The following is a 57,671-nucleotide window of genomic DNA, read 5'->3' as shown; positions in this document are numbered from 1 at the left end:
GCGCCGCGCGATGCCGCCACGCTGCGCGAAGAGCTGGGCGAGGCGCTCGCGGTCACCGACGGCCCGACCGTGCTGCGGTTCCCGAAGGGCAGCGTCGCCGCCGACATCACCGCCCTCGAGCGCCTGGACGGCGTGGACGTGCTGCGGCTGGCCGCCACCGACGCCGGTTCGGCGCAGACCGGGCGCGGTGACGTGCTGCTGGTCGCGGTCGGCCCGTTCGCCGAGACGGCGCTGCGGGTCGCCGAAGCGCTGGAGCCGGAGGGTATTTCGGTCACCGTGATCGATCCGCGCTGGGTGCTGCCGGTGTCGGACACCATCGTCAAACTGGCCGAGAACTACCGGCTCGTGGTCACCCTGGAGGACGGCGGCCTGCACGGCGGCATCGGTTCGACGGTGTCGGCGCGGATCCGGGCGGCCGGGGTGGATGTGCCGACGCGGGATCTCGGTGTGCCGCAGCAGTTCCTGGATCACGCGTCCCGGGACGCGGTGCATGCCGAGCTGGGGTTGACGGTCGCCGATATCGGGCGGCGGATCAGCGGCTGGCTGGACGCGAGCTGACCGGAAAACCGGCCGAACGATCGTTCTGAAAACCCGGCGCGCGCCGGTCCGACGCCGTACCGTTTCACTCAACCATCGGAGAGGAACGGTCATGGCCTGGGTCAAGCAGGAAATCGTCATCGAGGCGCCCGTCGCGGACGTGTGGGCGGTCATCAAGGACTTCGAGCAGGGGCCGGTGCGGATGTCGCCGGGGCTGGTGGCCGAGAGCAAGCTGGACGCGCCCGATGTCCGGGTCGTCACCTTCGCCAGCGGCGTGGTGGTGCGCGAGCGCCTGATCTCTCTGGACGACGAGGAACACCGCTTCGCCTTCTCGATCATCGGCGACAGCGTTACCCCGGCGCACGACAACGGCACCATGCAGGTGTTCGCGCTGGACAACGGGCACAGCCGATTCGTCTGGACGCACGATGTGCTGCCCGCCGAACTCGCCGCCGCCTTCGCGCCCGTGATGGAGCAGGGCAGCGCGCAGTTCAAGAAGGTCGTGGAAAGCGCTGTCGCCGAAGGCTAGTCGGCCGGCGGCGTCAGCGCCCCGGTCAGCACCGGCACCGCGAGGTCGCGCTGCCAGGGCCGGGCGCCGCCCGCGTCGAGGAACGCACTGATCGCGGCGGAGAGCTCGCCGGCGCTGCCGACCCGGTCGTAGGAGGGCAGTCCGTCCCAGCACAGCCGCCGCACCAGATCGGGTGAGAGCAGATTCTCGACCGGAATCGCGTACTTGGCGGACAACTCACCCATCGCGGCGCGGGCCTTGGTCAAGCGGGCGGCGGCGACCGGATCGCGCCGCTCCCACCGGTTCACCGGCGGCGGGCCCTCGAACGGCTGGGTGAGCGAGGGTAGTTCGTCGTCGCGCAGGGCCCGGGCGCGGTCGACGGCGGCCAGCCATTCCCGGGAGTACCGGCGCTGGCGCGGACCGCCGAACACCGGAAGCGCGCGTAGCTGTGCGATGGTGCGCGGGTCGGCGGTGGCGGCGGAGACGATGGCCGCGTCCGGCAGGATCCGGGCGGGCGCGACGTCGCGGGCGCGGGCCAGGGTGTCGCGGGCCAGCCATAGCTCCCGGACCACCGCCAGCTGGCGGGTCTTGCGCAGGGTGTGGATGCCGGAGGTGCGCCGCCAGCGGTCGGCCTTCGGCGCGGGCGGCTCGGCGAGGCGGATGTGCTCGAATTCCTGTGCCGCCCACTCGGTCTTGCCCTGCGCCTCCAAAGAGGCGGCGACCTCCGCGCGCAGTTCCAGCAGCAGTTCCACGTCCAGGGCGGCGTAGTTGAGCCATTCGTCGGGTAGTGGGCGGGTGGACCAGTCGGCGGCTCCGTGCCCCTTGCGTAGCGCGCGGCCGAGCAGCTTCTCCACCATCGCCGCCAGGCCGACCCGCTCGAATCCGGCGAGCCGCCCGCCCAATTCGGTGTCGAACAGCCGCGCGGGGCGCAAACCCAGTTCGGCCAGGCCCGGCAGGTCCTGGTCGGCGGAGTGCAGCACCCATTCGAGCTCGTTGATCACCGCGGCCAGCGGTTGCAGCGCGTCGGTGACGGGGATCGGGTCGATCAGGAAACTGCCCGCGCCGGCGCGGCGCAGCTGGATCAGATAGGCGCGTGCCGAATACCGGAAGCCGGAGGCGCGTTCGGCGTCCACCGCCAGCGGGCCGGTGCCCGCGGCCAGGCGCGCGGCGGCCGCGGCGACGGCGTCGGCGGTTACCAGGACCGGTGGCACACCATCATGGGGAGCGAGCAGCGGTTCGGCTGTGTTCTCACCCACATTGCGCCCCTCGATGGGCTCTTCTACAACCGGCATAGACGTGAACTTTACGTTGCTGTCAGCTCAGTTCGTTGCTGGTGTGCGAGTCCGGTCGTAGATCGGTGATCCCCGCCGGTGGCAGACCGGCCGAGTAGGCCAGTACTTCGCAGAACGCTTCGACGTGTGGCGCCATCTCGGTACTGGTGGCGGTCCAGGAGGCGCGCAACTCCAACTGGTGCGCGCGCGGCGGGCCCGCGATATCGCCGTAGCGGACCGAACTGGTCGAGGTCACCGTGCCGCCGAGCGCCGTGAACGGCTCGGATCGCGACTCCAGCGCGTCGACCAGCCAGCTCCACGCCACCTCCGGCAGCAGCGGATCGGCGGCCAGCGAGGCGTCGATATCGGCCTGGATGTAGGCGACCAACCGGAACACGCCGTGCCAGGCCTCGTCGCCGTCGGGGTCGTGTAGCAGGATCAGGCGGCCGAACGCGTCGCCCTCGGAATCCACCGGAACCATCGGCGTTTCGGGGTGTTTGACCTCGGCGCCGACCGCATAGGAATACGGCGCCAGCCGCTGCGGCGGACGGATGGGCGCGAGCTCGATGCGGGGGTGCACGGATGCGGTGCCCATCGCAGCAACCGCGGCTCGAAATCCAGCTGGTTCGGCGGGGGAGCCCTCGGTCGATGCGGCGCCGTCGCGGATGTCGAGCGGTGTCACGGGAAGGACGGTAGACCGTCAGGTCGCCGCACCGGCGGAGGCGCGCCGCACACGACGCCGTTCGCGATATGGCGTTCGCGTGGTGTAGCCGCCCGGCGGGGATCGCTAGGATCGCCGTGATGACTACCTACACCCGTCGCCAGCTGACCGATGCCCCGTTCCTGGCAGCCGCCACCGGCGCCACCCCCAGCCGGCGGCCGGTGTGGTTCATGCGGCAAGCCGGTCGTTCCCTGCCCGAATACCGCGAACTGCGCAAGGGCATCGGGATGCTGCAATCCTGCTTCGACCCGGAACTGGTCTGCGAGATCACCATGCAGCCGATCCGCCGGCACGGCGTGGACGCGGCGATCCTGTTCTCCGACATCGTGGTTCCGCTCAAGGCGGCGGGCATCGATCTCGACATCGTGCCCGGCGTCGGGCCGGTCGTCGCCGCGCCGGTGCGCACCACCGCGGATGTGCGCGGCCTGCCGCGGCTGCGTCCCGAGGACGTCGGCGCGGTCACCGAGGGCGTCCGCCTGCTGACCGCCGCGCTCGGTGAGACCCCGCTGATCGGCTTCGCGGGCGCGCCGTTCACGCTGGCGTCGTACCTGGTCGAGGGCGGGCCGAGCAAGCAGCACGAGCGCACCAAGGCGATGATGCACGCCGACCCGAAGACCTGGCACGAACTGCTCGGCGCGCTGACCGACATCACCATCGCCTTCCTGCAGGCCCAGCTCGCGGCCGGGGTGGACGCGGTCCAGCTGTTCGACTCGTGGGCCGGGGCCCTGTCGCTGGCCGACTACCGCAGCTTCGTGCTCCCGCACTCCGAGCGCGTGTTCGCCGAGCTCGCGTCCGCGGGCGTGCCGCGCATCCACTTCGGCGTCGGCACCGGTGAGTTGCTCGGCGCGATGGGCGAGGCCGGGGCCGACGTCGTCGGCGTCGACTGGCGCGTGCCGCTGAACGAAGCCGTGCGCCGGGTCGGCCCCGGCAAGGGCTTGCAGGGCAACCTCGATCCCGCCGTGCTGTTCGCCGGGCCGGAGGCGATCGACGCCGAGGTCCGCCGCATCTGCCGCGAAGCCGACGAGGCCCTCACCCTCGGCGCCACCGGCCACATCTTCAACCTGGGCCACGGCGTCATGCCCGACACCGACCCCGGGGCCATCACCGCCACCGTCGAGCTGATCCACAGCATCGAACCCGCACCGGTGAACTAGCCCGAGCGGCCGCCCACGGCGACTGTGAGCCGGGCAACCGGCGGGTGGCGCGGCGCGAGTGGCGACTGTGAGCCGGGCAACGGGCAGGGCAACCGGCCGGTGGCGCGGCGCGGGCGGCGGGATACCGTCGCAGACATGAGAATCGCGGTGGTCGGCGGCGGCATCACGGGGTTGGTCGCGGCGTATCGGTTGCGGATGCTGCTCGGTGCGGAGGCCGATATTCTGGTGCTGGATCGCGCCCAGCGGGTCGGCGGGATCCTGCACACCGGTGAAGTCGCCGGGGAGCCTTTGGATCTCGGGGCGGAGGCGTTCGTCGGCCGCCGCCCGGAGGTGCCCGGGCTGCTGCGCGAATTGGGGCTGGAGACCCAGCTGGTGCTGCCCGCGGGCAAGCGGCCGCTGCTGTGGTCGGGCGGTGTCGCGCACGCGCTGCCGGAGCGGACGCTGATGGGCATCCCGGCGCACGCCGAGCAGATGCGCGGTCTCGTCGACGACGCCACCGTCGACTGGATCGCCGCGGAGACCACGCGCCCGTTCGAGTGGGATCCGGAGTCCGACACCGACGTCTACAGCCTGATCGCCGATCGGTTCGGCGCGCAGGTCGCCGAACGCAGCGTCGATCCGCTGCTGGGCGGCGTCTACGCGGGCAGCTCGCGGTCGATCGGTGTCCGCGCGGCGGTGCCGACGCTGGCCGCCGCGCTGGACGCGGGCGCGCCCAGCCTCACGCACGCGGTGGCCGCAGCCTTGCCGCCGCCGTCGAACACGCCGGTATTCGGCGGTATTCGCGACGGCTACCGGGTGCTGCTGGACGCGCTGACCGAGCGGTCCGGGGCGCGGATCGTCACCGACTCGCCCGCGACCCGCCTGGCGCGATCGCCCCGAGGCTGGGTGCTGGATCCGTTCGGCGCCGTCGACGCCGTGGTGCTCGCGACCCCGGCCCCGGTGACCGCCCGCCTGCTGCGGGCGGTGTCCCCGGCCGCCGCCACCGCCGCGGCCGGCATCGAACTGTCCTCGTCGGTGGTCGTCGCCCTCGCCCTGCCCCACGACACCCCGCTTCCGGACAATTCCGGCATCCTCGTCGCCACCGGAGAGCCCCTGCGCGCCAAGGCTTTCACGCTCTCCAGCCGCAAATGGCCGCATCTCGCCGACCGCGGTACCGCCCTGGTCCGCGCCTCGTTCGGCAAGTTCGGCGACGACTCGACCCAGTCCTGGCCCGACGACAAGCTGGTCACCGCGGCGGCCGAGGACCTCGCCCACGTCACCGGCGTCGCGATCGAACCGGTCGGCGCCACCGTCCAGCGCTGGCCCGGCGGCCTGGCCCAGTACGCCCCCGGTCACCTCGACCGGGTGGCCGCCATCGAAGCCGCCGCGGCCGAGCTGCCGCATTTCGCTCTCGCCGGGGCCTACCTGCACGGGGTCGGCGTCCCCGCCTGTGTCGCCTCGGGCGACACCGCCGCCCGCCGCCTGGCCGCCGCCCTGTCCTGACTCATCGCGGCCCGTCCCATCCCGCGCACCGCCACCGCGCACCGAAATGGCACGATGGGTGCATGGCGCGACTCGATTACCAGGCCCTCAACTCCACCATCCGGTATCTGATGTTCTCGGTGTTCCAGGTGAAACCGGGTGTGCTCGGGGAGGATCGGGCCAAGGCGATCGCCGACGCGCAGGCGTTCTTCGACGGTTTAGCGGACAAGGACGTGGTGGTGCGCGGCCTCTACGACGTGGCCGGGCTGCGCGCCGACGCCGACTTCATGATCTGGACGCACGCCGAGCGCGTCGAGGATCTGCAGGCCGCCTACGCCGACTTCCGCCGCACCACCGAGCTCGGCCGGGCCAGCACCCCGGTGTGGAGCAACGTGGCGCTGCACCGCCCCGCGGAGTTCAACAAGAGCCACATTCCCGCCTTCCTGGCGGGCGAAGACGCGGGCAACTACATCTGCGTGTACCCGTTCGTGCGCTCCTACGAGTGGTACCTGCTGCCCGACGAGGAGCGCCGCAAGATGCTGGCCGATCACGGCAAGGCCGCCCGCGGCTACCCGGACGTGCGCGCCAACACGGTGAGCTCGTTCGCGCTGGGTGACTACGAGTGGATCCTCGCCTTCGAGGCCCCCGAACTGCACCGCATCGTCGACCTCATGCGCGATCTGCGCGCCACCGAGGCCCGTCTGCACGTGCGCGAGGAAATCCCGTTCTACACCGGCCCGCGGGTCGAGGTCGCCGAGCTCATCGCTGCGCTGCCCTGAGCCGTCCCCCAACGAATGAAGGCATGCCCCGAGTTTTCGGGGCATGCCTTGATCGTGTTGCCAGCCGTACGCTGCGCACAGCGCGCGGATGCCGTTACTGCGCTGCGGTGTCCGAGGGGTGCAGGCGCAGCGAGATCGAGTTGATGCAGTAGCGCTGGTCGGTGGGTGTGTTGTAGCCCTCGCCCTCGAAGACGTGGCCGAGGTGGCTGTGGCAGTTCGCGCACAGCACCTCGACCCGGCGCATCCCCAGCGAATCGTCCGGGCGCAGGATGACCGCGTCCGAATCGGCCGGATCGAAGAACGACGGCCACCCGCAGTGCGAATCGAACTTCTCGGTGCTGCGGAACAATTCGGCGCCGCAGGCCCGGCAGACGTAGACACCGTCGGTCTTGGTGTCGGTGTATTCGCCGACGAACGGCCGTTCGGTCCCCGCCTCGCGCAGGACCGCGTACTCCTCGGGATTCAGCTTCGACTTCCATTCCTGGGGCGTCAGCTGGATCCGCGGCTCGGGAAGATCGGAACTCATGGCTCCACGCTAATACGTTTCGCGGTGGAGGGGGCGGACCCGTTCGCCGCGGGCGTCGCGGGTCGCGGCTCCTCGGCCTGGTCGCGCGAGTCGGGCGCGTCGTTCATCCAGGCCGGGTCCAGGCTCTGCCCGGCCACCAGGCGGCCCTCGCGGCGCGCGTTGAGGTACCGGTCGCCCAGCACGCAGAACACCACGAGCAGCAGCAGCCCCCAGCCGAAGGTGATGCGCAGGTACTCCAGATCACGCCCGATGCTCTGCCACCGGTCCGACAGCCATTTGTCGTAGGAGAGGAACCCGAACGCCGCCAGCCAGGCCGGCCAGTTCCGCAGCACCGAATTGCGCAGCACCACCGACATCATGAACGGGAACACCAGCATCGAGTAGTACATCTGCCCGAGCGAGGCCAGCAGCCAGGACGCGATCAGCAGCACACCGGAGGACGTGGTGATGAAGAACAGTTCGTCCGCGCGGTAGTACCGGTAGAGGATCCACAGCGTGAGCGCGACCACCACGCCCATGCTCAGGCGGATGGTCCAGGTCAGCCAGTCCGGTACGCCGTAGTAGGCGGCGTTGCCCTCGATGGCGCTGTTGAAGTAGTCACGGGTGTGCCCGATGTAGGGCACGGTGCGCCGGACGAAATCCATCGGATCCTTGACCAGCGGCCAGGCGATGGCATTCAGTACCAGCGGCACGCTGATCGCGGTGATGAACACCTTCCACTGCCCGCGCACCAGGGCGATCAGCAGCAGCGGCGCCAGCGTCGGTTTCACCGCGATGCTCAAGCCCATGATGGCGCCGGCCCACAGGTCGCGGCGGCTGAGCAGCAGGTGGATGAAGATCAGCTCGACCAGCAGCAGGCAGCCGTTGACATTGGTGAAGACCAGCGTGTTGGTGACGGTCTCGGAGAGGAACATCGCCAGCAGCAGCACCGGCGCCGCAACGGATTTCACGCTGTACTTGAACAGCCGCAGCAGCAGATACCAGGCGATCAGGATGGCGACGACGTTCAACAGAATGAACAGCCAGCGCGCCTTCTCGTAATCGATCACGGCGACCGGCGCGAACAGCAGGGTGCCGCTCGGCGGGTACAGGTAGTGCGGATCGACAGAGTCGAAGTTCGCGGTGTAGACCGGGCGCCCGTTGAGGAACGCGAGGGACGCGTCGTACACGGGCCGGAAATCATCGGTGACGAATCCGTTGACAGCCTTGATGAAGACCCGGTTCAGCACGGTCATGACCGCAATCGGCCACAATGCGAACTTGATCACCTCGGCGGTAGTGCGAGCCGTGCGCGGCTCGAGCTGTCGAAGTAACACTGGCGCACCGTACACCGGATTCGCTACCGGCTGGTTGCCGGGCGGCGGTTCCGGCGCGCTGGAAGATCAAGCCGGGCAGGCGTTACCGTCCGCCGGCAGCTTGGCCTCCGCCAGGTAATCGATCAGCGCGCGCTGCGCGCAGCCGGAGTGCGTGAACACCGGATGACCCCAGCCCTGCCAGTTCACCGTGGCGTGCCGGGCGCCCGCGGCGCCGAGCGCACCGGTCACCGAGGCCGTGCCGCCGTTGCCCTTGACCGGGTCGGCCACCGAATTCAGCACCAGCACAGCCAGGTCCAGCTTTTCCGGCATGGGCGCGGGCGCGGGCACCGGCCAGGCCGAGCAGTCCAGCAGGCCCAGTGCCGCGGATTTGCCGAACACCGGGTACTTCTGGCCCCACTGGGTGGCGAGCTCGGTGGCCTTGCTCGGCGTCGGCGGCTGCTGGGTGTCGGTGCAGCGGTTGACGAACTGCCCGTCGCTGGCGGTGGCCGCGGATTCGCGCAGGATCAGGTTGCCCAGCGCGGTGCGGTCGCCGCGCCCGGCGGCCGAGAGCGCGTCGGCCAGTTCGGCCACCCGGTTGCCCTGGTCGGCGCGCGGGCTGCCGAGGAAGCCGGTGATCGCGGTGAGCAGCGCCTTGGCCGAGACGTCACCGAGCCCGCCGGCGCCCGCCCTGGTCACCAGGTCGGCGATGGCGGCGCGCGGATCGGCGCCGAGCGAGCAGTTCATGCCCTTGCAGCGCTGGGCGTAGGCGGTCAGCGCCGCCTCGGCGCCCTGCAACCGCTGTTCCTCCTCGGTGACCGCGTCGGTGTTGACGGCCTCGGGGGAATCCAGCACCAGCCGCGCCAGGTGGTCGCCGAACTTGCGCGCGTAGCTGAGCGCGACCTTGGCGCCGTTGCCGGTGCCGAGCAGGTCGATGTTGTCGACCTGCCACTGCTTGCGCAGCTGCTCGATGTCGTCGGCGGAGTGCGGCGCGTCGAAGAGGCCCTCGTAGGGCTGCAGGAAATCCCGGCAGGAGATGGTGGCCTCCTGGCTCAGCGCCGATACGGCTTCGGCGGGCTTGTCCGCGCCCGGCCCGAACTGGCCGTTGTCGGCCAGGCCGCGGCGGATCTCGAGGGGCATGCAGTCGACCGGCTGCGAGGTGCCGATGCCGCGCCGGTCCACCGCGACGATGGGCCGGGTGGTGAGCAGGCCCGCGCCGCCGCTGCCGACGGCCAGCCCGGCCAGGGTGGCGGTGGAGGACCGGTCGGTGCCCGAGGTGAGCACCAGCGGCGCGGCGTCGGCCGGGGTCTGCGGCAGCCGGGCGCGCATCGCGCCGGTGGTGAAACTGCCGATCACGGTGCCCTGGCTGTCGATCGGCGTGGCGTACTCGGCGCATTCCAGGACCAGGCCGGTCGGCGCGGGGCCCAGACCGAGCAGATTCAGCGTGGGCGTGGTGCATTCGCGCCAGGCCAGATCGGTCTTGGGCACCGTGGCCTGGCGGGGCGGCGCGGTGGCGGGCGCCGGTGTCGTGCCCGCATCGCCGGCGACCGGACGCTCGATGGCGACGCCGGGACGGTCCGAGGGGCCCGCCCCGCATCCGGTCAGAACGATCGACAGTGTCGAGGCCACGACGGCGGCTCGAGTCCAGCGCATGCGATACAGCCTGCCACAGGCCATGTTATGCCCGGACCCAGCGGGTGAGGATGGTGCCGTCGTCGTCGAGCAGCACCTGCGCGCGCCGCATGGTGGTTTGGAACTCGTGCGCGGACAACGCGATTCGCCGTGCGGTCCCGCCGGTCAGCAGCGGGGCGGTGGTCAGGCACAGCTCGTCGACGGCGCCCGCCTCGAGCAGTTCGCCGAACAGGTGCGGCCCGCCCTCGCACAGCACACGATGCATGCCGCGCTCGCCGAGCGCCGCGAGCAGGGCCTTGGGGGTGATGGCCACGCCGCCCACCTCGACGACCTCCGCGCCCGCGTCGGTCAGCGCCTGTTTGCGGTCGGCGGGCGCGGTGGCGGTGGTGAGGATCAGCGGCGGCACCTGGGTGTCGGTGAGCAGTCGGCACCCGGGCTCCAGCGCGGCGCTCGCTGTGACCACGGCGACGCGCGGCGGTGTTCCGTCCGGGTGCCCGCCTAACGCGCGCTCGTGCAGTCCGCGGCGGCGCTGGGCGTCGGTGCGCGCGCCGCCGTAATTCTCGGCGCGCACGGTGCCCGCGCCGACCAGGATGACGTCGGCCAGGTCGCGCAGCAGCAGGAACACCTGCTTGTCGGCCGGTGTGCCCAGGCCGTGCGAGAGATCGCCGGCCGTGGCCGCGCCGTCGATGCTGGCGACAAAGTTCGCCCGTACCCAGGGCGTATCGAGGTCGGTCGGGTAGGCGTAGAGCTCGGCCAGGCCGTCGGCGTCGAGTTCTGTGAGCTGGATCGCATTGGGGAGACGCTGCATGACTACCGATCACACCACGTCCGTACGCTTTATCCATGCAGGAACGCCTCGTCGACCGTCACCCTGAGGTGCCGGCGGATCAACTCGTGGCCCAAATGGTGCCGCCGCCCATGTTCGACGAGGTCAGTTTCGCCTCCTACATTCCCGACCCGAACGAGCCGAGCCAGGCCGCCGCGGTCGCGCAGGCCGAGAAGTTCGCCGGGCAGGTCGCCGCCATCCACAAGGCGGCGAACAAGAAGAGCCTGTTCGGGAAAAAGAAGCCGGTCAGCGGCGCGGGCCTGTACCTGGACGGCGGGTTCGGCGTGGGCAAGACCCACCTGCTGGCCTCGATCTTCCACAGCGCGCCCGCGCCCAAATCGTTCGGCACCTTCGGCGAGCTGACCAACCTGGTCGGCGCGCTCGGCTTCAACAACGCCGTCGAGCGCCTGGCGGCCAACAGCGTGCTGTGCATCGATGAGTTCGAGCTCGACGATCCGGGCGACACCATGCTGGTCTCGCGGTTGCTGACCGAGCTGTCCGCGCGCGGCGTCTCCATCGCCGCGACCTCCAACACGCTGCCCGGCCAGCTCGGCGAGGGCCGTTTCGCCGCACAGGATTTCATGCGCGAGATCAAGAAGCTCGGCGCGATCTTCGAGGCCGTGCGGGTGGACGGCCCGGACTACCGGCATCGCGATCTGCCGCCCGCCCCGGAGCCCACCTCGCCGGAGACGCTGGCCGAACGCGCCGCCGCGACACCGCATTCCACGCTCGACGACTACGACGAGCTGCTGAAGCACCTGAGCACGCTGCACCCGTCGAAGTACGGCGCGCTGATCTCGGGCGTGTCGGCCGTCTTCGTCTCCGGCGTGCATCCGGTGACCGATCAGGCGGTGGCGCTGCGCATCGTCGTACTCGCCGACCGGCTCTACGACGCCAGCGTGCCGGTCACCGTGTCCGGCGCGAAGCTGGACCAGATCTTCTCCCAGGAGATGCTGGAAGGCGGCTACCGCAAGAAGTACCTGCGGGCCATCTCCCGGTTGCTCGCGCTTTCCCGGTTCGAAGCCGCCACCGCGTGAACTGAGAAGCCTCCCGCCCGAACGACGAAGGATTTCCGAGTGTCTCGAGATCGTGCCCTGCGCGGCTGTGTCGCCGCGGCCACCGGCCTTGCCATCGCTTTCGGCCCCGTCCTGGGCACGGCGTTCGCCGCCCCGGCCGCGGTCACCGAGTTCGACCGTTCGCTGCACCTGACCGGTGTCCAGAACGCCCGTGACGTAGGCGGTTACCGCACCGTCGACGGCCGCACCGTGCGCACCGGCCTGGTGTTGCGCACCGGCCAGCTCAACAACGCCACGCCCGAGGATTTGCTCGCGCTGGGCAAGGTCCGGGTGGTCGAGGATCTGCGCACGGTCTACGAACGCGGCCTCGCGCCGGATCGGGTGCCCGCGGGCGCCACCGAACGCTGGGTCGACGTGATCGGCCAGGCCCCGCCGCAGACCCTGGCGACCACCCTCACCGGCGGCGACGATCTGTACCGCGCCTTCATCACCGCGCCGGGCGCGAACGCGGCGTTCGCCACGGTGCTGCGCGACATCCTGGCCACCGAGGACGGCGCGGTGCTGTTCCACTGCACCGCGGGCAAGGACCGCACCGGCTGGACGGCCGCGGTGCTGCTGACCATCCTCGGTGTGGACCGCGAGACGGTCACCCAGGATTACCTGCTGTCCAACGTGTATCGCGGCGCGCGCGAGGGCGACGGCCTCAACGGTGTGCAGCAGGCGTGGCTGGACGGCGCCTTCGATCAGGTGCGGCAGTCCTACGGCAGCTTCGACAACTACGTGCGCGACGGGCTGGGGCTCAGCGCCGCCGATGTCGCCGCGCTGCGGGCGAAACTGCTGTCCTGACAGCCTGATCCGGCCGTCCGCTCACGGGCGCGGGTGCTGCTCGAACCAGCGGTCGATCAGCTCCGGGATCTCCTTGGCCACCCACACGAAGAAGTCGTGGATGTCGCGCACCCGCGCGGCGTCCGGGCCCTGCGGGTCGTCGAAGAGCGCCAGTCCGCGCGCGGTGGTCGCGGTCAGGTCGTCGTACTGGGCGGCCTGCTGGCGCTGCAGTTCCGGCATCACGCCCGGGCGGATCGTGTAGTAGTCCTTGCGGTCGCCGGGCTTGGAGGTCTTCTCCACCCAGCGCATGGTGACCAGGGTTTTCAGCGCGGTGGAGATCGAGCCCTTGGAGGCCCGCAGCGCGTCCGCGATCTCGCCGAAGGTCTGCTCGGGCGGTTCGCAGACCAGCAGCCATCCGACCGTGCGGCCGACCATCCGGACCAGGCCCATCCGTTCCAGGACGAGCGCGAATTCCTCGACGAAGGCCAGCTGCTCGGGAGTCGGGGCGGCCTTGTCGTCTGCGGTGCTGGGCATTGGACGAGTATCCCTTCGGGTGCGGAGGCGCGCGCAGACGGGGGACGGTCGAACCGTGCGGTCGCGGCGGTCGAACGGGGCGAGCTCGCCGGCCTGGTCCGGGGAACTCCTTGACGCGCATCATGTTTCGGCATCTACCGATGTGTTCAGTAAAAACTGAACATGCAGAACTGTCAAGGCGCGAGATCGATGGCGCGGGCGGCTCGCATCGGATAGCCTGAATTCGCACATCAGTGCGAATGGGGTTGTTCGACCTGGGAGGGGCGACATGCCGGTAATGAGTGGGCATTGGTTCAGCAGGGGAGCGGTGGCGGTGTCTGCCATCGCGGTCACGCTCGGGATGGGCGCCGGATCGGCGTCCGCGTTGCCGTCGATTTCGGTGTCCAGCGCGGAGCTGAGGGTCGGCCAGACCTACACGATCACCATCAACTGCGATGTCCGATCGACGTTGGCGGTCGCCATCGATGTAGATCCGTACTCGGCCGAGCCGGGTCAGCTGCTCGGCGGAGATCTGCTCACGCCCAACGAGAACCTGGTGGCGACGGTGCAGTGGACGCCGAGTACGGCGGGCGCGCACACCATCCAGGCCTACGGGTGCAGCAGCGGCGCGGGCTGGCCGGACGGGCGGCCACCCACCTCGGTGCTCGGCGTCACGATCGAACCGGCGGCGCCGGTCGTCCAGGAGTGGCAGCAGGGCTCGACCTACCAGGTCGGCGACGTGGTGAGTTACCAGGGGGTGCAATACAAATGCCGCCAGGCGCACACGGCGCACGCCCCGAACTGGACACCGCCGCAGACGCCCGCGCTGTGGCAGCAGGTCTGAGCCCGGCCGGATAGGGCGGCGGGCCCGGGAACACTCCGGTGTACCCGGGCCCGCTTATGCTGCGGGACATGACGAAGTTCAAGACCTGGGACGGGCTGGAGCTCAGCTACCGGGTGTGGGAAGGCGACGGCGCGCCGGTCGTGTTGCAGCACGGCGTGGTGGCCGACACCGGCGCCAACTGGATCGGCATGGGAGTGGTGCGGGCGTTGCAGGCCGCCGGGCACGCCGTGGTCTCGCTGGACGCGCGCGGGCACGGGCGCTCGGAGAAGCCGCACGACGCGAGCCGCTACTCCTGGGCCGCCATGGCCAAAGACGTCCGGGCGCTCTACGACGAGCTCGGCGTCACCGAGGTCGCCCAGGTCGGTTATTCGATGGGCGGAGTCATCTCGCTGCTGGTCGCCGCGTCCGATCCGCGGGTGCGCAAACTCGTCGTCGGCGGCATCGGATCCGGCGTGATCGACTGCGGCGGTGTCGATCGCCGCGTCATCGACGTCGCCGACCTCCAGGAGGCGATGACCGGGGACGGCTCGGCCGCCCCGCCGACGGCGCGCATGTTCCGGGTGCTGGCCGACGCGGTGCACGCCGATGTCGACGCGATCAAGGCGGTCGCCCGCGGCCTGGACGAGGAACCGATCAAGACCCTCGACGACATCACCGTCCCGGCTCTCGTGCTCGCCGGCGCCGACGATCCGTTCGCGGCCGAACCCGAACGGCTGGCCGCCGCGCTCCCCGACGGCCGTCTCGTGGTCGTGCCGGGCGATCACCTACTGGCGGTGGCGGATCCGGGCTTCCATGCCGCGCTGGTCGACTTCCTGGCGGACTAGAGCACCAAACGCATCACATAGTCGTGATGCTGCTGGCGGCCCACCAGGAACGTCTTGGTGCCGACCCGCTGGAACCCGTGCTTGGTGTAGAAGCGCTGGGCGCGCTCGTTGCGCTGGTTCACCCCGAGCCAGACGGCGACCGCGCCCGCCTCGCGGGCCTGCTGCAGCGCGGCGCGCATCAGAGCCTTGGAGATGCCGCTGCCGTGATGGCCGGGCAGCACGTACATCTTGCTGATCTCCACCACCGGGCTCAGCGCCACCGCCGCGGCCACCTCCGGGTCGGCCGGTTCGCCCGCGTGCAGCATCGCGTAGCCGACCAGATCACCGTCCGCGCAGGCCTTGAGCACCGTGTAGTCGGGATCGGTGAGGTACTCGCCGAAGCGCTCCCCGGAGAGGACCTCGGCGATGAAGATCTCGATGTCGTCGGCGGTGGCGTCGGGCGGGCAGGCGAGCGGAAAGGTCGCGGCCGCAACGTCACTGAGGGCCTCGGCGTCCCACAGTCCGGCCCGGTCCACGATGACCGGTGAGTTGCTCATTTCTCCAGTGAAGCACGCCCGTGATCACCCCTGCCGCCCGTGCCCGCTTCGGCGCGCGAATGGAACACCCCGGCGAGCGCGATCAGCGCGCCCGCGAACACCAGCGGAACCAGGAAGCTCACCCGGTGACTCAGGCTGGCCGCGACCGCGCCGACGATTCCGCCGCCGAGCAGCGTGCCCGCGTAGTTGAACAGATTCAGGCGGGCGATCAGCGAATCCAGGGCGCGTCCGCTGGTGAGCCGCCCGGCCTCGGAGAAGCACAGCGGCGCGATCACGGGCAGGCCGATGCCCGCGACGAAGAAGCCGGCGATGGCCACGGCCGGAGCGGGCGCGGCGACCACCAGTGCCAGACCCGCGACGCCGATCGCCGCGGCCGCCCGCACCACCCGGCGCGGGCCGAACCGGCGCACCCACCAGTCGCCGGTGAGCCGGGCCAGCAGCGAGGCGCCCTGATAGGCGGCCAGACCCAGTGCCGCGGCGGACGCCCCCGCGCGCAGGTCGTCGCTTTCCAGATACAGCGCCGAGAAGCTGCCGACGGCGATGTCGATGGCGAACACCAGGGCCATCGCGATGCCGAGGGCGACGTACGCGCGCAGCGCGACGGTCCCGGCGTCGGCCGCCTGCTCCTGCGGGCCGGTTTCGGCCGCGTCGGCGGCCAGCAGTCGCGGCCCGAGCAGCAGCCCGGCGATCAGCACCAGGACGGCGGCGGTCAGCAGCGTCTGCCGCAGCGTGATCTCGAGCGCTTCGCACCCGGCGACGAACAGCGCGCCGAGAATCGAGCCCGCGCTCCAGGCGGCATAGAACGAGGACAGGATGAAGGTGCCGTAGCCGTGCTGGATGAACACCGCCTGCATGTTCGTGCTCGCGTCGACCATGCCGAGCGCGATGCCGTAGCAGCACAATCCGGCCAGCAACCCGGGTGTGTTCGGCGCGAACGCGATCGCGCAGCCGGTGACGGTGATCAGCAGCAGACCCAGCCGCAGCGTGGCCCGGCTCGACCAGCGCACCGCCAGCTGCTCGGCCAGCACGCTGCCGCCGCCCGCCAGCAGCGAGACCACCACGATCGACCCGGCGATCAGCCCGTCCGACAACCCGAATTTCTCCTGCTGCTGCGGCAGTTCGGTGAGGACAACGGCGAAGAAGAACCCCTGCAGGGCGAACGCGAACGAGTTCGCGATCCGGGCGCCCCGCAGGACGGGCGCGAGCGTGCTCATTGGCGGAGGGTAACGGTCGGACCTGCCCCGCGCCCGCCGAATTCGCGGAGCCTGGTCCCCGCGCCGCGACCCGTGCCAGTATCGAAGGGGCGCCGCGGGTCTCGCGCCGCCCGGCACCCAGGGAGGCCCGATGACCGCGACCTATCCACCGGGTCCCCGATTGCCCGCGCCGGTGCAGACGGCGCTCTATCTGCGCCGCCGCACCCAGTTCCTGACGCTGCTGCGGCGGCGGTACGGCGACGTCTTCGCGATCCGCGTCCCGCCGTTCAACGACCGGGTGGTGGTGTTCTCCCGGCCCGAGCACATCAAAGAGGTGTTCGCCGGTGATCCGCGCACCATGCACGCGGGCGAGGCCAACAACATTCTCGGACCGGTCATGGGCGCGCACTCGGTGCTGCTCACCGACGAGGCCGAGCACGCGCGGGCCCGCAAGCTGCTGATGCCCGCGTTCAACGGCGCGGCGCTGCGCGGGTATCGCGATCTGGTGACCGAGATCGCGGCCGCCGAAGTCACGCGCTGGCCGGCCGGGTCGACGGTGGTGACGCTGGACCGGATGAACGCGCTGACCCTCGAGGTCATCCTGCGCGTGGTCTTCGGCGTCACCGACGCCGCCGTCCGCGCGGAGCTGGTGCCGCGCCTGCGCCGCATCGTGAACATCGGGCCGCTGCAGTACGCGGCGATCCTCGTGCCCGCGCTGCGGCGCGTCCCGCCGTGGAAGGGCTTCGACGCCAACCTGACCGCCGTCGACGCTCTGCTCTACCGCGAGATCGCCGCCCGCCGCGCGTTACCGGATCTGGCCGATCGGGCCGATGTGCTCTCGCGGCTGTTGCAGGTCGGCGCCGCGGGCGACGAGCCGCCGCTCACCGACCCCGAACTGCGCGACCAGCTCATCACGCTGCTGCTGGCCGGGCACGAGACGACCGCGGCGGCGCTGTCTTGGGCGCTCTACGAGCTGTCCGCGCACCCGCGGGTGCAGCGCGCGGCGTACACGGCGGCCCGCGAGGGCGACGACAAAGCGCTGGAGGCCGTTCTGAAGGAGGCCATGCGGCTGCATCCGGTGATCCCCGGCGCGGTCCGGCGGCTCACCCGCGAGACCACGATCTCGGGCTGGACGCTCCCGGCCGGCACGACCGTGAGCTGCTCCATCACGCTGGCGCACCGCAGCCCCGAGAACTACGCCGACGTCGCGGCGTTCCGGCCGGCCCGTTTCCTCGACGGCGAGGTGGAACCCAACACCTGGCTGCCGTTCGGTGGCGGCGTGCGCCGGTGCATCGGCGCGGGGTTCTCCCTGATGGAGGGCACCGCCGTGCTGCGCGAGGTCCTCACGCGCTACGCGCTGGCCCCGGCCGCCGCGAAACCCGAGCGCGGGCGGGTGCGCAACATCACCACGGTCCCGCGCGGCAAGGCCCGCGTGGTTGTGACCAAGCGGTAAACACGGTTCTAACCTGTTGGTATCCGCCGAAATCGGGCGCGCGGGCATTACGGGTGCCCGCATACGGGTAATCTCGGTGCCCATGACGAGCGGGAACCGCATCGCGATCGTTGGTGCGGGCATTGCAGGCCTGGCCAGCGCGAAGGTATTGAGCAGGGAAGGGTTTCCGGTCGAGGTGTTCGACCGGGCTCCGGACGTAGGGGGTGTGTGGAGCGCTACCCGGCGCTACCCGGGGTTGCGCACCCAGAACAGCCGCAACACCTACCACTTCTCGGACTTCCCCATGCCCGAGGATTACCCGCGCATCCCCGACGGCGCGCAGATGCAGGCCTATCTCGAACGCTACGTGCAGCAGTTCGGGCTGCGGGAGAACCTGCGCCTGGGTACCGAGGTGGTCGCCGCCGATCCCGTCGACAGCGGCTGGCTGCTCGAGATCCGCGACGAGACCGGAATCCACCGCACCTCCTGCGACCACCTGGTCATCGCCAACGGCGTGCACAGCGAACCGGACATGCCCGAGTTCCGGGGCGCCGACAAGTTCCAGTCCGCCGGCGGGTACCTGTGCCACTCCACCGATTTCCACGACGCCGAGTGGGCGCGCGGGCGCAATGTGGTGGTCGTCGGGTACGGGCAGTCCGCGTGTGACATCGCCGAGGCCGTCAGCCACGTCGCGGCGTCCACGACGGTGGTGGCGCGGCGGCTGCTGTGGAAGCTGCCGCGCAAGGTCGCCACCGGTTTCGACTACGAACGCCTGATGCTGACCCGGATGGGGCAGGCACACTTCCGCTACCACCAGCTCGGCTGGTTCGAGCGGTATCTGCACGGCGGCGGCGTCTCGTTCCGGGACAGCAATTTCGATCTGCTGCGCGAGCTCGCCACCAAGCAGACCCGGCTGCGGGAACTGGACCTGGTGCCCGACGGCCGGTTCGAGGAGATCGCCCAGTCCACCTTCAGCCTGGCCACCGAGGGGTTCTTCGAGCAGATCCGCGACGGCCGCATCTATGTCGCCCGCGACACCTCGATCACCGAGATGGGCGGCACGCCGCAGGGGCCCGCCGTGCGGTTGAGCACCGGCGAACAGCTGCCCGCCGACATCGTGGTGTGCGCGACCGGCTTCCAGCAGCGCGTCCCGTTCCTCACCCCCTACATCCAGCGGCAGCTGACCGACGAGGCCGGGAACTTCCGCCTCTTCCGGCACATCCTGCCGGTCGGGGTGCCCAACCTGAGTTTCGCGGGCTACAACTCCTCCAACGTCGCCACCCTCGGCGCGGAGATCGGCGCGCACTGGACCGCCGCACTGCTCCAGGGCCGCCTCACCCTCCCGCCCGCCGAGGACATCTCGGCCCAGGTCGACGAGCGTCTGCAGTGGATCGACGCGGGCACCGCCGGCCACCACGCGCACGGCACCACCATCACCCCCTTCGCCCTGCGCAATATCGACGAGATGCTCTCGGACCTGCGCTTCCGACTACCACTGCGCACCCGCCTGTCCCAGTGGCTCCGCCCGGTCAAACCCGCCTCCTACCGCGCCCTCACCGAACGCCGCCACCCCGCCGCCGACAACCCCGCCCCACTCGAACCCCACTTCCCCCAACCCGAGCGCCCACACGCCGACCACCGCTGAGCCCGGACACGAGTCCCGCTGCGCCGCAGTGCTTTTCCGGCGGCACGACGGGCCTGCTGCCATACACGCAGGGCTCAGGTGGTCGATCGCCGACACGAAACACACGCGGCCGACGGGTGCCCGGCGCACCGCCGTTCAGCCGTACCTGGCCGACTAGGTGACATGGTCGAGTAGTCGTGTGAGTCACACGATGGAGACGGGGCTCGCGGCCACAGCCTCAGCGACGGGTGCCGCCCGATGCGCGCCCTTGGCCACCAGAGCGTCGACTTTGCCGTGACTGCGCGGTGCTCCGGCAATTCAGCTCTGCCGCCGCAACTTCGGCCTACGACGCGTGCCGCTTCGGTGTGACCCCGCCGTTGTGGTCAACTGCCGTTCGCGCGCAACGAGCCCTGGCGGATCACTCCGGCTTCCGGTTGCGGGTGACGAGTTCTAGCGGTTCGGCCGGCTGTCAGTCGTGGGTTGCCGAGCCCCGGCAGGATCCACCCCACCGTACGGCGCTGTGCGGCTGTGCTTGTACTGGAGCGAGCTTCCCGCGCTCATCCTGATCGGCGCGAGCGTGATTCAGGCTGTGGCCTTGTCTTACAGGCTCCCGAGACCCTGTCGGCAAGCCGCCCCGCCCCTTGCGGGTCGGCCCGGCTGCCGCTCGATGGTGACGAGCACCGGCAAGATCCGCACCCGAGGCACGCCGTGTGGCTCTGCTTGTGCTGGAGCGAGTTTCCGCGCTCATCCTGATCGGCACGAGCGTGATCCGAACTGTCGTCGAACCTTCGGGCTACCGCGATCTGACCGCATCGCACGGCAGGCCGCCCCGAGCATGCGATCGTTCGCCGCGGCGCTTGGTCCGGCCGGAGCGTGACAGCGCATCCGGAGCAGGGAACATGGCGACTTCGGGCCGCGCCCCACTCGGTCGATCCGGTGCGATCGGCTGGTGCGCGGGCTTCGACGGCCGCCGAGCGACTCTCGGCGCTGCGCTCGCGCGATCCAGTATGTGCCGCACTTGTCCCGGTCGGGTGTGCTGGTGGCGCGCACGGTTGATTTGGTGGGGGTACCGGCGACGCCCGGTCGAGCCTGCCGGTGGCGCATGGCTGACTCGGACGGCAGTGCTGGCGGTGCACGGCTGATCCGGTCGAGTGTGCTTGCGGCGCATGGCTGACTCGGACGGCAGTGCTGGCGGTGCACGGCTGATCCGGTTGAGCGTGCTTGCGGCGCATGGCTGACTCGTGCGGCAGCGCTGACAACACACGGTCGGTCGGAAGTGGCGCTCTCGACGGCGCTGTGTACCAACGGCGGTCGTCTCCGGCCCGGCGTCGAACAGCGGTGCGCGGCGGGCGATGGAAGTCGTTGCGCGCCAGGGTATTGCGCCGCCGGGTTACCGCCCCCAGCGGCTGACGAAGGGTGGTGCGGGCTAGGCGGGTAGCTCTCCGGGTGGGGTGCCGAGGGGGCGGCCGAAGGGGCCGTGCGGGTTTCGTTTGAGTTCGTCGAGCATGGCTTGGAGTTTGTCGACGTGGGCGTTGTCCTCGGCGGAGGGACGCTGGTGCGGTGCGGTGGTGTTGATGTCGGGTTCGGGGCGCGGGGAGGTGAGCCCGGATTCGCTGCGGCCGTTGGTGTTCGGCGCGGGCGCGTCGAAACCGGCGCCGAGCGGAGCCTCCAGGCGGCCGCTGCCGGTGCTGTGCGGGGAGTAGTCGGCGGAACCGGTGAGACTGTCCATGCGGCCGTTCGAGGCGGGTGTGACGGTCTCGGAGCGCCCCGTGTCGTCGTGGCGGCCGTTGCGGCTCGGCGCCGGTGTGTCCAGGCGCGGAGTGCGGGTCGGCAGGTCGGACAGTCCGGGTGGGCGGGGCGGGTCCTGGGTGTCGGCGCGGTTGCGCACCGCGTTGTAGTCCATGCCCTGCGGTGCGGTGGTGGGTGCGGCCTCGGTGATCCCGGAGGGCGTGAAACGCTCACCGCGCGGAGTGATTCCGACCGGTTCGAGGCGTTCGACCGATTCGGGCTCCGCGCTGGGCTCGACCCAGTCGTTGAGTGCGGCGGGCACGGTGGGCAGCCGCCGTTCGCCGTTGAAGGCGGTCTCGGCGACCGCCGCGGTGCCGCGCGTGCTCGGTTCGGTCACCCCGCGGTTGGCCACCGCGCGCGGCAGCGGCCGCTCGGCCCGCGGCTCGGACTCGGCGCGCGGCGTCGGCCCGGAGCGCTGCGGGATCCCGCCGCGCTGCGGCAGTTCGCTCGCTTCGGGTTCGGCGGTCTCGGCGCGGGCCAGTTCGCGGCGTTCGGCGCGGGTCGCGGGCTCGGGCCGGCTCGGGGCCTCGGGGCGCGGCGCGGCGTCGGCGCGGGCGGGTTCCCTGGGCGATCCGCTCTCGACGCCGTCGACCCGGGCCCCCAGCTTCGAAATGTCTTGATCGGTACGGAAAGCCCAGGCTTCGAGCTTCGCCAACCGGGCGGCCACCGAGCGCTCGTCGCGCGCGTCGTCGACTCGGGCCGCCACCGCGTCCAGCTTCTCGCTGACTTCACGCAAAATCTCCGCGATGCCCGATAAGATCACGCCGATCGACTCGCCGCCGCTCTGCTGGCCGTGCTCCATCCGTACCTTCTTCCCCGTCTAGTGCGCGATCACGCCCGTAGCCCGGGCGATTCTATCCGCGAACGCAAGGGTGTGCGGGGCGAGCGCCGAACCTCATGTGGCCGCTGGCCTTTTCGCGCGCCCGCGCTGTGCTGCGGTGATCGTGGGCGCGGCCCGGCGGTGCGTGGGTTTTGGTCTCGAAATCATCACTGTGCCGTTTCGCGGGATTGGCGGGAACTGTCAATCGGCAGGAAAATCTGTGGCGATCATCTCGCATGTCGCTGCGAAACCCCTTGTGATGCAGCACACATCGGCTGGTCGAGAGGTTTTCCGCGGTTGTGGCGCACCCGGGCGCGGGGTATAGGGGGCTGGCGAGCAAGGCCACTTTCCCGCACTCTTGATCTATGGATTAGGTCGCAAGACCAAGCGGTGGTTATGGGCAGGGGAGTGATCGCGTGCGTACCAAGCAGCGTGCGGACAAGGCTTGCGGGCGCCGAGCGGTGCTCGCCGAGCTCGGTATCGGCGACGCGCCGGAGGACACCGGTGGAACGTCGCTGGAAACCTCCCGGTACAGCTGCCGTTGCACGGAATGCGCCGATGCCCAGTGGGATATCCAGCGGCTGAAATATTGGCTGTGCGGCCGCCTGCTCGCGCTCGGCGCCGAGGAGGCCGAGGTGGACCGCCGCCTCGGCGATCTGCCGGTCGACATCTACTACCGCATCGGCTCGCGTCACTACGCCATCGAGGTCCGCTCCGGCCCGCTCGATCGCGCCGGCGCGGTGGAGCACACGCAGCGGCTGCGCGCGGCGGGCGCCGAGGGCGTGCTGTGGCTGTGCCAGCCGGGTTACTGGGTGGCCCACTTGCCCGCGCTGGGCATCGCGAACTTCGCGCCGCCCGCCTGTGATTACCTGATCAACTCCGGGATGCTGTCCTCCGACGGCAGCGCCCTGGCCACCCCGCGTCCCGGTCCGTTCGAGCTACGCGACTTCTTGGAGGGTTTTCTGTCCGGCGAGATCGTCTGGGGTTACCGCGACGAGTTGACGGGAGGCTGGGGCACCGTGACCGACTGGAGGCATCACACGCACGCGCAAGCGGTGGTGATCGCCCGTCAGCGGCAGGAGCTGGTGAACCAGCGCACCGCCCTGGCCCTGTCCCGCAAATCCGTCCGGGACAAGCAGAAACAGATCATGAAGCTCACCGCCCGCCTGGAGCGCGCCGCCCTGGACGCCGAGGATCAGGCCGACTCCCTCGCCGAGGTCAACCGCAAACTGGCCGATCACAACCGGATCGACGCCTCGTTGCGCGTCACCATCAAGGGCCTGCAGGAGACCATCGGCCACTGGCAGCTGATCACCTACTGCGCGATGCTGCTGATCCTGACCTTCGTCGCCGGAGCCATGGTGCTGCGCTGACGGCTGTCAGCCGACTGGGCGCAGGAGAAAGGGCGCGCGGTCCCAGCGCCAGTCGTTGCGCAGCACCAGCGCGATCAGATCGAGCGCGTCCAGGCCGGTCTCGTCGCGCACGTTGCGCAGCGCGGGCCAAAAGAGTGGACCGGAGGCGAGTTGCTCGCGTAGTCGTTTCTCGGTGCGCGCGGGGACCTTGCGGTGCAGCAGTTCCGGTATGCCGATATGGCTACCTGTCCAAACCAGCCAGCCCCAGCCGTTGCCGTGTGCGTGGGCACGGGCGGCGGCCGCGGCGGCCCGGTTGACGTGGAAGCCGACATGACCGAGGGGCTGGACATCGATGAGCGCGACGCGGCCGTCGGTGAACTGGGCGGCGAGCGTCGGATAGTGGACCCGCTCCGTGCCGTCGACGGCGACCGCGCTCGGGCTCTCCTGGAAGGTCTGTACGAGCTCGCTGGCGTTGAGCGTTTGCAGCAGCCGCGCCTGCAGCGCCGAATCGAATCGGACGTCGCGGCCCACCTTGTCCAGATAGAACCGGCCGCGCCCGTCGTCGCCGGCGTCGACGGTGCGCGCCGACCGCAGCGGCAGCGCCGCGGGCTTCCCGCGCGGCCAATCCACCTGCGCCAGCCACGAATTCACCTGGCTCGTCGCCGTCGGGCCGGTCTCGTGCAGTTTCGCCAGCCGCCGGTTGGTCTTCTTCTGCCAGGCCATGATCCGCTGCATGACGTATCCGGCGACGCGTTTCGCGTCCTCGGGCGCGTGCCCGGCCAACCGCAGTTTGAGATAGGACAGCTCGTTGCCGACCAGGTCTGTCTCGGTCGCGTAGGTTTCCACCAGCAGCGTGCGCGTCAACGCCGGATCTCGGGTGTCCACCGGGTACCGCCGGGTGAACGCCGCCAGCCGCGACCCGCTCAGCTGCGTCTCGCGCAGCATCTGGCCGACCGAGCGGGTGTGCAGCTGCCGCACGCGGTCTCGCGCCAGGTCGTAGCGCGCGCCGATCTGCGCCAGTGTTTCCGGCCGCGCCCCGCTGATCCCCAGCCGCGAGCCGAGGATGTCGGCGTCGCGTCTGCTGCGCTCGGCCTGACCCTCGACCAGCTCGGCCAGCACCTCGTTGATCTCCTCGAGCCCGAACGACACCTCGGGCTCGAGATCGTCGGCGAATTCGAGCTCCGCACCCGCCCCGCGCGCGACCTGCGCATCAGCCGTCACCGGTGCCCCTTCCCTCGACTCCGCCGCCCCGTCGCGGCTACCCGGAAAGCCTAGCCCCGGCCACCGACAACACCGCCCGCCTCGGCGTCCGCGTCGCGTCGCGGCTAGACCAGAGCCGTCGGAACGACCGAGGTGAGGCCGCCGTCGACGAGCAACTCGTGGCCGTTGACGTAGGACGCCTCGCCCGAGGCCAGGAAGGCGACGGCCGCGGCGAGCTCCTCGGCGGCGCCGACCCGACCGGCGGCGACGGTGCCCGCGGCGGCGGCGCGGATCTCGGGCGACGCCTCGGCGCGGAACGCGGGCGTGTCGATGTATCCGGGGCTCACCGAGTTCACCCGGATCCCGCGCGGCGCGAGTTCGGCGGCGAGGGTGCGGGTGAGGTTCTGCACGGCGGCCTTGCTCGCGGAATACAGTGCGGCGCCGGGAGCTCCGCGGTGGTGCGCGAACGAGGCGTTGATCACGATGGCCCCGCCGTCGGCCAGCAGCGGCAGCGTCTTCTGGATGGTGAAGAAGGCGCCCTTGAAGTTGCTGTCCAGCACCCGGTAGAACTCGTCCTCGGTGACGGTGTCCAGCGGCTGGAACGCGCCGATGCCCGCGTTGGCGAAGACGACGTCCAGGCGGCCGAAGCGTTCGCCGATGGCGGTGCGCAGGTTGTCGAGGTCGGTGAGGTTCGCGGCGTCGCCGGCCACGCCCAAGGCGCGGTCGCCGAGTTCGGCGACGACGGCGTCGAGCCGGGTCTTGTCGCGCCCGGTCACCACGACCCGGGCGCCCTCGGCCAGCAGCCGGCGCGCGGTGGCCAGGCCCATTCCGCTGGTGCCGCCGGTGATCAGTGCGATGCTGTCGTCGAATCGGAAACTGTTGTGCGTCATGGCTTCAGCGTGCCGAGCGGCACGAAGCCTATCCAGTGCCCGGTTATCGTAGGTGTGCCGCCACCAGGTTCAGGCCGAGAGCCGCAGGCGGTGCAGCCGTTCCAGCCGCGTGGTGGTCTCGGTGCCGGGTTGCGGGACATACAGGATCAGCGACCACTCCGGATGGTGCGCGACGGTCAGCGTCGTCGCCTCGAAATACAGTTCACCGACCTCCGGGTGGTGCATGGCGTTGACCGCGGGCAGGGGCGTGCCCACGTCGTGCCGCTCCCAGAGCCGGGCGAACTCGGGGCTGGCGGCCGCGAGTTCCCTGCCGACCCGGTCGAATTCGGGATCGCCGGGGAAATGCGCGGCGTCGGCCCGGTAGGCGGCCACCACCGCCGGAGCGGCCGAGGCCCACGTCTGGCCCATGGCGCGATAGCGGGGGTTGAGGAAGAAGGTGCGCAGGCAGTTCTGCGGTGCGCCGTCGAAGCCGAACACGACGCGCGCGGTGTCGTTGTAGGCCAGGATGTTCCACGATCGGTCCCGCAGCACCGCCGGGCGCTGCCCCCAGGCGTCCAGCAGGTGCCGCACCTCGGCGGTCACCTCGGCGTCCGGAACCGGCTGCGCGACCGGCGGATTGAGACCGGCCAGCAGATACAGATGCGCCCGCTCCGGCGCGGTCAGCAGCAGCGCCGCCGCGACGGCGTCGAGCACCTCGCCCGACACCGTGATGTCGCGCCCCTGCTCCAGCCAGGTGTACCAGGACACGCCCACTCCGGCCCGCAGCGCCACCTCCTCGCGCCGCAACCCGGGCGTCCGCCGCCGCCCCACCGCCGGCAGTCCCACGTCCGCGGGCGCGATCCGGGCCCGGCGCACCCGCAGGAATTCGCGGAGCTGCTCACGGCGTTCGCTGGTCATAAGTCACGGTAACAAGCCCTCGCCTGAGCCGCCGCACACCCTAAGTCGATTGGCGTTGCTTTAGTAGGGTAAGGCCGGAACGAACCACGGACGGAGAGACGAATGACGCTGCCGCGGAACGCTATTACCCGCCGGACCGCCCTCGGCGCTCTGCTGCTGCCCTTGGCCGCCTGCGCTTTCGCGCCCACCACGTCACGGACTCCTTCTCCGGAACGCCACGAACGCCTCATCGATCTGGAGCGGCGCTTCGGCGCCCGCCTGGGCGTCTATGCCCTGGCCACCGGGTCGGGCCGTACCCTGACCCACCGCGCCGAGGAGTCCTTCGCCTTCTGCTCCACCTTCAAGGCCCTGGCCACGGCCGCCATCCTGCACCGAAATCCGCTGTCCCACTTAGACGCCGTGGTGCGCTACGCCGAGTCCGATCTGATGAAGAGCTCCACGGTCACCCGCGAGCACCTCGCCACCGGGATGACACTGCGGGAGCTGTGCGACGCCGCCGTCCGCTACAGCGACGGCACCGCCGGCAACCTCCTGCTCCGCGACCTGGGCGGCCCCGCGGAACTCACCGCCTACACCCGCACCCTCGGCGACACCGTCACCCGGATGGATCGCATCGAACCTTTCATCACCGAAGCCACCCCGGGCGATCCGCGCGACACCTCCACCCCGCGCGCGCTGGCCACCGACTTCCAGCGCCTTATCCTCGGTGACGCACTTCCCGCCGAGAAGCGCGCGTTCCTCCAGGACCTGATGGAGCGCAATCTCACCGGCGCGCAACGCATTCGGGCCGGTATCCCGCAGGACTGGCGCGTCGCCGACAAGACCGGCACCGGCGACTACGGCACCCTCAACGACATCGCGATCCTCTGGCCGCCGGATATGCCCCCGATCGTGCTGGCCCTCATGTCGAGCAAGCCTGCCGAGGACGCCCCCTACGACCAGGCTCTGCTGGCCGAAGCGGCTGCCTACGTGGCGGATTCGCTCGGGCGGCGGTAGGCGGGCCGGTAGCTCGGCAGCATCTGGTCACGCAGCTTTTCCGTGGCCTCGATACATACCAATTGGTCGCTGGTTACTCGGCTTGCCAGCAACATTTTCCGACGCTATGCGGCGGGGCGGCTTGTCTACCAGCACTTTCGCCGCCGATGTCCATTTCGCGGCTTGGTAGCCAGCAAATCGACCGAAGGGTATGAAAGTAATTTCGAGGAAGCTGTTGCTTCAAAGCCGAACGGCTGCCAGGATGTTACTCACACCGACCGATATTCACCGAAGTCGGTGGAATCAAAGGTAATTCGTACGTTTCTCTCCTACCTTCTGGACTGCTTGTGAATAATTTGTACTGGCCCCGACCCTTACCCGACTTATAGATCGATCGCGGGCCCATCGCCGAGTCGATCGGCCCGTTCGAGCGTGGACGATTGCGAACCAGAGCCGTCGAGATCCCGGACGGCCAGTGCTTTATCCTCCCTCGGAGTCGAATCATGATGACCGGCCCCGCCACCCGGGCAGGGTGGCCTCCGGTATCCGAAATTCCCACCGTAGACAATATGGTCGGAATATTGACCACCGCGGCCGTCGACCGGCGCACCGGAATATTGCGAATTACCGGTGAGCCGGGCGGCGACTTTCACCTCTGGCGCGGAAAAGTGGTCGCCGTGAATTCACCGGGCGCTCCGGGCGTGCCCGAATTGCTGGCGCGACCGGGCCGGAACCTGCCGGGTGCCATGGAATTGCGGGCACTGCGTGTGACGGCGGCGTTCGACGCGGCTTTCGCGGTGGCCGCGGGCTGGATCGGCGATTGTTTCTGGGCGATGACCGACGTCGATCCACCACAGGCGGTCATCGATCCGGCTTTCGGTGTGGAACCCGTCGTGCTCGAAGCCGAAACCACCCGGCGATTGCGAGGCGTCGCGCCCGGCCGCATCGCTCCGCACCGCCACCACCTCGCCCGGACCGAGCTCGGCGATACGGTGCTGCGCGCCGCCGAAGCCGGGCAGCGACGCGAGATCCTGCTGCGCGTCGACGGGCGGCACACCTGCCGGGAGATCGCATTCCTGTTGGGCCGCAGCCTGTATGCGGTCACCGTGGAGATCTCGCGCTGGTCCGTGGACGGCGTCGTGACGGTGACGGCGCCCCCGGGCGGTGTGTTCGCGGGCCCGCCGCACCTGCCCCGGCGGCGTCGCGACGCCAGCGGCATCAACGAACTCTATCCACCCGAGTCGACAATGCGGGCTACCGAGAGGAAACGATGAACAGCCCGAATCACACCATGACCGACCGGATCAGCCTGCTGATCAAGACGCTGCGCGCCGATGTCCCGGAGTGTCTCGCGGCGGGGGCCATCGATATGTCGACGGGCATGCTGCTGGCGGTGCAGACCGTCGACAACCACCCGGCCGAGGTCCTGGACCTGCTGGCCGCCGCGACGCTGGAGCTGTTCCAGGGCCGCAACGTCGTGATGATCGAAGACATCTGGAAGGAGCGGCGCGGTGTGCAGAGCGACCAGCACTACTTCCAGGAAATCCTGGTGAACAGCGAGAACCTGGCCCACCTGTTCCTGCGCACGCCCAGCAGCGACGACATCGTCATCGTGGTGGTCTGCCGCAACACGGTGAACGTGGGCATGCTGTTCGCCCAGACCAGACGGATCGTCCGGGAGGCGGGCCGGCTGTGAGGGGGAGGTGCGCGGAGTGACGGGTATCGATGCCTGCCTAGAACGCATCATGTGCATTCCGGGGGCGCTCGGCGTGACGCTGGTGGACGGTGCGAGCGGTCTGGCGATCGCGGCGTCGGGCACACACGAACTGGTCGACGAGCACGAGGACGCCGCCGTCATCACCGATGTCGTGCAGAATCTGCTGGCCTGTCCCGCGCTGGCGGCCGAGCGCGGCGGCGGCGACATCTTCGAGATCATCGTCTGCGGGACCGGCGGATTCCATCTGCTGAACCTGGTGAACGGCGATTTCGAGGGCCGGCTGTTCGTGCACGTCCTGTTCGACGACGACACCGGGAATCTGGCGATCGCCCGGTTCCGGCTACGCACGATTCTCGGCGACCTGACCGGAGACGGTCGTGGGAATTGAGCTCGCGGTCGAATTACAGCGCGCGGAAACCGAGCGACGCACCGGAGTGCTGTGCGTCGGCGACGGCGCCTTCCGCTTCACCGACGGCGCGATCACCAGCGCCGACTGCCACCGCACCCCCGGCCTGGACCGGCTCGTCGTGGAGGCCGGCGTGGCGACGGCCGCCGCCTGGCAACGCGCGAGCGCCGGCGACGCCGACGAGGTGCTGAGCCTGCCGCAGCTGGAAACCATTGCGCTGCTTGCGGTTTTCGACGCCGCCTTCTTCCTGCTGGCCTCGCCGGGCATCCCGGAGTTCCAGCCCGCACCGCCGCACTGGCTGGCGCCGGTGTGCCGGATCCCGGCGCGCACGCTGGTGCACGAGTGCGCGCGCCGCAGTCGCGTCCCGGCGGGGCCGTGGCCGTCCGAACTGGTCGATCGAGCGCCGGTGGTCCCGGTGCACCGCATCCGCCGCCACCGCGTCGTGCTCACCGGCAATCAAGCCGAGGTGCTCGCCGCCGCCGACGCGCGGCGCAGCATCGCGGGCATCGCCGAGAACCTCGGCCGCACCACCTACGGCTGCCTGGTCGCCGTGCGCGAACTGACCGCCGCGGGCCTGCTGGAGCGCCCGATTCCCGCGCAGGTCGAGCCGATCACCGCCCGCGTCGTCCGGGCGCCGGTCCGGCCCGAGCCGGCGCTGGCCGGCGCCGCGGCGCCCGGGCAGCTCCCGCGCCGCACCGCCCGCACGGGGATCCCCCAGGAGATGCCGGCCCTCGCGCCGCAGGCCGCGCCGGTGGCGGTGCCCGAGCGCTGGGACACGGTCGACAAGGACCTGCTGATCCGGCTGCGCAAAGCCCTGGAGGAGCTCGATTGAGAGGGCGACAGAAATTGATCAGCCAGTTCGTAGGAAGGTTCACCAAGGTGGCGATGACCGGACCCGAGCCGCATCCGGCGGTGCTCGCGGAACTGCGAGCGTTGCGCGAGCGCCTGCCCAAACTCACCGGGGCTCTGGTCGCCTCCAACGACGGGCTGCTCGTGGCCCACGATCTGCCCGCCCATATCGAACCCAATGGCATTGCGGCACTTGCCGCTTCGCAACTGGGTGTCTCACACCGCCTGGTCGCCACCGCGCACGGCGGCGGATTCCACGAAGTCGTGGTGAACGGCACCGGAGGCTACGTGGTGATCTATGCGGCCGGCTGGACCTCGCTGACCGTCTTGGCCGACGCCGAAGTGAACGTCGGCCGTTTGCATCTGGAATCCCGTCCGGTGGCGCGCGCTATCGCCGACCACCTGGCACCGACCGCGGGCGACGCCTGACGGCCGACTTCGAGAAAGGAAACACCATGAGCAGCATGGATATCGCGCTGAAGGACATGATGACGATCGACGGGGCCGTCGGCGCCGCCGTCGTCGACTACGGCAGCGGCATGGCGCTCGGCATGCTCGGCAGCTCCAAGAGCCTGGACCTACAGGTCGCCGCCGCCGGCAACACCGAGGTGGTGCGCGCCAAACTGCGCACCATCGATCAGCTCGGCCTCAAGGAAGACATCGAGGACATCCTGATCACCCTCAGCGCCCAGTACCACATCATCCGCCCGATGACCGGCCGGAAATCCAAGGGCCTGTTCCTCTATCTGGCCCTCGATCGCGGCCGCGCGAACCTGGCCCTGGCCCGGCATCGCCTCAAGACCATCGAGGAAGATCTGGAGGTGTGAGCAACAGGTCCCGAGAACCACTCCGGGCCAGAGGGTTTCGCCGCTCTCCGGCCCGGAGTTCTGGTATCGGGCAGACTTTCGGGCATGACCGCGTCTGACCCCAAGGCGGACCTGCACGAGTATCTGCGCGTCGCCCGCGAAGCCATGGTGTGGAAGCTGGAGGGCCTGTCCGAATACGACGTCCGCCGTCCCCTGACCCCCACCGGCGCCAACCTGCTCGGCCTGATCAAACACCTCGCGACCGTCGAGTTCGGCTATTTCGGCGACACCTTCGCCCGCCCCTACGCCGAGCCCCTCGCCGAGAACGGCGACGACCCCACCGCCGACATGTGGGCCACCCCCGACCAGTCCCGCCCCGACATCCTCGCCTTCTACCGCCGCGCCTGGACCCACACCGACGCCACCATCGCCACCTCGACCTGACCTCGCAGGGCGTCGTCCCCTGGTGGCCCCCGGACCGCGCCCCCGTCACCCTGCACCGCATCCTCGTGCACGTGACCGCCGAAACCAACCGCCACGCCGGCCAGGCCGACATCCTCCGCGAACTCCTCGACGGAGCCACCGGCCACCGCGCCACCACCTCCAACATGCCCACCGACGACCCGGCCTGGTGGCAGCGCTACCGGGATCGGCTCGAACAGGCCGCCCGGCAGGCCTCGAGCTGAAAACCCTTGGGCACAAATGAAAATCAGCCCCGGCGAAAACCGGGGCTGATCGGGTAATACGGTGGTGCGCGATACTGGGATTGAACCAGTGACCTCTTCCGTGTCAGGGAAGCGCTCTCCCGCTGAGCTAATCGCGCGAGGTGGAGACGGGAATCGAACCCGTGTGCACGGCTTTGCAGGCCGTTGCCTCACCACTCGGCCACTCCACCGTACATAAAGGGGAAAGGCTTTTTACTGCCCTACCTCTCGAGCGGATGACGGGATTTGAACCCGCGACCCTCACCTTGGCAAGGTGATGCGCTACCACTGCGCTACATCCGCATGTCGCTCCGGGGGCCTCGCGGCTGTCCCGGTGACGAGAGGAAACATTAGCCGACTATCGGCGCAAGCAACAAATCGCCTGGTCAAACGGGGTAAATCACATGCTTGTAGTTCGCCCGCCCGCAGCCGCCCGCGCCATCTCGCAACCGGCAATCGCCCAGCCGGCGCGGAACCCACCCCATCCGAGCCGCCCCCGCCATCGACCGTATCCGGTGCCCGCTCCGCGGCGCACTCGCTCTCTTGCGCCCCACCGGGTTTCACCACATCCGGGTGGCGATTTGGAGTCTCCCGGGTACTGCGTGCTAGAGTTCCATCTCGTTCGGAACGGCAGAAAACAGCCTCCTGAACACCCCGTTAAGGTCCTATAGCTCAGCGGGAGAGCGCTCGCCTCACACGCGAGAGGTCGCTGGTTCGAAACCAGCTAGGACCACAACAAACGGCTGGTCATCACGGGTTTGCGATCACCAGCCATTTCTGCGCAATATACGCGCGATAGCGGTGGCCCGCTGCCCCCAGGGGCGACGGGCTGGCTTCATCTCACCGGGCGCGTCGCCTTGTCGATCACGTCGACCGCTATCCGAATCTGACCGCGGAACCTGAACGCCGGTAGCTTGCCTTCAGCGATCATCCGTCTGATCGTGAGCGGACAACATAGATCAACTCTAGCGGCCGGCTCCTGCATGCGCGGCGAACTGGCTCACCCCGCCGTTCCGGCCGGTCGTGTAGCAGCAACGCCACGGGCAACTGGTCCGCGTCAGGGGTCATTCGCCTCGGTCTAGTCGTGGGTATGGCTCAGTATCCGCCTCCTACCAGGTCTGGTGACCGAGTGGGCGAGCAGTTACGCCGAAAGCGCGTCTACAACACGGCCGCCCAGCTACGATTGAGAACCCTGACGTCAACGACATTGCTACACAACGCAATACACTTGGTTTCCTCACTAGGCATAGTTAGGAACGGCCGGTAATGTCTCCCAAGATCGCGCGAAATCCCTTAGGCGCGTTCGGGTTTGGAGGGGTAGATGTCAATGCTCATGTCGGTACACAAGGTGATCGAGGAACTTCGCGATATTCCCGACAACCTCGAGCGGGGCGTCAAGTTCGAAGAGTTGATGGTCGAGTACTTCACCTTGGACCCGATGATGTCCCAGGAGTACGACGCGGTCTGGCGATGGAGGGACTGGCCGGGGGCGCCAAGTAAGAAGGACACCGGAATCGATCTCGTTGCCCGGGAGCGAGACTCCGGAGATCTGACGGCGGTTCAATGCAAGTTCTATGACCCGTTGCACACACTGACCAAGGGAGATATCGACTCCTTTTTCACCGAGTCCGGTAAGGAGCCTTTCACCAACCGCCTGATCATCTCAACGACCGATCGCTGGAGTAAGCACGCCGAGCAGGCGATGCAGGGGCAGACCAAGCCCGTCGCGCGTCTTGGACTGGCCGATATCGCCGACTCGCCCATTGAGTGGTCGGTTGCCCGGCCAGCAGGCGCTGAGGTTCTATTTACGCTCTCGCCGGCCCGTCGCCACGGTTTGCGTCGGCATCAGCAGGTGGCGGTCGATCGGGTCTTCGAGGGTTACGGCGCGGGATTCGACCGCGGCCGTCTGGTGATGGCGTGCGGGACGGGTAAGACGTTCACTGGGTTGAAGATTGCCGAGCGCACGGCCGCCGAGATAGGCGACGCGGCCCGGATTTTGTTCTGTGTGCCCTCGATCTCTTTGCTCTCCCAAACCATGCGGGAGTGGACTGCCCAATCACAGCTGGAGTTGCGCGCCTTCGCCGTCTGCTCCGACGGCGGGGTCGGTCGAGCCTCCGAGGACTACCGGGTGCACGACATTGCCATCCCCGTCACGACACAATCCGACCGACTTGCCTCGGAATTGTCCTACCGGAATGGTGCGCCTGGGCTGACGGTCGTTTTCACCACGTACCAGTCGCTGCCCGTGGTAGCCGAGGCGCAGCAGAACCATGGGGCTGCCGCCTTCGATCTGGTGTTGTGCGACGAAGCGCATCGCACAACAGGCGTAACCCTCGCTGGCGCGGACGAATCGAACTTCGTGCGCGTGCACGATGCTGCCTACGTGAAGGCTGCGCGACGGTTGTACATGACCGCGACCCCGCGCATCTACGCCGAGGACGCCAAAGATCAGGCAACTCAAGCAGCTGCTGTCGTGGCGTCGATGGACGACGAGGAGATCTTTGGCCCTGAATTCCACCGGTTGTCCTTCGGCGAGGCGGTCGATGAGAACCTGCTGACCGACTACAAAGTCCTGGTGCTGACCGTGGACGAGTCGGTGATCGCGGAGCCGCTCCAGAGGCAGCTCGCGGCTGAACACGGGGAATTGAATCTCGACGATGCCTCCAAGATTATTGGCTGCTGGAACGGCTTGGCCAAGCGGTGCGGCCAAAATCCCGATGGCGCTATAGGTTTCGAACCTGGCGAGGCGCCGATGCGGCGAGCGGTCGCCTTCGCGCGCGATATCGCTGACTCCAAGCAGGTCGAAAGCGCGTTTCCTGATGTCGTCGACGCCTACCGCGAGTTGCTCACCGGCAAGACCCTTACCGCGCCGGAAGGCGCAACCGACGGAACCAACCTGAACCTGCGGTGCGAGATCCACCATGTCGACGGCACCATGAGCGCGCTGGAACGCAATCGGGAACTCAACTGGCTCAAAGAGGAAGTGGCCGCCGATGAATGCCGCATTCTCACCAACGTCCGCTGCCTCTCCGAGGGAGTCGATGTTCCCGCCCTCGACGCGGTGATGTTCCTGCAACCACGCAACTCCGTCGTCGACGTCGTCCAATCGGTCGGTCGGGTGATGCGTCGGTCCGAGGGGAAGAAGTACGGATACATCATTCTTCCGGTCGCTGTTCCTGCAGGCGTCGAGCCGTCGGCGGCGCTGTCGGACAACCGCCGATTTCGGGTTGTGTGGCAGGTGCTCAACGCTCTACGCGCGCACGACGACCGGTTCAATGCGATGGTCAATTCCATCGCGTTGAACGGTGGAAACAGCAACCTCTTGCAAGGCACCGACAAGTTGTTCGGCGGCCACATCGGTCCACTCGACCCAGCGGACGAAAGCATCGCTGACGGTGATCAGTCCGATGCGGGCGTATCAGGCTCGGGATTACGCCAGTTGGCGTTGTTCACTCTCGCGCAGTGGCAAGAAGCGATCTTCGCAAGGATCGTGGACAAGGTCGGTACCCGGGTCTACTGGGAGCAGTGGGCTGCGGATGTCGCTGACATCGCCACAGCCCAGATCACCCGGATCAAAGCGATACTGACCGGTGCGGACCCGCAGGTTGCACAGGCATTCGATTCATTCTTGGCCGGGCTGCGGGACAATCTGAACGAGTCGATCACTGCCGATGATGCGATCAGCATGCTATCGCAGCATCTGATCACCAAACCAGTTTTCGACGCCCTTTTCGCTGAGCATGACTTCGCTTCCCAAAACCCGGTTTCCGCGGTTATGCAGGCGATGGTCGACACCCTCGACGGCGCTGGTCTGGAGGCGGAAACCGCTAAGCTTGCGGGCTTTTACAACTCTGTCCGCAGACGAGCGGCCGAAGTCACCGGGGCTGACGGTAAACAGAAGATTATCTCGGAACTATACGAGAAGTTCTTCCGGCTCGGTTTCAAGAAGCAGGCCGATGCGCTCGGAATTGTCTACACGCCAGTCGAAGTCATCGATTTCATTCTGTCCGCTGCAGATGCGGTACTACATCGGGAGTTCGGGCGCGGATTGACCGACGAGAACGTCCACATCCTCGATCCCTTCACCGGTACCGGGACCTTTATCGCGCGCCTGCTGCAGTCCGGCCGCATCACTGCCGCCGATATGGCTCGCAAATATGCGAATGAGTTGCATGCAAATGAGATCATGCTGCTCGCCTACTACATAGCGGCAGTTAATATCGAAACGACTTACCACGCTCTGATGGGCAAGACAGAGAACCGCAACGCCTACAAGCCATTCCCCGGGATCGTCCTCGCTGACACCTTCCAGATCGGCGAGAGTGGTGACACTTTCGACGAGGTGGTGTTCCCCCAGAACAACGAACGCATTGCCCGCCAGAAGGCTACCAAGATCAACGTTATCATCGGGAACCCGCCCTACTCGGTTGGGCAAGACAGCGCAAACGACATGAACGCCAACGTCAAGTACCGCACCGTCGACCGGCGAATTACCGACACCTACGCTGCACTGTCAACCGCGCGGAACAAGAACAGCCTCTACGACTCCTACTTGCGCGCCTTCAGGTGGGCCACCGACCGCATCGGCAACGCAGGCGTCGTCGCATATGTTTCCAATGGTGGCTGGATCGACGGCAACACCGCCGACGGAATCAGACTCTCACTCGCCCAGGAATATTCTCGGATCCATGTCTACAATCTTCGAGGGAACCAGCGTACGGCCGGAGAACTCTCCCGTCGGGAGGGCGGCAAGATCTTCGGATCCGGCAGCCGCAATACTGTCGCAATCTTCATCGGGGTTAAGCAGCCCAACTACCAAGGCCGCTGTGAAATCCACTACCATGATATCGGCGACTACCTGTCCCGTGAGGAGAAGCTCCGTATCCTTGCCGAACAGCCGTTTCCCGACGTCGATTGGCAGGTCATCGCCCCAAACAACAAGGGCGATTGGATCAACCATCGGGACAATGAATTCCAGTCCTGGCCGGCAATTGGTAACAAAAAACCTGAGGCTGGCATAGTAACGGTGTTCGGGACGTTCTCGGCCGGACTCAAAACCGGACGTGACGCGTGGTGCTGCAGCTTCTCGAAAGAGCGATTGACCGAAAACATCGAAAACCTCCTAGATCAATATATGCAGGCTCTGAAGGAACTTCGCGAGCAGCGTAGAGCCGCTGGAGTCTCAACAGCAAACGAGGCGTTGGTGACGGCGTATCTACAAAGTCGCCCAAGCTTGACTGCGCCGGGGTGTATCAGCTGGAACCGGGGTTTGAGACAGGATCTGGCGAGAGACACCGAGATTGGATGGTCGGACAGCGCGGTGCGCGTGGGTACTTATCGCCCCTTCCAGCCTCAGTGGACGTACCTCAACCGGCGAGTTAACGATATGATCTACCAGTTGCCATCAATGTTCCCCACCCCTCACCACAATAACCTCGGCATCGTAATTACTGGGGCTGCTTCGCATTTCGAATTCACTCCTTTCATCACAGATCTTCTTCCGAACCTCCACACTCTCGATACCGCACAGTTCTTCCCGCGTTGGACCTATGAGAAGATCGAAACAACGGAAGGTGAGCTTGATCTTCAGGCTTTGGTGACCGATGACGTGGACGATTGGGGATATCGCCGGGTCGACAACATCACCGATGAGATACTCGCAAATTACCGTTATGCTGCAGATGAGTCGATAACCAAGGACGATATCTTCTACTACGTCTACGGCGTACTGCACGACCCCACATACCGAGCTTCTTACGCTGCGGATCTACGGAAGATGCTGCCGCACATTCCAACTCCTCAATCGGCGGAGCGATTCGCGCTCCTGCGGGACGCTGGGAAAACGCTGGCCGACCTGCATATCGGCTACGAGTCGGCACCGCCTTATCCGCTGGACGTGCAAGTCAAACCGACTGCGGACCAGTCCGATCGCGAGACGTGGCGTGTGCGAAAGATGAAGTGGCGCAGCACTGATGACCGCACCGCGATAATCTACAACCCAAACGTCACGATTGCCGGGATCCCGACCGATGCGCAAAACTACATACTGGGTTCTCGCAGCGCGTTGGATTGGATCATCGACCGCTATCAGCTGCGCGTTGACAAGGCCTCCGGGATCGTCAACGATCCAAATGACTGGTGTGACGACCAGAATTCACCTACGTGGATCATTGATTTGATCAAGCGCGTGACGACTGTCAGCCTGGAGACGATGCGCATTGTGGACCAACTCGCCGAAAACCCTGTGAGGGCAGAGTAATTCACTTGCGTGTAAGGCGCGGTTCAGTCGGACACTCGATAATTACCTGCCAGCCCTCGTCTCGCTTCTCGACCCGGACGAACTCGGCCAGCACAGGCATCGGCGCGTTGATGGTGATGTCGCCGAGGGTGTAGACACCTTGGATCGCGTGAGCGGGGTCCAATACGGTGACGGGCTGGTCGCGGTTGTTCAGGCTCTCGACGATATCGAATTGGATTGCCGGAGTTACTTCGGGAACCTTCCCGGCGACCTCTGTTAGCACGCTGGCTACCGTTCCTGGAGAGCATGTGATCACGGCATCTTCGATGCGGCGGGCATCGCTCGGTGCGATCTCCTGGACCACTTCGTAGAAGGTCCGCATCGCCGCGCGTGGCCGTGGGTGGATCTTGATGCCGAACGCGGCGAGGAAATACTTCGATGCATCCTGCAATTGGTCTTTGCTGAAGACCTTTTCGTCCGGCAGGTTCGAGGTGACGATGGCGCATTTCTGCAGTTTGCCAGGCTTGTCGAGCACGTCTTTCACGGCCGCGAGCCGCACTCGGCCGTTCTCGACGTGGGACTCCAGTGTGGCTCCGTGCTCAGAGAGAACCTCGAGTTTCATGACGCCGGCTATGACGCCATCGGTCGCTGTGGTGGCCCGTACGCCGACCAAGAGGCCCAGCTTCGTCGTGCCGTTCATCTGCGCCACGAGGGCGACGGCCAGTGCGCGATACGCGTCGAGGAATTGGGTGTCATCACCGGAGTGCAGTTCGCGGAACTGCTTCTGCTTCTGCGAGTTGTCGAAGAAGCCCGCGGGCGCGGCACCCACCTGGCGCGTTTCGGTGAGGAGCTTTTCGACGTGCTCGGTGAGGAAGGCCCGCACCTCCTCGATGGGTTCTAACCTCGGAACCGGAATCTGCGCTCCATACTTAACCAGTGCGTAAGTCATGTGTGTGATTTCCACGGCCGTGTCCTCCCAGGTGTATCATCTTCGAAAGGCGCTTGCACACAACGCTCTTCGAGGAGGTTACCTTCTGTCCGACTACGATCTTGCACGGCTCTCAAACTCCGGGTTCGAGCGCCTGTCGTGCGATGTGTTGAATGCCGAGCTCGGCTTGCGGCTCGAGACCTATCCGGAAGGCCGTGATGGAGGCATTGACCTCCGCGAGGTTCGCCCGGATGGGTACACCATCGTCGGGCAGTGCAAGAACTATGCGCGTTCGGACACACGGACGTTCCTTCGGGCCGTCAGAAAAGAGTGGCCCAAACCCGGTCGGCAACAGTCGGATCGCTACTTGTTCACCACCACCCATCCGATGTCCCCTCAGGTCCAAACTGAGGTGGCCAAGATTCTGAATATCACCGAATCCGAGGTATGGGGGCCATCGAGGATCAACGACGCTCTGCGCCTGCCACGGAACTCCGATATCGTGCAGAGCCACCACGCCTTGTGGCTGTCATCTACTGCAACGCTGGAACGGATCCTTAAGGCCGATCTGTGGAACCACACCGAGTACCTACTCGAACAATGTGCGGAGCAGTCGAGGTATTGGGTCGAGACGCCCGCCCATTCCGAAGCCCGAGAACTGCTCGAACGCGAGGGTGTTTGCATCATTTCCGGGCTTCCCGGTAGCGGGAAGTCTTTCCTGGCCGAGCGATTGGCACTCGATGCGCTATCACGCGATTGGCAGGTGTTCGCGACCTCTAAGCCGGATGAGGCATGGAGTGCTCGGCGGCTCGGGTCCAAGCAGATGTTCTATTTCGACGACTTCCTCGGCGAAATGTCTTTGCGGACCGCTGCGAAGGACCAGGCAGCGATGCTGCTCAACCTCATCAATTTCGTTTACAGCAATCGCACAGAGAAGCGTTTGGTGATGACGACCAGAGCGCACGTGCTCACCGAGGCGAAATCAAGCGATCGGTTGGCCAAGGTTGCCGATCGCCGCCGGATGCTCCACCTGGAGCCGTTCGACGCGGCGACCCGCCGCGAAATTCTCGTTGCGCATTTGTCGCTGTCGGCTCTGTCCGATGAGGAGCGAGAACGCGCGCTCGGCGATCGACGGCTGCTTAGCCTTGCCGAGAATCCCGCTTTCAACCTACGATTGGTCGCCACGGTCGGAGAGAACATCGGCGCGGACGACACTGCGGGTACAGTGCTCGAAAGATTACTTTCGGCCTTCGCTGTGCCAAAAGAACTATGGGAGAACAGCTTTTGGGCGCTGTCCCCGGACGCCATGGAAGCCCTGCTCACCTTGGCGACGTTCCCGCCGCGGCCGGTCGAGCGGGGAACTCTTCGAAAGGCGAGTGGGTTCGAAGGTGGGACGCCCGATTGGCACGTCGTCCTCCGTGGCCTCGAGCCAACCTGGATAGACGTAGTCGACGCTGACCCCGACAAGGCCGTCGTGTTCTCGAACCCGAGCTGCCGTGACTTCTTGCTTGCGATGCTCGATGACCACGATCACGCCGTCGACGGCGTGGCCAGAGTCGCCAGCATCGACCAGCTATCGAACCTCGCACAACAGTCGGGCCTGATCCCGGCTGCCCTGTCTGCTCGTGTCCACCGCCCGAAGCTCGCTCGCGTCCTACTCAACTCACGCGACGAACTGACGTCCAAGATCATACAATGGACCGATTCTGCTGTCCAAGAATCGGTTTCAACTGCCTCGACTCTTGCTTGCCTCGCCGTCGCAGCGCCCCTGCTCGCCACATTCGGTCGCCCGGAGTGCGGTGACTGGCTGCTCGCCCGTGTGCAGGTTGAATTTCAGTCCGCCGGCTTGCCACCTTCCCCCGCCCTGAGCTTGGCGCGGAATATGGTTGCGGTTCCGGTCACCAGCGAGGATGCCCGCGCCGCAACCATCGAGCAGCTCATCCAGGCGGCACTGACAACCGCGAATACCTCCACGGACCTTCTCCCATACGAGGCGCTGCCTAACAAGCTCATAACCGAGGCAACGGAATCATCTGCGCGAGAACAGGCCTTGCGCATCTTCACCGCCGAGCTCGAAACGCTCATCGCCTCTGGCGCCAGTCTGGACGTGGCACTTGAGGAGGGGGAAGATCTCCGTGATCGCGCGTTGAGGTACGGATTCGAGCTCGACCTCGCCGATCTGTGGGACAGTCGGCGGTAGTTCCACCGGGTTCGTTACGAAGGCGCCGTGCAAGGTGCCGGAATGCATTGGTTCACCGCGCTATTTGCGTATCATGCCAAGCCCGAAAGATGGAGGGGTGACAACAACTTCGAAGTTCGCGTCGCCGCGTCGCCGCTGGCAATGGAGGAACAGCTAAGGACGTTCAGCGCTGCTGGCGATACCGCACGGGTGCTTGCAGGCTTGTGCTGGCCTTGGCCCCAGCCGGGCGCCGACGGCACCCTCGTTCCCGACGTTGTTATTGGCGATTGGGGCAAGCCTTGGTCGAAGCTAGGAGATCGATCGCGAGCTGTGGGGCCAAGGCGCCGGAGTCGGCCGGCCGGTCACGCTGTGTCGCAGCAAGTAGGAGTTGCCGGAAGCTGACGGCCTGTGCCCCGTCGAGTCCGGTTTTCGCCTGGAGGTAGAGATCGCCGCCAGCCGACTCGTGGCGTTCAGCGCCTGTGGTCGAAGAGTTTCTTCTTGCAGCGGAGAATTCCTCGCGCTCGTCTCACTGGCGCCGTTACCCTTGCGTTGGCGGTATCGGTAATGGTGAAACCGAGCCCGGGGGTGGGCGAATGAGCGTGGCGGGCAATGCGATATCGGCCCTGGCTGTTCTGATGGGCGTGTCGCAGGCGAGCTCATGCCGTTTTTCGACGAGGCGGGACGCCCGTACAAAGAGCGTTTGGAGTCCGCCTGGGTTGCGGCGCGGCTTATCTATGAGTCGATGGAGACCGCGAGTGCGTGCTTGCGTGTACTGACTGCTGCCCGACAAGTTGCTGCGGCACGGGGGACTTCCGGAGCGAGCGATATTCCTTCGGAGTTGTTCAAGGAGCTGTGGGCGGCGCAAGACACTTTTGTGGCCGCGGCGAGGAAGGAACTGGGCCTCTCCGTCCTACGAGAATTTCGGGGCGCCGAACCTCCGGAGACGCCGCTGTAGCAGCTGGGCCCCCAACTGCTGTTGGCCAGTTCGATTCAGGACGCGCAGGCGGACTGGCACCTCACCAGCTCGAGTCCCCCGTTGGGGAATCGGCGTCCGCTTGAGCCCACGCCTCACGAAGAGCGCCGTGGAACAGCGTCCGTGTCTCTTCGTTCAGCCACTGCTGTTCGCGCAGCTCGGGCCGTTCGAGGATGCGGTTGACCTCGACGAAACGACCGGATTTGCCTAGGTGGTAGAGCTTTTCGAACGCGCGGGTCGCGAACTGGATGTCGTGCTTCAATGTCGAGAAGCGCGAGGCGCTCCGCTCCGTGCCGGTGAAGTTGTACTCGCCACGGGCGAGGTATCGATCGTCGATTACGAGCATGCCGGGTGCGTTGGGGGCGAACCGGCGATTGATGAGCAGCGTCTCGACGCCGGCACGGGCCTGCTGCCGCAGGCCGATCTCGTGGGGAAAGATCTCCTCGACCGCGTCGATCACGAACAGGCGGCGTACGGAGACTTCGGACTGGGCGAGGCGGGCCAACTCCTCGATGTATTCGTCGCCGCTATCTCCGGTGACGTTTCCCAGATGCGAGACATGGATGGCTCGCACCATGTGCTTCGCATAGCGCAGGACGCTGGTCCAGTCGTTGACCGTGTTCCAATCGCGTACTTGCAGCGTGCCCGAGGGGATCTGAGCAAGGACGTCTTCGGCCTGCTCCAATTGGCGTTCGGCGATATCGCCGAACGGTCTGAGCCCGTCGGGAACGGACGCGAAGTCGATCAGGTATTCGGCGATCTCCAAACAGCGCGCGACGGCCGTGGGGTCTTTACCGAGCAGGATATTGAACCGCATCCGCAGGTCGCTCAACTCCTGGCCGGAGTCGTCGCTACCGAGCGAGGGCAGTGGTTCCCCGAGCACCGAACTCAGCTTCTCACGAACATCCTGCGGCGGTGTCCGGGTGCCGTTTTCGATTTGCTGAACGAGGCTGCGAGAGCGTTGAATTCGGGATGCGAGGTCCTCCTGAGTGAGGCCACGATCCCTGCGGAGTCTGCGGACCACCTGGCCGATCTGCTCGTGATCCGGCGCTGAGTCGAGCAAAACACGTACTCCTGTCGTGCTGGCTGTCTGCCGCTATCTTTGCCACCCCACGTGCTCAATGCTAATCGTGTTGTGTCATGTGTGCTCGGCATATCCGATGATGGGCTGACTGTTCGTCTGCGATCCAGGGGACTTGCCTTCTGGCACCATCCGGAAAACGGGTTGGCAACGAGCAATATTGCCTGTTGCACAACGTATTTCGAGTGTCGAGAAGACCCCTCGAAGCTGGCTGGGCATCGCTACGGAAACGATACCGCTTACCTACTATCATTATGTGTCGGCAATACGCATCATGGTAGTCAAGACCGAACAGCGGGCCCAGATGCAGCAGGGGAGGCACGCCGCACCATGGTTCTCCATTTCCAGCCGAGACTGATAACCAGCGATAAGACACCCGAATTCGTCTGGCTAGCAGATGACTTCTTCGATCATTGGCACTCGACTTGGATCCCGGGTCGAGTATTCGGCGGTCCGGCCGCGATCAACGTAATGGTCCTCGACGAAGCACTGAGCGACCCCGCACCGATCGACGCGGACCTGGTCCTCGAAGTAGCCGGGATCCGGGCCGCGGAACTGGGATTTACCTTGCGGGAGGTCTTGGAACTCCTGGCATTCCAGGTTGCGCGGCGGGACGCGGAGCGGCAGTTCTCGCCGCTCGTCCTGCCTGCTCATCGATCGGATCGCACCACGTCGCATCGGGGGGAGTCGTCGAGGAGCCCGTGGTCCGCGCCCTTGCGCCGAGTGGCACGCGGGCGCTGTTGATCGTGGAAGCCGTGGTGGTGCTGGAGCGACCGGCTCAGAAGATGATCACCCTCGAGGAGGGGGGTTCGGGGGCGGGGAGGGTGTCGAGGGTGCGCTGTTCGGTTTTGTCGCGCGTTTGCCAGTGGGCCTCCAGGGCGCGGCAGGCTTCTTCGATCTGGGTTCGGGAGGCGTCTTCGGCGGCGGTGTAGTCGGCGGCGGCGGTGAGGAAGCGGTCGCTGAGGGTGTCGAGGTAGTCGCGGGAGGTGACTAGGGCGTCGGTGAGGGTGGTGCAGAGGTCGGTCCATTGGGGGCCGGCGCCGGTGAGGAGGTCGGTGTCGAAGGCGAGCCATGTGGAGCCGTCGACGGCGCCGTGGATGCCGCGGTTGGAGTCCTCGAAGCCGACGGCCAGGTGGGGAAAGACTTTGGCGCCGGCCAGCCAGAGGCTGGCGATGTCGGTCGCGACCTGGTCGCGGTCGTGCATTTTCAGTACGCCGTGGGGGACGGTGGAGCCCAGGATGATTGCTTCGGCGGGGATGTTCGCGGCATCGCTGCGGATGGTGGCGAGGAGGTCTTCGCGTTCGCGGTCGACGTCGGCGAGGAGGTCGTCCGCGGCGGTGACGGCGCGCTCGATTCGCTCGCGCCGCCGGCCGCGGATGTTGTATTCGTTCCGCGGCGGGGGTTCGCGGTCCGACGGTGGGTAGCCGGAGGCGATTTCACCGAGGAAGGCGATCGAGGCCGCGGCCAGCGGGGGCCAGCTGAGGGTGCCGATGGCGGCGGTTACCGCCGCGCCGAGCAGGAAGACGTTCTTGAAGCCGCCGCTGCGGTCGTCGTCGCCGGCGAGCTCGGCGATCTTCTTCGCTTGCTCGCGGGACTCGGTGAACAATTTCCGCCACCCGGCCAGCGCCCGGAGGATGCCGCGCAGGAACTCGATCTGGTTGTCGTGGAGTTCGGGGAATTCGGCGCCGCCGCCGATGCGGTAGGCGTCCGCGGCGGCGCCGGACCAGCCGGAGAGCAGGGTGGTGAGGAGATCGAGGTCGCCTTCTTCTCGGCGATGTTCCATGGCCTCGCGTTGTTCGTCGAGAGCTCCGAACATGCGATCCAGGGCGGTCGCGCTGCCCTGAGTGAAGCGCATGAGCCGGGTTTCGAGGGCGTCGAGTTCGTCTCGGCATTTGGCGCGCTCATCGATCCACCATTGCTGGCCGGTGGGGTCGTCCATGGCGGCGGTGGGCGCATTCGCTTCGACGTAGTAGTCGTATTCGTCGAGCCATAGCTTGCGGGCGCGGTCGATCAGATCGATCATGTCGCTTTTGTAAGACATCAGATGATGCCCCCGTTTCAGAAATATCAAGCCTTCGCGCAAAGGGTAGCAAGGCGGGGACCGACCATGTCAGTATTTCGTCTGGGACAGTTGGCGACGGAGGGCTCATGATGACCGCATCCACCCGACCACTCAACCGATTCGTGCACCGAGGCTGGGGGCGGGTGGCGCGGGTCTACGACTTTCCGCCGGTGCAGCGGTTGATGTATCGGCCGCCGCAGGACGAGATCATCGCGCGGCTGGCGGTGCACGGGGGGCGGCGGGTGGCCGATGTCGGTTGTGGGACGGGGATTTTGGCGAGTCGGATCCGGGCGGATCTGCCGGTGGAGACGGTGTACGGGTTCGACGCGGCGGCGGGGATGCTCAGGCGGGCGCGGGCGCGCACGGACCGGGTGCTGTGGCGGCAGCGGCCGGCCGAGGATCTCGGGTTGGCCGAGGGGGAGTTGGACGCGGTGGTGTCGACGCACGCGTTCCCGTTCTTCAATCATGGGCCCGCGGTGGCGGAGTTTCATCGGGTGCTGCGGCCGGGTGGGCTGCTGGCCCTGGTGGTGTTCAATCCGGAAGGGCCGTTGACGGGGGTGTTGCAGCCCGCGCTGGTACGGGAGGCGATGTACTGGCCGTCGCCGGGGGAGATGCGGACGATGCTGGCAGACAGCGGGTTCGAGGTGGTCGAACAGCGGCGGGTGCGCCGGCCGCTGTTCGGGACCTCGCTGGTGCGTGATGTGGTGACCGTCGCCGAGCGGCGCTAGCGCGGGGCGGCCGCGCTGGGAACCAGTGCGGCGACGCTGGTGTACTGGTAGTCGTCGAGTGGGAAATGCCGGTTCTCCCAGTACATTTCGAGCTGGGTGGAGGGGCGGAAGGCGGCCCCGTCGCCCTGATAGTTGATGTAGTAGGTGTTCGAGGTGACGCAGCCCTGGGTGAACAGGTGGGTTCGTTTGGCGCGCCGGTCCATTCGGGCGAAGTAGCGGTCGTGCGGTTCCTGGCGCACCTCCGCCCGGGTCGCGCCGCGGCGGCGGGTCTCCTCGATCACGCGGGCGGCGTGCGCGGCGGTGGATTCGATCAGCGGGATGTAGGAGCCGGGGGCGTAGCCGTAGGGGCCGGTGATCAGGAACGAATTCGGGAACCCGGGCAGGGAGACGCCCTGGTACGCCTGGAAGCGGTTCTCGTCCCAGAACTGGCCGAGTTCGATTCCGCCGCGGCCGTATATGGGGTACGGCGGGGTGTAGCCCTTCTCCATCACCTTGAAGCCGGTGGCGCACACCACCATGTCGAAGTCGCGGGCGTTGCCGTCGGCGGTGACGATGCCGGTCCGGGTGAAGCGCGCGATGGGGTCGGTGACGAGGTCGACGTGCGGTTCGGTGAAGGTCTTGAAGTAGTCGTTGGAGATGGAGGGGCGCTTGCAGCCGAGGCGGTAGTCGGGGGTGAGTTTGCGGCGCAGTTCCGGGTCGCGCACCTGGCTGAAAAGGTAAGCCTTGAGGGCGGTTTCGCCGAGGGTGAGTCCGGCCGAGGTGAGACGCGGGTAGTTCGAGGCCGCGAGCCCGGCGCCGAGGCCGACGTTCACTCCGGCGTTGCCGACGAAGCGCACCGTCTTCTGCAGGGGCGCGAAGTTCAGGACGCCGTTGAGCGTGCGGCCCATCGGGAAGTCGAGTTTGGGGCCGATCCAGATGGCGCGGCGCTGGTAGACCGTCAGGTGCGCGGCCGTTTTGGCGAGTTCCGGAATGGCTTGCAGCGCGGTGGCGCCGGTGCCGATGACGGCGACCCGCTGCCCGCGATAGTCGTAGTCGTGGTCCCAGCGGGAGCTGTGCATGATCTTGCCGGTGTAGTCGCCGACACCCGCGATCGGCGGGTTGTTCGGCTGCTCCAGGCCGCCGACGGCTCCGATGACGAAGCGGGCGGTCACCTCGGACCCGTCGTCGAGGGCGATGCGCCACAGGTCGTTGTTCTCGTCGAAGGTGCCGCGCACCGCACCGGATCCGAGCCGCAGCTTGGGCCGCAGGCCCTGCTGGTCCACGACCTCCTCCGCATAGCGCTGAATCTCGTTGCCGGGCGCGAAGAAGCGCGACCACTGCGATCGCGGCTGGAAGGAGAAGTTGTAGACCGGCGACGGAACATCCACCGCCACTCCGGGATAGGTGTTGGCCAGCCAGGTTCCGCCGACCCGGGGCCACTTGTCGAGGATGACGAAGTTCTCGACGCCGATCCGGCGCAGCGCCACGCCCGCGCCGATGCCGCCGAAACCGGCGCCGATGATCGCGACCTCGTGCTGCGGAGCTACGCGGGAACCATTGGTGGAACTCATGGGAGACCTCATTGTCGGGAAGCGGTGGAGCCGGCCGGCTCCTGGACGAGCAGGTCCGGCAGTTGCTGCCGGCGGAGTTTTCCGGCCGTGGTGCGCGGCAATTCCGCGACGAAGACGATCTCGCGCGGCACCTTGTAGTTCGCCAGCCGCTCCTTGACGAACGATTTCAGTTCCGCGACAGAGGTTTCCATTCCGGCCCGGCGCACGACACACGCGGCCAGCCGCTGCCCGAAATCCTCGTCGGGCACCCCGATCGCGCCCGCGTCGGCCACGGCGGGGTGGGCGAGCAAGGTTTCCTCGACCTCCTGTGGGAAGACGTTCTCGCCGCCGGAGACGATCATGTCGTCGGAGCGGCCATCGATGAACAGCCGGCCCGCGGCGTCGAAATGACCCAGGTCACCGGAATCCATGTGCGCGCCGACCATGGTCTTGTGCCGTCCGTCGCTGTACCCGTGGAACAGCGAGGGGTTCTTGTTGACGATCCGTCCGGTGGTTCCCGCGGGCAGTTCGCGGCCCGCCTCGTCGACGATCCGGATATCGACGAGCCCGGTCGGCGGCCTGCCGACGGTGCCCGGAGCGGCGCGCAGATCCGCGGGCGTGGCCAGGGAGCCGATCCCGGTCTCGGTGGCGGCGTACCCGTTGAACAGCACGTCACCGAACTCGTCCATGAAGGCCAGGGCCAGCCACGGTGGCAGGGGAGCGGCGCCGCACGGCACCATCTGCAAGCTGCCGGTGTCGTAGCGGCCGCGAATCTCCGGCGGCAGATCCATGATTCGTTTCAGCATGGTCGGCACCAGGCACGCGATCCGGGCGCCGTGCCGCTCGATGTCGCGCAGCACCGTTTCGGCGTCGAACCTTTCGTGCACCACCGCCGTGGAGCCCAAGGCGAAGGCGGCCAGCAAGGCGAAGAACCCGTAGGTGTGGTGCAGCGGCGGCGCGATGATCATCGGCTCGCCGAGTCGCGGGACCGGCCGCAGCCCGGCCAGATCCGAGATCGCGAGCAGCATCCGGGGATTCAGGACGGCGGTCATCGGCAGGCCCATTTGCCGGGGCGCGCCTTTCGGGACACCGGTGGTGCCGCCGGTGAGCAGGATGATCGAGCCGCCGTAGGCGGGTTCGCGCAGCGGCGCGCCGCCGACGGCGATCAGCTCCGGCACCGTCGGCACGCCGCCGGGCGCGCCACGGGTGACCAGCCGCTGCCCCCGATACCCGGATTTCTCTATCTCGGAATGGAATTCGGCGTCGTAGCAGAGCAGGTCCACCCGTTCGCGGCGCAGCACCTCGCCGATCTGCGGTCCGGCGAAGCCGTAGTTCAGCGGCACCACGTCCGCGGACAGGCGCGCGGCGGCGTAGAGAGCTTCGGCGAAACCGCGATGGTTGCGGCACAGGACGCCGACCCGGCTGCCCCGGCGCACCGACCAGCGCGTGCGCATGGCCGCGGCCAGCCGCTCCACCCGCTGCTGCAACTGCGCGGCCGTGATCGCGCCGTCGTCGTCGACGACGGCGGCGCGATCCGGGAAGCGGGCCGCGAAACTCGCCAGCGGCGTGGACAATCCGATCCCGCCGCGCAGCGACCACAGCGTTTGCGGAATCCGGCTGGGCGGCACCAGGTTCAGCACGCCGCTGCGTGGTATGCGGCTCGCCACGGTCACCGTGTCGTCGAGCAGATGGGCGACGGTTTCCACGGCCGCGAGCGGCCGGGCCCAATCGGTGGGCCGGTTGTTCCAATTACCCGCCGCGGCATACCGGGTCAGGGCGTGCTGGGCGGGCCGCACATTGTCGAGGGCGTAGAGCACGGGCGTTCCGGCGCGCTCGAACCACGGCCGGATCGCCAGCGGCCGGTCCACGATCGCCCGGCACACCACGCTCGCGGCCTCCGCGCAGGTGTTGCCCGGCAGATACCGGAAGATGCGGGAGGGGCCGAGCATGTCCGAGCGCACCAGTTGCAGGTGCACCGCGGTGGAGGTGATGCCGTCGGCGCGCAATTCCGGTGCGGCTCCGCGCATCCAGGCGGTGAACGCCGCCTTGGTGGCCAGGTAGTTGGTCCAGCCCACGGCGGGCACGTGCACGCCCGCGGTGCTGATGTTGACGATGTGACCGTGGCGGCGCGCCCGCATGCCCGGCAGTAGTTCCATGACCAGCCGCACCGGCGCGAGGTAGTTGACCAGGGTGGTGTCTTCGACGTTGTCCCACCGGTCCAGCGAATCGGTCAGCCAGCGCCGGATCGATTTGCCCGCGTTGCTGACGAATACGTCCACCCGCCCGTGCTCGGCCAGTGCCCGGCGCACCAGTTCGGTGCAGGCGTCGAGGTCGGTGAGATCGGTGGGATAGGGATGAACGAGGCCCGGCCCGGTGACCTCGTCGCGCAGCCGCGCCAGCAGCTCCGCGCGGCGCGCCACCGCGAGCACGGTCGCGCCGTTGTCGGCCAGCCGCAGGGCGGTGGCCCGGCCGACGCCGGAGGACGCACCGGTCACCAGGATCACCTGCCCGGCGACGGCGGGGGCCAAGCGGCGGTCATCGATGCCGTAACTCGTCGCGCCGAGGGCGATTCGCAGTGATCGGGGCAGTTCCATCGGGCACTCCTGCGCGAGCGGGGGACTCGGGGGCGGATCGCGCCCCCGGGCGCTGGACGTCGAACTCGTAGTCGGAGAAGGGGAATCGGCGATGTCCACGCCGCGCGCGGAAGTAGCCGGTGGGCCGGATGTAAGTGCTGTCGCCCTGGGAGTTGCGGTAGTAGGTCGGCACGTGGGCATTGAGTTCGGCCAGATACCAGCGCATGGCCGCGCCGTGCCGGTAGATCCGGCGGTGGTAGGCGTCGTGCGCCTCCTGCCGGACGGCCACGAAAGTCGCGGCGCGCCTGCGGGCTTCGCTGATCGCCCGCACCGCGTGGTCGGCGGTCAGCTCGACGAAGGCGTGCCAGCCGGTGCCCGACCACGAGTACGGACCGACCAGGGTCCAGCGGTTGGGCAGGCCCGGCAGTGCGACGCTCTCGTACATCTGCAGGCCGTGCTCGGCGAAGAACGCGCCGAGGTCGAGTCCGTCGCGGCCGACGACCAGGCCCGGCGTGTAGGTCTCGGGATCGGAGAAGACGTGGTATCCGGTGGCGAGGACGATCATGTCGAACTCGCGGTCGACGCCGTCGGCGGTCCGGATGCCGTGCGCGGTGCAGCGTTCGATCGGCGTGGTGACCAATTCGACGTTGTCGCGATTGAACGCGAGCAGATAGCCGGTGTTCGCGGTGGGGCGCTTGGCGATCGGGCCGTAGTCCGGGGTCAGCGCCGCCCGGGTCGCCGGGTCGTCGACCAGCAGCCGGAGCAGCCCCCGGTAGCCGCGGATGGCGACGGCGTCCACCGTGCGCAGGGTGGGGCGCACGAGCGCCATCGGCGCGTTCGACAGCACCCGCAGCACCCCGTCGACCACCACCAGTGACGCGCCGTGCGTCGCCGCCTGGAGACCCGGCGTGCGGAGCGCGAACCGGACGGCGGCGGGAATCCGGGGGTTCGGCTTGGGCACGCACCACACGGGGGTGCGCTGGAACACGCTGAGGCTGTGCACTTTTCCGGCGATGGCCGGGGTGATCTGCACCGAACTCGCGCCCGTGCCGATGATCGCGACGCGCTTGCCGGTCAGGTCGTACTCGTCGTCCCAGTTCGAGGGCCGCTGCCAGATGCCCCGGTAGTCCGCGAGGCCGGGGATGCCGGGATCTGTCCGGGCGCTGATGAACGCGCCGACCGCGCTGATGACGAACCGCGCGGTCAGCAGGCCGCCCCCGGCCAGGCGCAGCCGCCAGCAATGATTCGCCTCGTCCCACTCCTCGGCGGTGACCGTCGTGCCGAAGCGGATGTGCGGGTAGAGACCGAAGCGGCGGGCGACATCGATGTGGTACTGCTTCACCTCCGGGCCGGCGGCGAATACCCGGCTCCAGCCGGGATTGCGGGCGAAGGAGTACTGGTAGGCGATCGAGGGGATGTCGACTTCGAGCCCCGGGTAATGGTTTTCGTGCCAGCTCCCGCCGACCTCGTCGGCGCGTTCGACGACCAGGAAATCGGTGACCCCCGCCCGCTTCAGTTTCACCGCCGCGGCCAATCCGCCGGGGCCCGCGCCGATCACGGCCACTTCGACGTCCGGGCTCGAATTCCGCGGCGCTCGTGCGCCGTTCGCTGCTGTGCCCACGATGGCCCGGCCTTTCGACTGCGGTTGTGCCTCCAGGATAGTTCTGTCTGGGACAGTGATCAAGGGTGTTGCCGGGACGGAAACAGCAGGGTCGCGAATCGGTGTGCGCGAAGCGTGTCGCCGAGTGCCGGATCCCGATCGCCGATACTGTCCGCGACATGCGTCGAGTCCTGCTCGTCCTCACCGCCGCGGCCCTGTTCGCGGGCTCCACCGAAACACCCGCGGCCGCCGACCCCGGCGGGTTCCAGCGCGCGTTGGAGGAGATCGTCGCGCGTGGCGCGGCCGGTGTGCAGGCCCACGTCCAGACGCCGGGCGGCGCCTGGGACGGGTCGGCCGGCGTCGTGCAGCTGGGACGGCCGGACCCTGTTCCGCCCGGCGCGCGCTTCCGGATCGGCAGCATCACCAAAACCTTCACCGCGACCGCGCTGCTGCAACTGGTCGGCGACGGCCGCATCGGGCTGGAGGATTCGGTGGCGCGCTGGCTGCCGGAATTCGGCGTCGACCCGCGCATCACCGTGCGGATGATCCTCGGCCAGACCAGCGGCCTGCTGGACTACCTCAACGGCGGCGCGGGCTACCCGCCGCTGGTCGGCGACTCCGTCGCCGACATCCGCCGCACCTGGCAGCCCGCGGACTTCGTGCACTGGGCCACCGGCAAGCCGTTGCAGTTCGCGCCCGGCAGCGGCTGGGCGTACTCCAACACCAACTACATCGTGGCGGGTCTGCTGATCGAGCGGGTGTCAGGGCTGCCGTACCACTTCCACGTCTACAGCCGGATCACCCTGCCGCTGCTCATGCTGAGCACCGGTATCCCGCAGACCTTCGACCGCATCCTCGGCCCGCACGCGCACGGCTACTACGACTACGGCGGCGGTCTGGTCGACGTCACCGACCAGAACCCCTCCTACGTCTGGGCGGCCGGCGGCATCGTCTCCTCGACCCGGGACCTGCACACCTTCCTCACCGCCCTGACCGACGGCCGCCTGCTGCCGCCGCACCTGCTCGCCGAGATGCGCGCGTTCCGGCACGTCAACGCCGCTTACGACTACGGCCTGGGGCTCTACGAGTTCCGGCTCGATGATCACGGCTGTCTCGGCCACGGGCACAACGGCTATGTCAACGGGTTCGGCTCGCTGGCGCTGCGCAGCCCCGACGGCCGCTACGCCCTGACCATGTCGATCACCGACGCGGCCGGCCCCGGCTACACCGCGGCCGTGGACCGTTTCGTGGAAACCGTCATGTGCCCTTGATCCGCGGCGCGGAAGCTGTCGGTGGCCGGTGCGAGACTCTCGGACATGCGATGGGCCGTGGCGGAGACCGAAACGGGCGGTGCGCGGTTGTGTCCACTCGATGGCGAGGGGCGGCCCGCGGGGCCCGTGCTGCACGAGCCCGTGCTCGCGGCGGCCATCGCCGCGCGGCCGCAGGTGCAGCGCTGGGTCTGGCGTTCGACCGCCGAGATCTCCCGGCGGCTGCTGGCCGCCGGGGTGCGCGTCGAGCGCTGCTATGACGTGGAGGCGGCCGAGGCGCTGCTGATCGGGCACGAGCACGGCCAGGCGGGGCAGCCGCGTTCGCTGGCGGCCGCGTGGGCCCGGCTGCACGATCTGCCGGTCCCGGCGGACGCGCCGGTGCGGGCGGCCGACACCCAGCCGTCGCTGTTCGAGTCCGCGCCGCCGCCGTTGCCCAGCGGCGCCGACGAATTCACCGCGCTGCTGGCGGTATACGCCGATCAGGTGGCGCGGACGGCGAAAACCGAACACCCCGAGCGCATGCGGCTGCTGCTCGCCGCCGAGTCCGCGGGCATGCTGGTGGCCGCGGAGATGGCGCGGGCCGGGATCCCGTGGCGCGCCGACGTCCACCGCGACCTGCTGGAAAATCTGCTGGGCGAACGGATGTCGGGCGGCGGTGAGCCGCAGCGGATGGCGGAGCTGGCGGCCGAGGTGTCGCGGGCGTTCGGCGTGCGGGTCCGGCCGGATCTGCCCAACGACATCATCAAGGCGTTCGGGCGGGCCGGGATCCTGCTGTCCTCCACCCGGAAATGGGAGTTGCAGGAGATCGATCATCCGGCCGTCGAACCATTACTCGCCTACAAGACGCTGTACCGTCTCTACACCGCGCACGGCTGGTCCTGGCTCGAGCAGTGGGTGCACGAGGGCCGGTTCCGCCCGGAGTACCTGCCAGGCGGCACGGTCAGCGGGCGCTGGACCACCAACGGCGGTGGCGCGCTCCAGATTCCGAAGGTGATCCGCCAGGCCATCCGCGCCGATCCCGGCTGGCGACTGGTGGTGGCCGACGCCGCGCAGATGGAGCCGCGCGTGCTCGCCGCCATCTCCCGCGATCCGGGCCTGATGGACGTGGCCGGTCGCGGCGAGGACATGTACGCCGATCTCGCCGCCCGGGCCTTCGCCGGTGACCGGGCCCAGGCCAAGATCGCCATGCTCGGCGCCATCTACGGCCAGACCTCGGGCGATGCCCGCTCCCACATGGCCGAACTGCGCCGGCGCTATCCGGCGGCGGTCGCCTACGTCGACGAGGCCGCCGCGGCGGGTGAGCAGGGGCGTCTGGTCCGCACCTGGCTGGGCCGCACCTGTCCGCCCGCGCCCGAACACGCCTCGGAGGGTTCCGACGGCCCCACCGCGGCGGCGCGCGCCCGGGGCCGGTTCACCCGCAACTTCGTCGTGCAGGGCAGTGCCGCCGAATGGGCGCTGCTGGTGCTGGCGGGTCTGCGCACCAGCCTGTCCCGCGCCGGCCTGCGCGCCGAACTGGTCTTCTTCCAGCACGACGAGGTGATCGTGCACTGCCCGGCCGAGGAGGCCGACACCGTCGCCGCCGCGATCACCACCGCGGGCGACGCCGCCGGCCGCGCGGCCTTCGGTGCGACGCCGGTGCGTTTCCCGTTCACGACCGCGATCGTGGACTGCTACGGAGACGCCAAGTAGGCGCGCGCTCCGGTGGCCGCCATGGTCGCGGACGTCGGTGTGTTCGCGCTGTTGCCCGGCGGTACGCGCGCGTCCAGGGTTTCGATTGGGTGAAAGACGTTCGCGCGCAGTGTTTCCCGCCGTACCCTGAACGGGTGGAGGAAGAGGCTGCCGCGCCCGAGCCCGCGGCGCCGGAGCCCGCGGCCGAGCGTCGCGGGGCGGCGCTGGCGCGCCGTGCGAAACCGTTCGGCGGGTGGCTCGCGGCCATCGGCGCCGGCGTCGCCGCGACGGTGATCGCCGCGGTGCTGGTGCCCTCCGACTCCGACCGGAAGAAAGCCGACGGCAAGGGGCAGCCGTTCACCGTGGTGTCGGAGGCGCGCCGCCCCAGCGGCGTGGGCTGGATGACATCGCGCGTGGTGGAAAACCCCGCGACGCTCCCGGCTTTCGACGGCGACTGGGACCGGCTGGACGAGCGCTGGAAGAAGTGGGTCCAGGATGTGCGGGCCGTGCCCGCGACGGCCCTGGTCGTCGATTTCACGGTGCAGGGCACGTCGGAGGCCGAGGTGACATTGACGGGCCTCACGGTGCGGGTCACCGACCGCCGTCCGGCGTTCCCCGGCACCCACGTCATCGATTCGGGCGCGGGGGACAACCCGTACCGTTACGTGGCCGCCGATCTGGACACCGACCCGCCCACGCTGAGCGATTACTACGAGCCGAGCTACGGCTCCAACGTGCCGCCGATCCAGCGCCGGCCCATCCAATTCCCCTACCAGGTCAAGCTTTCCGACGCCGAGAGCTTCGAGGTGAGCGCCCGCACGCAGACCTGCGACTGTGAGTTCGTCATCGAACTCACCTGGATCGGGCTGGGCCGCCAGGGCAGTACCACCATCGACGACAAGGGCAAACCCTTCCGCGTGGCCGCGATCTCGGCCGCCACTCACTTCTGCGGCGCGCTGAGCTTCGCGGGCTTCGAAAACAGCTGCCATCCAGCGTGATGCGCTCTGGCTATCCGGCTGACGCCGTTCGCCGGAAGTGGTGAAATCGCTGGGTAACCGTGACACGAACGGGAATATCGAAGGCAGCGGTCCCGATCGACGCGGTGACCTGGCGTGGAACAGAGGTGATCCGGATGCCGAAGCAGACGGGGCCGGCGGCGCGGATGTGGCAGTTGCGCCCGTGGAATTCCAACCCGCTGATGCGTCCCTCGGATCGGTGCGAGGTCCTGCTCCGGCTGCTCGCCGCGCTCGTGGTGCTGGCCGCCGTGCCGCTGGCGGGTGCGGCCGGCACCGCAGCCTACAGCACCGCCGCGGCCCGGATCGATGCCGCCAACGCCGCCAAGGTCGCGGTGAGCGCCACCGTCGAGCAGGATCCGCAGCAGCTGACCGCGCCGCTGAACCGCGGCGCGGTCACCCTCGACGTGCACACCGCCCCCGTCCGCTGGACCTGGCAGGACCGCTCCGGCTCGGCGACCGTCGAGGTGCCGGCCGGATCGGTGCCGGGCACCGAGGTGCGCATCTGGCTCGGCCCGGACGGCAATCCGGCCCCGGCGCCCGTGCCCACCAGCGCCGCCGCGACCGAGGGCATCAGCGCCGGGTTGACGATGCTGTGCGCGATCTGGGGCGGCGCCCTGGCCGCGACCTGGCTCACCACCCTGCTGCTGAGCACCCGCCGCGCGGCGCGCTGGGAACGCGAATGGCGCGCGATCGATCACCGCATCGGCGGCGAGGATCGCCGCTAGCCGGTGATCCACTCCGGGGCCGGGCATGGCGCAGATCTCACCGGTGGGTAGCCGCCCTCGGTGAAATCTGGGCGCTCACTAGCATCGATAGGGCGAACATATCGAGGAGACCCGAGGATCTGTGTTGACTACCGAACATCTTGACCGCTGGAATGCTCAGGAAGCCGCCGCGGAGGCGATGATCCCGCTCATCGGCACGCTGTACCGGGCCAAGGGTGTGACGATCCTGCTGCACAGCCGCCCGCTGGTGAACAAGTCGGTGATCAGCATCCTGCGGACGCACCGGTTCGCGCGCCAGATCGAGGGCGAAGAGCTGTCGGTGGACGAGACCCTGCCCTTCCTGCAGGTGCTCGCCGATCTGGACCTGGGTCCCTGCAAGATCGACATCGGCCAGCTGGCCATGAACTATCGGGCCGACGAGCGCGCGCTCACCCCGCGCGAGTACGCCGAGGACGTGCTGAGCGAGGTGCTCGGCGGCAACAAGGCGCAGTCGGCGGGCCCGCGCGATGTCGTGCTCTACGGTTTCGGCCGGATCGGCCGGCTGGTCACCCGCCTGCTGATCGAGAAGGCCGGCTCGGGCAACGGGCTCAACCTGCGCGCGGTGGTGGTCCGCAAGGGCGGCGCGGACGATCTGGTCAAGCGCGCGTCGCTGCTGCGCCGGGATTCGGTGCACGGCAAGTTCAACGGCACCATCAAGGTCGACGTCGAGAACGAGACCATCACCGCCAACGGCAACGTGATCAAGTTCATCTACAGCAACGACCCCACCTCGATCGATTACACGCGGTACGGGATCTCCGACGCCATCCTCGTCGACAACACCGGCAAGTGGCGCGACCGCGCGGGTCTCGAGCAGCACCTGCGCCCCGGCATCGCCAAGGTCGTGCTGACCGCGCCCGGCAAGGGCGATGTCCCCAATATCGTGCACGGCGTCAACCACCGCGATCACGACCCGTCGCAGCAGATCTTCTCCTGCGCGTCCTGCACCACCAACGCGATCGTCCCGCCGCTCAAGGCGATGGAGGACGAGTACGGCATCGTGCGCGGGCACGTGGAGACGGTGCACTCGTTCACCAACGACCAGAACCTGCTGGACAACTACCACTCCGCCGACCGTCGCGGCCGCTCCGCGCCGTTCAACCTGGTGCTCACCGAGACCGGCGCCGCCTCGGCGGTCGCCAAGGC

Annotated in this window: 48 protein-coding genes, 4 tRNA genes and 1 pseudogene (2 of these 53 only partly in view); 30 read left to right on the top strand and 23 right to left on the bottom strand. The window is 68.1% G+C overall.

What is annotated here, in order from left to right; genetic code table 11:
- On the top strand, positions 1-558 hold the end of the coding sequence (gene dxs / locus AB0I43_RS21125) for a 1-deoxy-D-xylulose-5-phosphate synthase (RefSeq protein ID WP_357432577.1). It extends 1,341 nt beyond the left edge of the window; only the last 558 of its 1,899 coding nucleotides appear in the window; its start codon lies off the left edge, out of view; its stop codon occupies positions 556-558.
- A 91-nt stretch (positions 559-649) separates the two neighbouring features.
- Positions 650-1,066, top strand: coding sequence for an SRPBCC family protein (locus AB0I43_RS21120; RefSeq protein WP_356975488.1), 417 nt, complete (start codon positions 650-652; stop codon positions 1,064-1,066).
- On the opposite strand, the gene AB0I43_RS21115 is transcribed toward AB0I43_RS21120, so the two are convergent.
- Positions 1,063-2,337, bottom strand: a complete 1,275-nt coding sequence (locus tag AB0I43_RS21115) for a ribonuclease D (protein WP_357432576.1) — start codon at positions 2,335-2,337, stop codon at positions 1,063-1,065. The genes AB0I43_RS21120 and AB0I43_RS21115 overlap by 4 nt on opposite strands.
- A 22-nt stretch (positions 2,338-2,359) precedes the next feature.
- Positions 2,360-2,998 carry a DUF3000 domain-containing protein gene (locus AB0I43_RS21110; RefSeq protein ID WP_356975491.1) on the bottom strand — a complete coding sequence of 213 codons (639 nt, stop codon included), beginning with the start codon at positions 2,996-2,998 and terminating at the stop codon, positions 2,360-2,362.
- 110 nt (positions 2,999-3,108) lie between these two features.
- Between AB0I43_RS21110 and hemE the strand changes: the two genes are divergently transcribed.
- The 3 genes from hemE to hemQ all read left to right on the top strand — a co-directional run bounded on the left by hemE (position 3,109) and on the right by hemQ (position 6,431).
- Positions 3,109-4,191 carry a uroporphyrinogen decarboxylase gene (hemE, locus tag AB0I43_RS21105; RefSeq protein WP_357432595.1) on the top strand — a complete coding sequence of 361 codons (1,083 nt, stop codon included), beginning with the start codon at positions 3,109-3,111 and terminating at the stop codon, positions 4,189-4,191.
- 135 nt (positions 4,192-4,326) lie between these two features.
- Positions 4,327-5,673 carry a protoporphyrinogen oxidase gene (locus tag AB0I43_RS21100; RefSeq protein WP_357432575.1) on the top strand — a complete coding sequence of 449 codons (1,347 nt, stop codon included), beginning with the start codon at positions 4,327-4,329 and terminating at the stop codon, positions 5,671-5,673.
- Between the two features lie 62 nt (positions 5,674-5,735).
- Entirely contained in the window at positions 5,736-6,431 is a 696-nt protein-coding gene (gene hemQ / locus AB0I43_RS21095) for a hydrogen peroxide-dependent heme synthase (protein WP_356975494.1), read from the top strand.
- Positions 6,432-6,525: 94 nt separating this feature from the next.
- Here the strand turns inward: hemQ and msrB are convergent, their stop codons facing one another.
- The 4 genes from msrB to AB0I43_RS21075 all read right to left on the bottom strand — a co-directional run bounded on the left by msrB (position 6,526) and on the right by AB0I43_RS21075 (position 10,689).
- Entirely contained in the window at positions 6,526-6,957 is a 432-nt protein-coding gene (gene msrB / locus AB0I43_RS21090) for a peptide-methionine (R)-S-oxide reductase MsrB (protein ID WP_356975496.1), read from the bottom strand.
- A complete protein-coding gene (locus AB0I43_RS21085) occupies positions 6,954-8,273 on the bottom strand; it encodes a glycosyltransferase family 87 protein (RefSeq protein ID WP_357432574.1) in 1,320 nt (439 codons plus the stop codon). Before AB0I43_RS21085 ends, msrB begins: the two co-directional genes overlap by 4 nt.
- A 66-nt stretch (positions 8,274-8,339) precedes the next feature.
- Positions 8,340-9,902 (bottom strand): alpha/beta hydrolase, encoded by a 1,563-nt coding sequence (locus AB0I43_RS21080; protein ID WP_356975500.1) that lies wholly within the window; start codon positions 9,900-9,902, stop codon positions 8,340-8,342.
- Between the two features lie 25 nt (positions 9,903-9,927).
- Positions 9,928-10,689 (bottom strand): pyrimidine reductase family protein, encoded by a 762-nt coding sequence (locus tag AB0I43_RS21075; protein WP_356975502.1) that lies wholly within the window; start codon positions 10,687-10,689, stop codon positions 9,928-9,930.
- Between the two features lie 35 nt (positions 10,690-10,724).
- Between AB0I43_RS21075 and zapE the strand changes: the two genes are divergently transcribed.
- Both zapE and AB0I43_RS21065 read left to right on the top strand, forming a co-directional pair.
- Positions 10,725-11,744 (top strand): cell division protein ZapE, encoded by a 1,020-nt coding sequence (gene zapE, locus AB0I43_RS21070; RefSeq protein ID WP_357432573.1) that lies wholly within the window; start codon positions 10,725-10,727, stop codon positions 11,742-11,744.
- A 39-nt stretch (positions 11,745-11,783) separates the two neighbouring features.
- The gene (locus tag AB0I43_RS21065; RefSeq protein WP_356975506.1) at positions 11,784-12,569 is read left to right on the top strand and encodes a tyrosine-protein phosphatase; all 786 of its coding nucleotides are present in this window, start codon (positions 11,784-11,786) and stop codon (positions 12,567-12,569) included.
- Positions 12,570-12,590: 21 nt separating this feature from the next.
- Here AB0I43_RS21065 and AB0I43_RS21060 read toward each other — a convergent pair whose 3' ends face one another.
- Positions 12,591-13,082, bottom strand: coding sequence for a MarR family transcriptional regulator (locus AB0I43_RS21060; protein ID WP_356975508.1), 492 nt, complete (start codon positions 13,080-13,082; stop codon positions 12,591-12,593).
- Between the two features lie 313 nt (positions 13,083-13,395).
- On the opposite strand from AB0I43_RS21060, the gene AB0I43_RS21055 reads away from it, so the two are divergent.
- Together AB0I43_RS21055 and AB0I43_RS21050 are read left to right on the top strand one after the other, a co-directional pair.
- Positions 13,396-13,905, top strand: a complete 510-nt coding sequence (locus tag AB0I43_RS21055; protein ID WP_357432572.1) for a carbohydrate-binding protein — start codon at positions 13,396-13,398, stop codon at positions 13,903-13,905.
- A gap of 68 nt (positions 13,906-13,973) precedes the next feature.
- Positions 13,974-14,729 (top strand): alpha/beta fold hydrolase, encoded by a 756-nt coding sequence (locus AB0I43_RS21050; RefSeq protein ID WP_357432571.1) that lies wholly within the window; start codon positions 13,974-13,976, stop codon positions 14,727-14,729.
- Here AB0I43_RS21050 and AB0I43_RS21045 read toward each other — a convergent pair.
- Both AB0I43_RS21045 and AB0I43_RS21040 read right to left on the bottom strand, forming a co-directional pair.
- Positions 14,726-15,265: a GNAT family N-acetyltransferase gene (locus AB0I43_RS21045; RefSeq protein ID WP_356975514.1), complete on the bottom strand. Its 540-nt coding sequence runs from the start codon at positions 15,263-15,265 to the stop codon at positions 14,726-14,728. The two genes, AB0I43_RS21050 and AB0I43_RS21045, sit on opposite strands and share 4 nt — an antisense overlap.
- Complete coding sequence (locus tag AB0I43_RS21040) at positions 15,262-16,479, bottom strand: MFS transporter (RefSeq protein WP_357432570.1); 1,218 nt, start codon at positions 16,477-16,479, stop codon at positions 15,262-15,264. Before AB0I43_RS21040 ends, AB0I43_RS21045 begins: the two co-directional genes overlap by 4 nt.
- 130 nt (positions 16,480-16,609) lie before the next feature.
- Between AB0I43_RS21040 and AB0I43_RS21035 the strand changes: the two genes are divergently transcribed.
- Entirely contained in the window at positions 16,610-17,911 is a 1,302-nt protein-coding gene (locus AB0I43_RS21035) for a cytochrome P450 (RefSeq protein WP_357432569.1), read from the top strand.
- A gap of 82 nt (positions 17,912-17,993) precedes the next feature.
- Positions 17,994-19,535 (top strand): NAD(P)/FAD-dependent oxidoreductase, encoded by a 1,542-nt coding sequence (locus tag AB0I43_RS21030; protein WP_357432568.1) that lies wholly within the window; start codon positions 17,994-17,996, stop codon positions 19,533-19,535.
- Positions 19,536-20,940: 1,405 nt separating this feature from the next.
- On the opposite strand, the gene AB0I43_RS21025 is transcribed toward AB0I43_RS21030, so the two are convergent.
- Positions 20,941-22,104, bottom strand: a complete 1,164-nt coding sequence (locus AB0I43_RS21025) for a hypothetical protein (RefSeq protein ID WP_356975520.1) — start codon at positions 22,102-22,104, stop codon at positions 20,941-20,943.
- A 434-nt stretch (positions 22,105-22,538) separates the two neighbouring features.
- Here AB0I43_RS21025 and AB0I43_RS21020 point away from each other — a divergent pair, with 434 nt between their 5' ends.
- A complete protein-coding gene (locus AB0I43_RS21020; protein WP_356975522.1) occupies positions 22,539-23,495 on the top strand; it encodes a hypothetical protein in 957 nt (318 codons plus the stop codon).
- Between the two features lie 6 nt (positions 23,496-23,501).
- On the opposite strand, the gene AB0I43_RS21015 is transcribed toward AB0I43_RS21020, so the two are convergent.
- The 3 genes from AB0I43_RS21015 to AB0I43_RS21005 form a co-directional block, all read right to left on the bottom strand.
- The gene (locus tag AB0I43_RS21015; protein ID WP_356975524.1) at positions 23,502-24,695 is read right to left on the bottom strand and encodes a hypothetical protein; all 1,194 of its coding nucleotides are present in this window, start codon (positions 24,693-24,695) and stop codon (positions 23,502-23,504) included.
- A 104-nt stretch (positions 24,696-24,799) separates the two neighbouring features.
- On the bottom strand, positions 24,800-25,564 hold the full coding sequence (locus AB0I43_RS21010; RefSeq protein WP_356975526.1) for a glucose 1-dehydrogenase: 765 nt from the start codon (positions 25,562-25,564) through the stop codon (positions 24,800-24,802).
- Positions 25,565-25,633: 69 nt separating this feature from the next.
- Positions 25,634-26,461: a helix-turn-helix transcriptional regulator gene (locus AB0I43_RS21005; RefSeq protein ID WP_356975527.1), complete on the bottom strand. Its 828-nt coding sequence runs from the start codon at positions 26,459-26,461 to the stop codon at positions 25,634-25,636.
- Between the two features lie 102 nt (positions 26,462-26,563).
- Between AB0I43_RS21005 and bla the strand changes: the two genes are divergently transcribed.
- From bla to AB0I43_RS20965, 8 genes and pseudogenes are all read left to right on the top strand, one after another.
- Positions 26,564-27,457 carry a class A beta-lactamase gene (gene bla / locus AB0I43_RS21000; protein ID WP_356975529.1) on the top strand — a complete coding sequence of 298 codons (894 nt, stop codon included), beginning with the start codon at positions 26,564-26,566 and terminating at the stop codon, positions 27,455-27,457.
- A gap of 548 nt (positions 27,458-28,005) precedes the next feature.
- Entirely contained in the window at positions 28,006-28,710 is a 705-nt protein-coding gene (locus tag AB0I43_RS20995) for a hypothetical protein (RefSeq protein ID WP_356975531.1), read from the top strand.
- Positions 28,707-29,132 carry a hypothetical protein gene (locus tag AB0I43_RS20990; protein ID WP_356975532.1) on the top strand — a complete coding sequence of 142 codons (426 nt, stop codon included), beginning with the start codon at positions 28,707-28,709 and terminating at the stop codon, positions 29,130-29,132. The genes AB0I43_RS20995 and AB0I43_RS20990 overlap by 4 nt, the downstream gene beginning before the upstream one ends.
- A gap of 16 nt (positions 29,133-29,148) precedes the next feature.
- Positions 29,149-29,541: a hypothetical protein gene (locus AB0I43_RS20985; RefSeq protein ID WP_356975533.1), complete on the top strand. Its 393-nt coding sequence runs from the start codon at positions 29,149-29,151 to the stop codon at positions 29,539-29,541.
- Positions 29,531-30,391, top strand: coding sequence for a hypothetical protein (locus AB0I43_RS20980; RefSeq protein WP_356975535.1), 861 nt, complete (start codon positions 29,531-29,533; stop codon positions 30,389-30,391). The genes AB0I43_RS20985 and AB0I43_RS20980 overlap by 11 nt, the downstream gene beginning before the upstream one ends.
- 53 nt (positions 30,392-30,444) lie before the next feature.
- Entirely contained in the window at positions 30,445-30,837 is a 393-nt protein-coding gene (locus tag AB0I43_RS20975) for a roadblock/LC7 domain-containing protein (RefSeq protein ID WP_356975799.1), read from the top strand.
- 26 nt (positions 30,838-30,863) lie between these two features.
- Complete coding sequence (locus AB0I43_RS20970) at positions 30,864-31,235, top strand: hypothetical protein (RefSeq protein ID WP_356975537.1); 372 nt, start codon at positions 30,864-30,866, stop codon at positions 31,233-31,235.
- Between the two features lie 84 nt (positions 31,236-31,319).
- Positions 31,320-31,900 (top strand): annotated as a pseudogene (locus tag AB0I43_RS20965) (DinB family protein).
- A gap of 62 nt (positions 31,901-31,962) precedes the next feature.
- On the opposite strand, the gene AB0I43_RS20960 reads toward AB0I43_RS20965, so the two are convergent.
- The 3 genes from AB0I43_RS20960 to AB0I43_RS20950 form a co-directional block, all read right to left on the bottom strand.
- Positions 31,963-32,037: transfer RNA gene (locus AB0I43_RS20960), tRNA-Val, on the bottom strand.
- 1 nt (position 32,038) lies between these two features.
- Positions 32,039-32,109 (bottom strand) — tRNA-Cys (locus tag AB0I43_RS20955).
- A gap of 40 nt (positions 32,110-32,149) precedes the next feature.
- Positions 32,150-32,221, bottom strand: a tRNA-Gly gene (locus AB0I43_RS20950).
- Between the two features lie 358 nt (positions 32,222-32,579).
- On the opposite strand from AB0I43_RS20950, the gene AB0I43_RS20945 reads away from it, so the two are divergent.
- Both AB0I43_RS20945 and AB0I43_RS20940 read left to right on the top strand, forming a co-directional pair.
- A tRNA-Val gene (locus AB0I43_RS20945) sits at positions 32,580-32,651 on the top strand.
- A gap of 594 nt (positions 32,652-33,245) precedes the next feature.
- Positions 33,246-38,177 (top strand): DEAD/DEAH box helicase, encoded by a 4,932-nt coding sequence (locus tag AB0I43_RS20940; RefSeq protein ID WP_356975801.1) that lies wholly within the window; start codon positions 33,246-33,248, stop codon positions 38,175-38,177.
- Between the two features lies 1 nt (position 38,178).
- Here the strand turns inward: AB0I43_RS20940 and AB0I43_RS20935 are convergent, their stop codons facing one another.
- Positions 38,179-39,120 carry a hypothetical protein gene (locus tag AB0I43_RS20935; RefSeq protein ID WP_357432567.1) on the bottom strand — a complete coding sequence of 314 codons (942 nt, stop codon included), beginning with the start codon at positions 39,118-39,120 and terminating at the stop codon, positions 38,179-38,181.
- On the opposite strand from AB0I43_RS20935, the gene AB0I43_RS20930 reads away from it, so the two are divergent.
- Both AB0I43_RS20930 and AB0I43_RS20925 read left to right on the top strand, forming a co-directional pair.
- Positions 39,110-41,284 (top strand): restriction endonuclease, encoded by a 2,175-nt coding sequence (locus AB0I43_RS20930; RefSeq protein WP_356975542.1) that lies wholly within the window; start codon positions 39,110-39,112, stop codon positions 41,282-41,284. The genes AB0I43_RS20935 and AB0I43_RS20930 overlap by 11 nt on opposite strands.
- A gap of 42 nt (positions 41,285-41,326) precedes the next feature.
- Positions 41,327-41,665, top strand: coding sequence for a DNA/RNA helicase domain-containing protein (locus tag AB0I43_RS20925; RefSeq protein WP_356975544.1), 339 nt, complete (start codon positions 41,327-41,329; stop codon positions 41,663-41,665).
- Between the two features lie 614 nt (positions 41,666-42,279).
- On the opposite strand, the gene AB0I43_RS20920 is transcribed toward AB0I43_RS20925, so the two are convergent.
- From AB0I43_RS20920 to AB0I43_RS20910, 3 genes are all read right to left on the bottom strand, one after another.
- On the bottom strand, positions 42,280-43,299 hold the full coding sequence (locus AB0I43_RS20920; protein WP_356975546.1) for a helix-turn-helix transcriptional regulator: 1,020 nt from the start codon (positions 43,297-43,299) through the stop codon (positions 42,280-42,282).
- Positions 43,300-43,707: 408 nt separating this feature from the next.
- A complete protein-coding gene (locus tag AB0I43_RS20915) occupies positions 43,708-43,971 on the bottom strand; it encodes a hypothetical protein (protein ID WP_356975548.1) in 264 nt (87 codons plus the stop codon).
- Positions 43,972-44,095: 124 nt separating this feature from the next.
- Positions 44,096-45,340, bottom strand: a complete 1,245-nt coding sequence (locus AB0I43_RS20910) for a hypothetical protein (protein ID WP_357432566.1) — start codon at positions 45,338-45,340, stop codon at positions 44,096-44,098.
- Positions 45,341-45,465: 125 nt separating this feature from the next.
- On the opposite strand from AB0I43_RS20910, the gene AB0I43_RS20905 reads away from it, so the two are divergent.
- The gene (locus tag AB0I43_RS20905; RefSeq protein ID WP_357432565.1) at positions 45,466-46,107 is read left to right on the top strand and encodes a methyltransferase domain-containing protein; all 642 of its coding nucleotides are present in this window, start codon (positions 45,466-45,468) and stop codon (positions 46,105-46,107) included.
- On the opposite strand, the gene AB0I43_RS20900 is transcribed toward AB0I43_RS20905, so the two are convergent.
- The 3 genes from AB0I43_RS20900 to AB0I43_RS20890 are packed head-to-tail and all read right to left on the bottom strand — an operon-like array spanning position 46,104 to position 51,830.
- Complete coding sequence (locus AB0I43_RS20900; protein WP_357432564.1) at positions 46,104-47,657, bottom strand: NAD(P)/FAD-dependent oxidoreductase; 1,554 nt, start codon at positions 47,655-47,657, stop codon at positions 46,104-46,106. The genes AB0I43_RS20905 and AB0I43_RS20900 overlap by 4 nt on opposite strands.
- Positions 47,658-47,665: 8 nt before the next feature.
- Positions 47,666-50,230 carry an SDR family NAD(P)-dependent oxidoreductase gene (locus tag AB0I43_RS20895; RefSeq protein ID WP_357432563.1) on the bottom strand — a complete coding sequence of 855 codons (2,565 nt, stop codon included), beginning with the start codon at positions 50,228-50,230 and terminating at the stop codon, positions 47,666-47,668.
- A complete protein-coding gene (locus AB0I43_RS20890) occupies positions 50,172-51,830 on the bottom strand; it encodes an NAD(P)/FAD-dependent oxidoreductase (protein ID WP_357432562.1) in 1,659 nt (552 codons plus the stop codon). The genes AB0I43_RS20895 and AB0I43_RS20890 overlap by 59 nt, the downstream gene beginning before the upstream one ends.
- A gap of 158 nt (positions 51,831-51,988) precedes the next feature.
- On the opposite strand from AB0I43_RS20890, the gene AB0I43_RS20885 reads away from it, so the two are divergent.
- The 5 genes from AB0I43_RS20885 to AB0I43_RS20865 form a co-directional block, all read left to right on the top strand.
- Positions 51,989-53,080, top strand: coding sequence for a serine hydrolase domain-containing protein (locus AB0I43_RS20885; RefSeq protein ID WP_357432561.1), 1,092 nt, complete (start codon positions 51,989-51,991; stop codon positions 53,078-53,080).
- Positions 53,081-53,125: 45 nt separating this feature from the next.
- Positions 53,126-54,766, top strand: coding sequence for a bifunctional 3'-5' exonuclease/DNA polymerase (locus tag AB0I43_RS20880; RefSeq protein WP_357432560.1), 1,641 nt, complete (start codon positions 53,126-53,128; stop codon positions 54,764-54,766).
- Positions 54,767-54,900: 134 nt separating this feature from the next.
- On the top strand, positions 54,901-55,743 hold the full coding sequence (locus AB0I43_RS20875) for a hypothetical protein (protein ID WP_357432559.1): 843 nt from the start codon (positions 54,901-54,903) through the stop codon (positions 55,741-55,743).
- Positions 55,744-55,877: 134 nt separating this feature from the next.
- On the top strand, positions 55,878-56,486 hold the full coding sequence (locus AB0I43_RS20870; RefSeq protein WP_357432558.1) for a hypothetical protein: 609 nt from the start codon (positions 55,878-55,880) through the stop codon (positions 56,484-56,486).
- A 124-nt stretch (positions 56,487-56,610) separates the two neighbouring features.
- Positions 56,611-57,671: the 5' portion of a glyceraldehyde-3-phosphate dehydrogenase gene (locus tag AB0I43_RS20865; protein ID WP_357432557.1), read on the top strand. It continues 415 nt past the right edge of the window; the window shows 1,061 of its 1,476 coding nt (coding positions 1-1,061); it begins with the start codon at positions 56,611-56,613; its stop codon lies off the right edge, out of view.

It is taken from the genome of Nocardia sp. NPDC050435 (assembly GCF_040655395.1).
In the GTDB taxonomy this organism is placed as follows: domain Bacteria; phylum Actinomycetota; class Actinomycetes; order Mycobacteriales; family Mycobacteriaceae; genus Nocardia.
This window is presented reverse-complemented; position numbering and strand designations above follow the sequence as displayed.

Coding starts and splice junctions, on each gene's coding strand:
- AB0I43_RS21120 (WP_356975488.1), top strand. CDS start 650: ATGGCCTGGGTCAAGCAGGAAATCGTCATCGAGGCGCCCGTCGCGGAC.
- AB0I43_RS21115 (WP_357432576.1), bottom strand. CDS start 2,337: ATGCCGGTTGTAGAAGAGCCCATCGAGGGGCGCAATGTGGGTGAGAAC.
- AB0I43_RS21100 (WP_357432575.1), top strand. CDS start 4,327: ATGAGAATCGCGGTGGTCGGCGGCGGCATCACGGGGTTGGTCGCGGCG.
- hemQ (WP_356975494.1), top strand. CDS start 5,736: ATGGCGCGACTCGATTACCAGGCCCTCAACTCCACCATCCGGTATCTG.
- msrB (WP_356975496.1), bottom strand. CDS start 6,957: ATGAGTTCCGATCTTCCCGAGCCGCGGATCCAGCTGACGCCCCAGGAA.
- AB0I43_RS21080 (WP_356975500.1), bottom strand. CDS start 9,902: ATGCGCTGGACTCGAGCCGCCGTCGTGGCCTCGACACTGTCGATCGTT.
- AB0I43_RS21075 (WP_356975502.1), bottom strand. CDS start 10,689: ATGCAGCGTCTCCCCAATGCGATCCAGCTCACAGAACTCGACGCCGAC.
- zapE (WP_357432573.1), top strand. CDS start 10,725: ATGCAGGAACGCCTCGTCGACCGTCACCCTGAGGTGCCGGCGGATCAA.
- AB0I43_RS21060 (WP_356975508.1), bottom strand. CDS start 13,082: ATGCCCAGCACCGCAGACGACAAGGCCGCCCCGACTCCCGAGCAGCTG.
- AB0I43_RS21050 (WP_357432571.1), top strand. CDS start 13,974: ATGACGAAGTTCAAGACCTGGGACGGGCTGGAGCTCAGCTACCGGGTG.
- AB0I43_RS21045 (WP_356975514.1), bottom strand. CDS start 15,265: ATGAGCAACTCACCGGTCATCGTGGACCGGGCCGGACTGTGGGACGCC.
- AB0I43_RS21040 (WP_357432570.1), bottom strand. CDS start 16,479: ATGAGCACGCTCGCGCCCGTCCTGCGGGGCGCCCGGATCGCGAACTCG.
- AB0I43_RS21035 (WP_357432569.1), top strand. CDS start 16,610: ATGACCGCGACCTATCCACCGGGTCCCCGATTGCCCGCGCCGGTGCAG.
- AB0I43_RS21030 (WP_357432568.1), top strand. CDS start 17,994: ATGACGAGCGGGAACCGCATCGCGATCGTTGGTGCGGGCATTGCAGGC.
- AB0I43_RS21025 (WP_356975520.1), bottom strand. CDS start 22,104: ATGGAGCACGGCCAGCAGAGCGGCGGCGAGTCGATCGGCGTGATCTTA.
- AB0I43_RS21010 (WP_356975526.1), bottom strand. CDS start 25,564: ATGACGCACAACAGTTTCCGATTCGACGACAGCATCGCACTGATCACC.
- AB0I43_RS21005 (WP_356975527.1), bottom strand. CDS start 26,461: ATGACCAGCGAACGCCGTGAGCAGCTCCGCGAATTCCTGCGGGTGCGC.
- bla (WP_356975529.1), top strand. CDS start 26,564: ATGACGCTGCCGCGGAACGCTATTACCCGCCGGACCGCCCTCGGCGCT.
- AB0I43_RS20995 (WP_356975531.1), top strand. CDS start 28,006: ATGGTCGGAATATTGACCACCGCGGCCGTCGACCGGCGCACCGGAATA.
- AB0I43_RS20990 (WP_356975532.1), top strand. CDS start 28,707: ATGAACAGCCCGAATCACACCATGACCGACCGGATCAGCCTGCTGATC.
- AB0I43_RS20975 (WP_356975799.1), top strand. CDS start 30,445: ATGACCGGACCCGAGCCGCATCCGGCGGTGCTCGCGGAACTGCGAGCG.
- AB0I43_RS20970 (WP_356975537.1), top strand. CDS start 30,864: ATGAGCAGCATGGATATCGCGCTGAAGGACATGATGACGATCGACGGG.
- AB0I43_RS20940 (WP_356975801.1), top strand. CDS start 33,246: ATGCTCATGTCGGTACACAAGGTGATCGAGGAACTTCGCGATATTCCC.
- AB0I43_RS20925 (WP_356975544.1), top strand. CDS start 41,327: ATGCATTGGTTCACCGCGCTATTTGCGTATCATGCCAAGCCCGAAAGA.
- AB0I43_RS20915 (WP_356975548.1), bottom strand. CDS start 43,971: ATGAGCAGGCAGGACGAGCGGCGAGAACTGCCGCTCCGCGTCCCGCCG.
- AB0I43_RS20910 (WP_357432566.1), bottom strand. CDS start 45,340: ATGATCGATCTGATCGACCGCGCCCGCAAGCTATGGCTCGACGAATAC.
- AB0I43_RS20905 (WP_357432565.1), top strand. CDS start 45,466: ATGATGACCGCATCCACCCGACCACTCAACCGATTCGTGCACCGAGGC.
- AB0I43_RS20900 (WP_357432564.1), bottom strand. CDS start 47,657: ATGAGTTCCACCAATGGTTCCCGCGTAGCTCCGCAGCACGAGGTCGCG.
- AB0I43_RS20895 (WP_357432563.1), bottom strand. CDS start 50,230: ATGGAACTGCCCCGATCACTGCGAATCGCCCTCGGCGCGACGAGTTAC.
- AB0I43_RS20885 (WP_357432561.1), top strand. CDS start 51,989: ATGCGTCGAGTCCTGCTCGTCCTCACCGCCGCGGCCCTGTTCGCGGGC.
- AB0I43_RS20880 (WP_357432560.1), top strand. CDS start 53,126: ATGCGATGGGCCGTGGCGGAGACCGAAACGGGCGGTGCGCGGTTGTGT.
- AB0I43_RS20870 (WP_357432558.1), top strand. CDS start 55,878: ATGCCGAAGCAGACGGGGCCGGCGGCGCGGATGTGGCAGTTGCGCCCG.